The following is a 56,194-nucleotide window of genomic DNA, read 5'->3' as shown; positions in this document are numbered from 1 at the left end:
CCGACCAGCGCCGCGTTCCCGCCGCTGCTGGCCAGCGCGAGCACCGCGAAAAACATGACGAAGTTGAACGCGAAGTACACGATCGCTCCGACGAACACCATACCCACCGAGAACCGCGGGGTGTTCGCAGGCATCGGCGGTGGCGGATAGTACTGACCCCGCGGCGGATATCCCGGCGGTGGCGGATATCCCGGCGGTGGCGGATACCCCGGTGGTGGCCAATACCCCGGTGGCGGCTGCGGCAGGTACGCGGGCGGCAGCGGTTGCTCGGGTGGCGGCGGGGCGTGGTCGGCGGATGTGCGGGGTTCGGGCCGGGAGTCCTCCGTTGGCGCGTCGCCGCCCTGGTCATCGCCGGGTGGGGGCGTCGTCATGCGGGTACCTCCTGCCGACGCGTTGGGAAGCGATAGTACCCGCGACGGTACCCGTGCCATACCCGGAAACCGATGAGGGCCAGTGAAGGGAGTAGAAACCATTGCGGCCGAGTCAAATCCAGCCACACGGTCTCGTTGGCCCGAGTGAACTCGACGAAGAACCGAAATACGGCATAAGCCGCGACATAGAGGACGAACAATTCACCGGGCCTGGTGATTCTGGAGCGCAGCCACATCAGTGTCGCGAATGCCGCCAGCTGGAAAGCGATCTCGTACAAGAACGAGGGATGCATGGCCTGGCCGGTCAGACATCCAGGGCATTCGGGCGTGCCGGCGGCCGCGTGCACGCCCCAGGGCAGAGAAGTCGGGCGTCCCGGAGCCTCAGTCAGGTAGCACCCGATCCGGCCGACCGCCATCCCGAGCGCCACCGCCGGAGCGAACAGGTCACCGGTCTTTCCCCGATACCCTCCGACGCGCTTGGCGACCAGCACCCCCACATACGCCCCGAGCAGTCCACCGAGAATGCTTTTCGCGCCGTAATCCCACGCTTGGACCAAGGTCGGGTTGGCGCTGAAATCGAGGTGCCGAGCCCAGCCCGAGAGCCGCATCCCGATCGCGCCGCCGACGAGGGCACCGGTCACGGCGACGAGCGACTGATCGTTGACCGCGCCACGTCGCCGCGCCTCGATGACGAACACGACCATCGCCGCGAACACCCCGAGCCCGACGAACAGGCCGTGCACCGGCACCGTCACCGGTCCGACATGCCATTGTGGGCCCACTTCCGAAACCTATCGGGATGGTCGGCGGGGCGGCAACAGATACGCAAAAGGCGGAACACCATCTCACCGATCGACTGGCCAGGCCGTCATGCGGTGGGTAACTTCACCCACTGGGCTAGGTGCGGCATTCAGTCCAGTTGGGAGCAATCGAGGTGACCGGCACGTCCGCGGAGAAGGGCGGCGGAACCGGACGTTACCGCGTCCTGCTGGCCCAGGGAACGGCGTACAACACCGGACTGCAACTGGCCAATGTCTCGGTGGTATTGCCGTTCATCGCCGCCGAGTACAACCTGCTCTGGGTCGCGGGCTTGTTGTACGCGGCCTACAGCGTCGGCATCGTGCTGGGCAATTCCTTGTCACCCTATGTGCTCCACCGCGCACAGCACGACAAACACGTTCTCATTGCCGGTTCGACGGCGATCATGGCCGCTTTCATTCTCGTCAGCGGATTGTCGGCGCGATCAGGCTATCTGGTCGCCGGGGTCTTCCTGACGGCGTCGCTGGTCGTCGGGACGGTCTCCGGGATATCCAAAGTCGCTTTTTCCGAGGTGGTTTCGAGCAAGCTCACCGAGACTGCGGGCCGTGACCTGGTACTGGCCCAGGGAGCTCTGGGCGCGGTGGCGGCGATCTTGACGACACTCTTGCTGGTGCCCTACCTGGCCCAACGCGACCCGCAGAACAGCCAGCTGGACCTGCTGTGGTTGGGCGCGTCGTGTTTCATCGCCGCGGCGGTGCTGGCGATGTTCGTCGGGCGGGTGCCGACCGGTGTCCGCCACGACGTCGTCACCTTCGGCGACACCTATCGCGAGGGCTGGGCGGCGGCCCGCAGCCAGTCCTGGTTTCGCCACTACGCGGCGATCATGGTGCTGTTCGTCCCGGTCAGTTTGGGCACCTCGTTCTACAGCGTGCATGCCTCGATCAACCATGCCGGGTCGGCGGGAAGCCTTCACGTGCTGGTGATTTCGTCGAGCACCGGACTTGTGGTGGGCGCGGTCTTCTGGCGGATGGTCAGCCGCCTGGGCGTCCGCGCGATGCTCGCCATCAGCGCGCTCCTGGGCGCGACGGCCGCCCTGATCTGTGTCGTGATCGAATACCGCCGGGAGTGGAACCATGTCTGGATCTACGCGATCGTCTTCGTCCTCGCGGCCGTCGCCAGCCAGGCGGTTTTCACCGCCGGTCTGGCGTGGGTCAACGCCCACGCCACCGACAGGCACCGTTCCACCCTGATCGGCTTCGGGGCGCTGCTGATCGCGATCGAATCGTCGCTGTTGGGCACGGCGCTCGGTGCGCTCGCGCAGCGCGCCGCGATCATCGGACCGTTGCTCGCCCTGCTGGCATTGAACCTCGCCGCGGCCGTTGCGGCAGTTCTGCTCGCACCGAAGCGTGATCGTGTCCACGGTCAGTAGGCTCGGCTCCTTGATCAACGACAACGCTCGCCCGTGGTGGATTCTGATGGCGGCGAGTTCGGTGTTGGGTCTGGTCGTCCTCGACGAGACCGTCGTCGGGGTCGCATTGCCGACGATGCGCACAGACCTGGCGATGACGGAAGTCGGCAGTCACTGGATAGCCAACGCCTATCTGCTGGCCTTCACCTGCTTCCTCGCTCTCGGCGGCAAGCTCGGCGACCTGTGGGGCCGAGGCCGGGTGTTTCCGGTCGGCGCGGGCATCTTCCTCCTCGCGTCGCTATTGGCCGCCCTCGCACCATCGGGCGGCTGGCTCATCGCGGCCAGGGGCCTGCAGGGCATCGGCGCGGCCATCACGTTCCCGGCCTCGATGGCGATCGTCACCCAGGCGTTCCCGCCGGAACGACGCGGCACCGCGTTCGGGGTGCAAACGACCATCGCCGGATGCTTCATGGCCGCCGGCCCCTTCGTGGGCGGTGCCTTCTCGGAATCCCTTTCGTGGCGATGGATCTTCGGGATCAATGTGCCGATCGTCGCGGTCACGGCAGGCATCCTCACCGCAGCCCTGGCCGCGTCCCCGTCGGCTGGGCGCGCAGGGGCAGCGGGCGGCCGGTTCGACTACGGCGGCTTGGCAGCGCTGGTGGCCGGGCTGACCGGCGTCACCGTCGGGCTCATGCAATCGACCGACTGGGGCTGGACCTCGCCCGTGGTGATCATTTCCCTGGTCGCAGGCGTCGTGTTCGTGCTGGTGTTCGTCGCGATCGAGTTAGGACGTGCCAATCCGCTCGTCGAACTCGACCTGCTCACGATCCCCGCCTTCACCGGCGGCAACATCGTGTTCGCGATGTTCCAGTTCGAGAAGATGATCGTGTTCATCTTTCTGGCGCTGTTTCTTCAGCACGACCTCGGCCGTAGCCCGGTCGAGGCCGGATTGGTGGTGAGCGTGGCGATCGTTCCGACGCTGGTCACGTCGCGGCTGGCCGGGAAGGTGCGTGACAGGCACGGCGCTCGGGTGCCGCTGACCGTCACGCTGGTCGCGACCGCGGTGATTGTCGTCCTCATCGGTCTGGGCACGGTACTGCGTAGCGAAGTGCTGATCGTGGCGGTTCTGGTGGTGTGGGGCGCGATCATGCCGTTCATCGCGGTAACCGCCCGGCCCGCGCTGATGGGAGCGGTCCCCGCCGAGAAGCAGGGCCAGGCCAGCGGGGTGAACCTGAGCATCCAGATGCTCGGCGGTACCGTCGCGATCGCGATCGCCAGTCCGCTGCTCATCCTCACCGGCGCCTATTGGCCGATCTTCCTGATGACCGGGGCGTGCACGCTCGTCGCGGCGGTGGCCGCGTGGCGGCTGATCGACCGGCCGACGGCCTAGTCGATTCGAGAGGGCGGGCGCGACATCTGGTCGATCAGCGATCGCTTGAGCTCAGGCCGGCTTGCGGCCACCAATGTGAAGACCGCCGAACGTGCCAGCAGCTGTGCGGGATCCGCGCGCAGCAACGACGGGCCGCCGCGCGCCGCGACCAGGGCGCTCGCGGCGCGGCTGGCCAATTCACAGCCATCGGCGCGGGCCCGCAACAACGTCGATGCGTCACCCAGACCGGCATCGAGGCGTTCCCGTACCGCGTCGGCCTCGCCCCGCAGCGCCGCCGCCGCCGCGCCCTCGCCGGCCCCGTCGAGCAGCCGTGCGCAGCGGCCGACCAGCCCGATCGGCAGCGTCGCGTTGAGGCGCGATCCGAAGTTCTGATTGGCCATGAAGACGTCTCGCGGCAGCTGGCTGACGATCCGGTCATCGGGGATCACCAGGCCGTCGACCTCCAGCGCCACCGTCTGCGACGCGTCGGCGACGAACAACGGCTGAGCACTCACCGCGGTGATGCCGGGCTGCATCTCGGCGCTCACCAATCCCGCCACGATGTCCCCGGTTTTGACATCGGCGGCCGAGATCTGGATGACGTCGATGATGCCCCAGCCACTGACGAAGGGGGCGTGACCGGACAGCCGCCATCCGTCGGAGACTCGCTGGGCCCGCATCCGGGGTGGCACCGGCACCGCGCCGGCGTAGGCCACCCCGCCACGGATCTGCCCGGTGATGGCGCCGGGCAGGACTTCGTCGCGCAGGGCGTGATTGCCGGAGGCGGCGAGTGCGGCGAGCATGCCGTGGTGTTGCACCCAGGTGAACGCGGTGGCCAGGCAGCCACCCGCCATGGCCTCCAGGATCTGGATGATCTGCGGCAGGGTCAGCCCCGGTCCACCCGCCTCGGCGGGCGCGGCAATACCGTACAAGCCGGCCTCGGCCAGTGTCTCCCAATGGCTGTCGGGAACATGTCCGGTCCGGTCCACCGCCAGTGCCGCGGGGAACAACACGGTGTCGGCGATCGTGCGCGCCCGCTCGACCAGATTCGTTGTCACGTCACGAACGCTAGCGCGGGTAGACCGGCTTGCGTGGGCCTAGCCGGTGTCGGGATCCTCCGGCCGAGTACCTCGTGTGCCTCCGATCACGCGAGCCGGTAGGCATCGACATGTCTACTCGTCGCAATCTTGCTCGATAACCACAGCTTCGGCGAAGTCGCGAGAGAGTGGTGCGGATTTCCTGGTGCCACCGCACTGGTGAATTTGGCGTTTCTGGCGCAGGCTGTTCCCTATGTCGATGAGGTGGTTGCAGCCATGGCAGTTCTGATGAGAGGCCAGACGTGACGGAGTCCCGCCCACCATTTCCACCGTTCAACCTGGACTCGGCCATGCAGAAGGTTCAGGCGGCCGAGGACGCCTGGAACACGCGCGACCCGCACCTGGTGAGCCTGGCCTACACACCCGACAGCGCCTGGCGTAACCGCGATCAATTCATCACCGGCCGCGAGCAGATCGTGGAATTTCTCACCGCCAAGTGGCGACGTGAACTCGACTATGCGTTGCGAAAGAGCCTGTGGGACTTCCACGGAAATCGCATCGCGGTGCGCTTCCAATATGAATGCCGCGACGCGAGCGGTCAGTGGTGGCGCAGCTACGGCAACGAACTGTGGGAGTTCACCGACGCGGGGCTGATGCGACGGCGTGAGGCCAGCATCAACGACGTACCCATCGATGAGTCCCAGCGGCGCTACTTCGGGCCACGTCCCGACAATGAACGAGGTCGGGACATTCCGCTGCACTGACCGGCCTTGACGAGGAGACGATATGAGCAAGCACTACGCGTCGATCGCGTTCAGCGACGATGTCCGTAGCGTCCAGACCCAGCACGGCAGCGCCGTCTCAAGATCCTCGGCCACGCTCGCGTCGTGACTGCCGAGGAAGATCCGGAGCTGTTGAAGTCCCTGGCCGATGACACCTGTGAGGCGGTCGTCGAGCGAGCCGTTCTCGTCGACGTCGAGGCCTACGACTGGAACTGCCAGCAACACATCACCCCGCGCTACACCGCTGCCGAGCTCGAACCGGTACGGGCGCGGATGCGCGATCAACTTGCGGCGGCACAGGCTGAAAACGCCCGACTTCGTGAGCAACTCGCAGACCGCGGTGGGAACCCGAATGGCTGAGCTGGTCTCGGTCAACGTCGGGTTGCCCACCGACGTTCAGTGGAACGGGCACACCGTGCGCACCGGCGCGTGGAAAGCCCCGGTGAGTGGTCCCCGGATGGTTCGTCGGCTCAACATCGACGGTGACGGACAGGGTGACCTCGCCGGCCACGGCGGCGAGAACAGGGCTGTGTTGGTGTATCAGATTGCCTCGTATGAGCATTGGGCTGCCGTGCTCGGCCGCGACGACTTGACCCCCGGGGCCTTCGGAGAGAACTTGACCGTTGACGGGCTGCCCGACGACGAGGTCTGCATCGGCGATCAGTACCGGATCGGTGACGTGGTCCTCGAGGTGACGCAGCCGCGGGTCACCTGCTATCGCGTCGGGATGCGGCTGGGCGAACCCCGGATGGCCGCGCTCCTGGTGGCGCATCACCGGCCCGGCTTTTACTGCCGTGTGTTGACCGAAGGCACCGTGACGGCCGGTCAGCCGGTCGTCAAGATCGCCGACGGGCCGCAGCGGGTCAGCGTCGCCGAGATCGACGCCCTGCTCTACCTTCCCGGCCATCAGCGTGCGGCCCTGCAACGTGCCGTGGATATTCCGGCGCTGAGTCCGGGATGGAAGACCTCGTTGCAGAGTCTGATCGATCAGGACTCAGCGACGACTGGGCAGTCGGGCAACAGCGGGCTGACCGGAGTAGCCGCACCGGTCCCGGCCTGGCCGGGATTCCGGACACTGGAGGTGACGGCGGTGCGCGACGAGAGCCGCCATGTCCGCTCGATGGTGCTGGCCGACCCGAGCACCACGCCGCTGCCGAAATGGCGCGCCGGTCAATCGATTGTGGTGCGTGTTCGGACGGATCCCGGCGAGGCGGCGGTGGTCCGCAACTACTCGCTGTCCAACGGACCGGGTTCCGCGCGATACCGAATAGGCGTCAAGCGGGAGCCATTCGGGGCGGTCAGTGCCTACCTTCACGACCATGTGAGCGTCGGCGACATGATCGAGGTGGCAGCGCCGCGGGGGAGTTTCTTCCTCGACGACAGCCCACATCCGGTGGTCTTGATCTCGGCAGGGGTGGGCATCACCCCGATGCTGTCGATGCTCCATGCCTTGGCCGACAGCGAGTCGACGCGCCCCGTGTGGTGGCTGCACAGCGCCCGCAACGGAGCGGAGCACGCGTTCGCGGGCGAGACACGCGAGCTGTTGAAGAGATTGCCGCACAGCAGATCTCACGTCTTCTACAGCAGGCCAGACCCGGCCGACCGGGCCCCCGGCGACTGTGGCCGACGGGGGCGGCTGTCCGCGCTCGCGCTGCGCGAACTCGGCCTACCGGTCGATGCGCAGGTCTTCGTGTGCGGGCCGGAGCCGTTCATGGAGATTGTTCGCGACGGTCTCACCGCCTGCGGGATCAGCGCGGACAACATCCACGCCGAGCGATTCGGTGCCAGGTCCGCGATCACGCCAGGCATCGCCACGGCGCCCCTGCGGCCACCCCACCTCCCGGAGGGTCCGCGTGGGACGGGGCCGAACGTCCAGTTCGCGCGCAGCGGGCTCTCGGCGCCCTGGCGCCCCGTCGACCGCAGCCTGCTCGACTTCGCCGAAGCCTGCGACGTGCCCACCCGATGGTCGTGTCGGACCGGGGTTTGCCACACCTGTGAGACCGGGTTGCTGTCCGGGCGGGTCCACTACGACCCCGAGCCGCTGTGGCCGGCGGCCGAGGGGAACGTACTGGTCTGCGTCGCGACGCCGGCCGAGGACATCGTCATCGACCTCTGAATACAGGTGTCTGCTGCTGTCAGCTTCGGGTGAGGTAGCGCTGCCAGCGCCGCAGCGCGGTAGCCGAGGCCGGCCCGTCGGCAAGCCGCAGGGCGTCGACCATCCGGGCCCGGGCGGCCGCGGTGTCGAAATGGGTCCCGATCGCCACGAGGTGGCCGTCCGATTCCGATGGGGCGGCACCACGCGCGATGTGCACGGCAGGCCCGACGACGTTAACCAGGTAGCCGCGGGTGGCGGAGCGATGGCGCACCGCGACGCGGCCCTTCATCCGGTACACGCCGGTAGGCGGAGACTCGAGTAGCTCGAGGAGCCGTCCGGGGTCGACAGCACCACCGGCGGCGACCGTCACCGACTCGGCGTGCACATGGCCGGACTCGTGGGCCGGTTCATCGACCAGCGCGTCGCGGAATGACAGCTGGCCCGCCGCGTCGGTCGCGGCGGCGACGTCGTAGAGCAGGGCCGGATCGATTCGTCCGCCCGTCGCCCCGATGATGTGGGCGCGGGAATTGCGTTCCCGCACCCGGGTTTCGACCCGCCGCAGTGTCGCAGCGCGCTCGGCCTGCGGGATCTGATCGAGCTTGTTCACCACGATCAACGTCGCCGCGCCGTAGCGGGCGGGCGCCACGCCGCCGCGGTCGACGGTTTCGAAATGCCGGGCGGCGTCCACCACGTCGACGACCCCGCCGTCGCGGACCCCGCCGATCTCGCTGAAGCCGATGATGCGGGCCAGCGCCGCGGGATCGGCAAGGCCGCTGGCTTCGACGATGATGGCGTCCAGCCGCAGCCTGGGGTCAGCCAGCCGGGCCAGCGCGGCATCCAGCTGACCATCGTCGGGTAGGCAACAGATGCAGCCGCCGGTGATCGATGCCGGTTCGTCGATCTGCCCGCTGATCAGCCCGGCGTCGACATTGATCTCCCCAAAGTCGTTGACCACCACTCCGATCCGAGCGTCCGGGGTGCGCAGGACATGGTTGAGCAATGTGGTTTTTCCGGCACCCAGATGGCCGGTCAGTGCGATGACCGGGATCGTCGCCCCGCCAGCGCTGGTAGTCCGTGTCGCCACGTGGCGATGGTGCCACATCAGACCTGCCCGGCGGCGGCGCGCCGTGAGGCATTTGCTGGCAACCGTGGGCGACGTGCGAGCCCGCGCAACGAATGCCGAGGCCCCGGGGGCGGGGGACTCCTGCAGCGCAGGACGCGTCCGGGCCAGTTCCACGACTGGAAGATTGCTGCGTGAAACACGCTGAACGATGCTGGGCGAACCCGGTACCGGCGGGCTAAAGTGCCTACGGCAATCGCTTCTTCCCGGTCAGCCTCGCGTCAACCCGCCGAGTGCCGCCGGACCTCTTCGTGCCGCGACTGGATCGAATCGTTTGCTGTGCAGGAAAACGGTCGTCCGCAAGGGCGCGTGCGCCGTGGTTGGTCTCTAGCGCGGGGGGAAATCTTGCCGGATGACCGTGTGTCGCCGCCGCGTGGTCGCCTCTGGGCTGGCCGCGCCGCCGCCGCAGTCACATTGACGCTTCTGGCTTTCGCGACCATCGCAAGCCCGTCGGCGAACGCGGTGGTGATGTGGCATCCGAAGGCCGCGCTTCTGCCCACTCCGTGGACGAAGCTGGTGGGGCCGGAGAACGCGTTGCCGAATTACCCGCGACCGCAGATGGCGCGCAGCGCCTGGCTGAACCTCAACGGGGTGTGGGGCTATCTGGGTAGGTCCACGGGCACTGTCCTGCCCGCTCCGCCGCCACCAAGCGCTTACCGCGAGCAGATCCTGGTCCCGTACCCCGTCGAGTCGGCCCTGTCCGGCATCGAGCGCCATGACGACGAGATGTGGTATCGCAAGGTGGTCAAGCTACCGAGCAATTGGGTCGGCCGGCACGTGCTGTTGCACTTCGGTGCCGTGGATCAGGTCGCCACCGTGTGGGTGAACAACAAAGAGGTGGCCCACCATAACGGCGGTTACACCGGATTCAGTGCCGACATCACCGAGGCGCTGCGGTGGCCGGGGGCCCAGGAGATCACGGTGCGGGTCCGAGATCGCAACGAGGCCAACCCCTTTCCGGTCGGGAAGCAGCGCAACAAACCCGAGGGGCTGTTCTATACGGGCGCATCTGGAATCTGGCAGACGGTGTGGATGGAACCGGTGCACGCCGCCTACATCGACAAGCTCGACATCGCCACGGATCTGACGAGCATGTCGGTCACGCCCCGGGTGGCCGGAACCAGGGGTCAGCGCGCCGTGGTGTTCGTCGCCGAGCCCGGTGGCCGCGTCGTGGCGGTCGGGTCGGCGGGTGCGGGTGACACCATCCGACTGCCCATCCCCGCTCCGCGCGTGTGGACTCCCGACGATCCGCATCTGTACGACCTCAAGGTCGCGCTGGTCGACCCGTCGGGAAAGGTGGTGGATGCGGTTTCCAGCTACGCCGGGTTGCGCACGATCGGGACGGTTCCCGACGCGCAGGGCCGGCCGCGAATCGCGTTGAACGGCAGGATCACTTTCTTGCACGGCCCGCTGGACCAGGGCTACTGGCCGGACGGGATCTACACCGCGCCCACCGACGGCGCGTTGAAGTCCGACCTCCTCCGGATCAAGGAACTGGGGATGAACTTCGTGCGCAAGCACGGCAAGGTCGAACCGGCGCGGTGGTACTACTGGGCGGACAAGCTGGGCCTGATGGTGTGGCAGGACATGCCCTCGCTCGATGTGTCGCTCGATATTCCGGTGGGCCCCGCGCCGGAGCCGGCCCCGGCAGCCAAGGCCAATTTCCAGAAGGAATTGCTGGCCATGATCGACCAGCTGCGCAGTGTGACATCGATCGTGGGCTGGGTGCCGTTCAACGAAGGCTGGAGCGAATTCGATACTGCGCGAATCGCCGGTGTGGTCAAGACCGCCGACCCGACGCGCATGGTGGATGCCAACAGTGGAGTGAACTGCTGCAAGTCGCGCGGGGACACCAGGGCCGGCGACATCTACGACGATCACACCTACGTGGGTCCCGGCCGGCCCAAGCTGCTCAACAACCGTTCGAAGGCGCACCAGCGAGGTCCCGTGCCCGTCGACAAGCGGGTGACGGTCGACGGCGAATACGGCGGATTGGGGCTGGTGCTCGACAAGAACCGGTGGCCAGGACGGCCACAGGCCTACGAGATGGCCAACGACCCGGTGCGCCTGACCGATCGATATGTGGAAGTCAGCCGGGCGCTGGAGGAGATCGTCCGAAGAGACGGCCTGTCCGGTGCGGTCTACACCCAGACCACCGATGTCGAGAATGAGGTCAACGGATTCCTCAGTTACGACCGGTGGCGGGTCAAGATGCCGATTCCCATTGTGGCGGAACGGAGTCGCGCGGTGATCACGGCGGGAACGCCGGGGATGGTGCCCCAAGACGTGCGTCGATGATCGGCAACGGCCCGATCAGGCCGCTGCCGATCACCACCATCTGTTCGGTCTGATAGGTAGCCGTCGATGTCAGCGGGAGCAGTTCAGCGACACTGTGATCGTGCGGTTCACCACGATCGGTACCAGGATGTCACGGCCACGACCGCGGTCGAGCTCCACGAATTGGGTTTGATCCTGTGGATTGCGCACGCTGGTGACAGTGCACTGATCCAGCGGCGCTGAGCCGATCCGGTCGACCTTGACGTCGAACCCCTGCGCCTCCAACTGCCCGATCGTGACCGCCGCCGACTCGGCCTGAGCCGGGCTGGCCAGGCTGACCAGCATCCCGAGCGCCGCGAGCGCGCCGGCAGCGGTCAGTGCCAGGTGATACTTGAGATTGTGGTTCGTTGTCATCGTGAAGCCTCCTGTGCGGGGGAGCCGTCGGGCTCGTGAACTGATGACTTCGAGGGTGGCCGAACGGCGCGGTCGCGGCTTGGAGGTTCCGTGGAGATTGGCCGGAGATCGGCCAGAGGTCAATCGCCAGCATCCAAGGGGTGGTCCTGGCAGCCGACGACTTTCTTCCGCCCGCTTCGGGACCTTCGTCCATAGGGCTGAGCGCGGGTGCGCAATAGCGTTTGTGGCAGTAGTCATCCAACTTGTAGAGAGGACCTGATATGCCCGACGTCAGCGATGCGCGTACTGATCCATCACCCGCCGGCGAACTTCTCGAGGAAGTACACGAATCGGCCAAGGTGGGCCAGAATGCTGCGGCCGATGCCCTGCGGATCTTCCGCCAGACCGTCAACGAGGCCGTGCCCGAGGCGCTGCAACCGCTGCGCACAAAGCTCGTCGACGCCGCGATCGAGCTTGCGGACAAGCTCGTCACTGCGCAATATCAGTTCAACCGCAACCTTATTCGCAGTGCTGACCGGGCATTGGGCTCGGATGATGCAGACAAATAGTCACTGCCGGTGACCAGCGGAGTGATCGATGCGGGCAGAATCCGCGGGAACGCCGGGTCTGCCCGCCCGATCACGATCGCCCATCGATCGCCAGGCGGTCGCCATTGTGGCGCGAGAGCACGAGGTCCAGTCGCTGTACCCGTCTGGTGAGCGGCTCACGCAGTCGAATCGCATCACTCACCTGGTTGGGCCACAAATACCGCCACGCCGAGTAACTGTTCTTCATCCTGTACACGTTGAAACCGGCCTTGCTGAATGGCCGCAGCACATCTACCGGTCGTAGGTGCGGGTCGGGCCACCATCGCGGTGACAGTTCGACGTCGATCTTCACCAGGCGCAACGAGGTGATCTCTGCGAACGTCAGGATCGCGTCGAGTGGCAGCGCGTCGATCGTCGACTCGGCGTGCAGGCCGCGGGTCGGCAGCGCGGTCGACATCCCGGCGTTATGGTGCGGAACCGTACGTACGAACTGTCAGCCAGCGTCGGACTGGTGTCGGTGCCTGCGTCCGACACCCAAACCATGGACGAATTGCTCGCCCGCGCCGACGAGCCGATGTACGCGGAGAAGAACGGCAAGCCGTCCTCGCGGCGTCCCGCGTGATCGTCAGTCGTCGGTGACGGTCAACTTCACGTCGATGTTGCCGCGCGTGGCGTTGGAATACGGGCACACTTGATGGGCCTTGTCGGCCAGCGCGACGGCGGTGTCGTGGTCGACGTTGGGCAGCACCACCTCGAGTTCGACGGCCAGGACGAAACCGCCGGCGTCGTTGCTTCCCAGCGAAACTTTCGCGCCCACAACCGAATCGGTGACGTCGGCTTTCTCCTGGCGGGCGACCAGGCGCAGCGCGGAGTGATAGCAGGCGGCGTAGCCGACAGCGAAAAGCTGCTCGGGGTTGGTCCCGACGCCGGAGCCGCCCAGCTCCTTCTGGATGCTCAGATCGAGGTCGATCTTGCCGTCGGAGGTTCGCCCGTGGCCGTCCCGGCCTTCCCCGGTGGCCAGCGCTTCGGCGGTGTAGAGCACGTTCATCTCGATTCCCTTCTGTTCACTGGTTCAATGTGTCGGTCAGTCGTACAACTGCATCGCGCAGGGCGAGGATCTCTTCCAGGCTCATCTCCGATGCCGCGAGCAACCGCTCGGGCACGCAGGAAGCCTTGTCCTGCAGTCGTTTACCGGCCGGCGTGAGGAGAACGTCGACTCGCCGCTCATCCTCGGCGGATCGTTCTCTGGTCACATACCCCACCGCCTCCAGGCGTTTGAGCAACGGTGAGAGGGTGCCGGAGTCGAGGTGCAGCCGTTGGCAGAGCCGGCCCACGCTGGCGCGGTCCTCCTCCCACAACACCAGCAGCACCAGGTACTGCGGGTAGGTGAGGTTCAGTTCCGCGAGTAGGGGACGGTAGGCCGCCGTGACCGCACGCGACGCCGAGTACAGGGCGAAACACAGCTGATCGTCGAGGCGGGGAGTGGTCACGACCAGAACTATAGGACACAACTAAATTGTGTACAACTTAAAAATGGGGGTGGCTCGGAGAGGGGACTCCGCCACCAAGCGTCGTCAGCCGAACGTCTCGCCGATGATCAGATTTCAGAAGCTGCCGGCTGCCCAGGACCCGGGCGGGTAGGGCGGAACCGTGCCGTCGAAGGCGCCGTCGGTGATCGCGCACAGCGTGTCGCCGATCGTCCCGCCGTTGGCGAGGCTCGTCACCGAGTTGTCGCTGCCGATGCGCACGACGACGGCCTGCCAGAAGTAGGTGATCCCGCCGTGTTCGTACCAGGCGAACCAGTCGTCGTTGCGGTGGCCGGCGCGGATCAGTCGCCGAAACGGAAGGGACGGATCCAGCACGCTATCGGTGCTGTTGAACGGTGCACCGATGTCGGCGATCGGCCCGATCAGTTTCGTCAGCGGCGTCGGCAACTGCGCCACACTCGACACCTCGGTAGCGGGAGTGGTCAGCCGGCAGTTGATATCGGGCACGGCGCCCGCCGGCGCCGCGAGCGTCATCGCCGCGGTCAAACCGGCAATACCGATCGCGAACGCCCTCATCGGAGTCAACCTACGCGTACCCTGCGCCCATGTACGCCCCAACCTGGGAATCGGTGGGAACGCATCCGCTGCCGGATTGGTACGACGATGCCAAGCTCGGGATCTTCCTGCACTGGGGGCTGTACTCGGTGCCCGGATGGGCGCCGCAGGTACCCGACATCCAAGAGCTGCTCACGACCAAGGGTCCCGCAGACCTGTTGCGCGACAACCCTTACGCCGAGTGGTATCTCAACTCCAGCCGGCTGGAGGGCAGTCCCACCTGGTATCACCAGCGCGACACTTACGGACCCGATGCCACCTACGACGACTTCGTCGCCCCGTTCGACCAGGGCACCGCGAATGCCGATATGGCGGCCATCGCCGAGGTGTGCCGCGATGCAGGAGCGGGTTATGTGGTGCTCACCGCCAAACACCATGACGGTTTCTGCCTGTGGCCCACGGCGCTGGAACATCCCCGCAAGGGCCGCTACCGCGCGAAGCGGGACATCGTCGGCGATCTGCGCAGCGCCGTTCTCGACGCCGGCCTGCGCATGGGTCTCTACTACTCGGGCGGGTACGACTGGCCCTACAACGATGCGCTCCTGGAGAACCCGGCCGACAGCCTCCTCGCCGTCCCGCATACCCCCGACTACCGCCACTACGCCACCGAACACGTACGCGAGCTGATCGGGCGTTATTCGCCCTCGGTGCTGTGGAACGACATCTGCTGGCCGGCGGGCGGTGATCTGGCAGCGCTGTTCGCCGAGTACTACAACGCAGTACCGGACGGGGTGATCAACGACCGGTGGATCCAGCCACCCGCATACCGAGGGGCGATCTCTGACTCACTGATCCGCCTGGGCGGGTCTCTGGTGCAACGCTTTTGGCCCTTGATACCTGCGGACCGCAGGTCGCTGACCTTCCCGGCCAGTCACCACTACGACATTCGCACCCCGGAATACACCCGGTTCGAGACCATCCAGGAGAAGAAGTGGGAAGCCACCCGCGGGGTGGGGCACTCGTTCGGCGCCAACCGCAACGAGCGGCCCGAAGACATCGTGACCGCCACCGAACTGGTCCGTTCCCTCGTCGACATCGTGGCCAAGAACGGCAACCTGCTGATCGGCATCGGCCCGGACGAACGCGGCCGTATCCCCGGTGAACAGCTGACCCCGCTGCGTGGGTTGGGACAGTGGTTGCGCGGCAACGGCGAAGCCGTCTTCGGAACCCGGCCGTGGCACATCGCGGAGACGACCACGACCCAAGGCGGTGCGGTTCGGTTCACCCAGCGCAACGGTGCGATCAATGCCGTGTTGCTGGAGGTGTCGACGGCCGAGTTCGGGATCCGCGGCCTCGACGCGAGCGAGGTGGCCGAGGTGCGGATGCCGGCTCTCGGTGAACCGGTGGACTGGCAGGTGAAGGACTCGATGCTGTGGGTGCGGCTGCCCGAGCGGATACCGGCCGCGCCGGCTTACGTGCTGACGCTGGGCCACCGCGCGCGACCGGTCTAGCCTGGTATGTGTGGTTGATTTCGCCGCGCGCACGATAGACATCGCCAGACGCAACGTCGCCGAGGGCGGTAGACCCTTCGCCACAGTCATCGTCAAAGACGGTGAGGTTCTGGCCGAGAGCCCGAATCGGGTTGCCCAAACCCATGATCCGACCGCTCACGCCGAGATACTCGCGATCCGCGAGGCGTGCGTGCGAATCGGAACCGAACACCTGCTCGGGACCACCATCTATGTGCTGGCCCACCCGTGCCCGATGTGCCTTGGCGCCCTTTACTACTGCTCGCCGGACGAGGTCATCTTTCTGACCGCCAGGGAAGACTACCAGCCGCACTACGTCGACGACCGAAAGTATTTCGAGTTCGACACCTTCTATGCCGAATTCGCCAAACCCTGGCAGCAGCGTCGGCTGCCGATGCGTTACGAGCCGCGGGAGGACGCTGTCGAGGTGTACCGGTTCTGGCAAGACCGCAACGGGGGCTCGTCACGCGTTGCCGGTGCTCCGCCGCCGGTGTGACCTCAGCAGTTGGCAAAGATTTATTCGCGACAATCGTTGATTTCGAGCAACCGATGCCGACCGTTCGTTGATAACAATCTGATAACGGCCACCGGTTGTGAGCCAAACCTCCATGACGGCTGTCTGCACTGGTAGCGCCGGTGGGGAGTGGCTGATGTGCAGGTGGTCGCCGTATCTCGCCGCTTGCCCGTCGACCTTTTGCTGTCCTACGGTCACCTCGCCGAAGACTTGAACTGATGATGATCGATTGCTTGTTCGGTGGTGAGTGTCAAACCCGTTATGAATGCTTTGGACAATCGTGGGCTGAAGAGTCCGCATGCCGCTGGTGCGGAGGGTGCTACCAGGCAACGAGTACCGTGGGCGCGTTACCTGCGGCGCCCGGTCGGTGCCGACGCCGTCGCGATGCAGCAATTGGTCGCCGCGACCCGCGTGCTCGACGTCAATTCGACGTACGCATACCTGCTGATCGCCACTGACTTTGCCGCGTCCTCCATCGTTGCGGATTGCGACGGGGAGCTGTGCGGATTGATCACGGCGTACCACCCGCCCGCCAGGCCGGAGGTGTTGTTCGTCTGGCAGGTCGCGGTGGCTGAACACGCCCAGGGGACCGGGCTGGCGGCGACCATGCTCGACGCGCTCGTGGACCGGGTCCGCAGGGCCCGACACGGCCATCCCGTCACGGTCGAAGCGACCGTGGCTCCCGGCAATCGCGCGTCACGGGCATTCTTCAGTGGTTTCGCGCGACGTCACGGCGTCCCGATCACCGAGCAGTCCCATTTCACCGCCGATCTTCTCGATCCCGAGGGCGCCCATGAGGACGAGCCGATTCTGCGCATCGGCCCCATCACCGCGGCTCTCACCGACTGAAAAACCGGAAAGGAAACATGACTAGCCAGGCAATGATGCCTTCTCTCAACGAGTCTGATTTACCCGAGGTCTACGACACGGTGGAATCCGAAGTACGGAGCTACTGCCGCGGCTGGCCGGTGGTGATGGCCGGAGCCAGCGGGTCCTGGTTGACCGACAGCACGGGGCGTCGGTATCTCGATTTCTTCGCCGGCGCAGGCGCGCTCAATTATGGGCACAACAATCCGATTCTCAAACGGCCGCTGATCGACTACCTGGGCCGCGACATGATCGTGCACTCGCTGGACATGGCGACCGAGGCGAAGACCGCCTTTCTGGAGACCTTCGAGCGGTTGATCCTCGCTCCGCGGGGTGTGGACTACAAGGTGCAATTCCCAGGCCCCACCGGTACGAACGCCGTCGAGGCGGCGCTCAAGCTGGCCAGAAAGGTGACCGGTCGCGAGTCGGTCATCAACTTCACCAACGCGTTCCACGGGATGACGCTGGGATCGCTGTCAGTCACCGGAAATTCCATGAAGCGGGCCGGTGCGGGTATCCCGCTGGTTCATGCGACCCCGATGCCCTACGACAATTACTTCGACGGCGTCACCGAGGATTTCCACTGGTTCGAGCGGGTGCTCGACGATTCCGGCGGGGGGCTCAACCGTCCCGCCGCGGTGATCGTGGAAACCGTGCAGGGCGAGGGCGGACTCAACGTGGCCCGGCTGGAATGGCTGCGCGCGCTCGCCGAACTGTGCGAGCGTCGCGACATCCTGCTCATCGTCGACGATATCCAGATGGGTTGCGGACGGACCGGCCCGTTCTTCAGCTTCGAGGAAGCCGGCATCACTCCCGACATCGTCACCCTGTCCAAGTCGATCAGCGGATACGGGTTGCCGTTGGCGCTCACGCTGTTCCGTCGTGAACTCGATGTATGGGCACCTGGCGAACACAACGGCACCTTCCGCGGTCACAACCCGGCCTTCGTGACCGCTGCCGCTGCCCTCGAAGGGTATTGGCGCGACGGTGCTTTCGCCGCGCAGACGGCCGCGAAGGGTCGGCTGATGCGTGAACGGCTGGAGGCGGTTGCGGCGTCCTATCCGGGAATCGATGCGCGCGGACGCGGGATGGCGCAGGGCTTGAAATTCGAGGATGCGCCCGCCGCCGCGGAGGTGTGCCGCGCGGCCTTCGATCGCGGCCTGCTGGTCGAGACCAGCGGACCCAGCGACGAGGTGGTGAAGCTGTTGCCGCCCCTGACCACCTCGGAGTCCGAAATCAACTACGGCATGGACATTCTCGCAGAGTCCATCGCCGTGACAACCTCAGACCGAGGAGTGCACCAGTGATTGTCCGAACCACCGATGAGATCACCGGCACCGACCGCGATGTATCGGCCAAGGACTGGAGATCCAAACGCATCATTCTGGCCGGTGACGGTGTCGGATTCTCCTTCCACGAGACCACCATCAATGCCGGCTCCGTGAGTGAATTCCACTACCGTCACCACGTCGAGGCGGTGTGGGTGGTCGAAGGCAGCGGAACGCTGACCAACCACGAGACCGGCGAGGAGCATCCGCTGCGTCCCGGCACGATGTATCTGCTGGATGGCCACGAGCGTCACAGGGTGACCTGTGAGGACCAACTCCGGATGATGTGTGTCTTCAATCCGCCGGTCACGGGGAAGGAGATTCACGACGAGACCGGCACGTATCCGCCCGCGGAGCTGGTCAAATGACCGCTAGAACGCTCGACAACTATCCCACGCGGCTGGACCGGGCGATGGCCCCGATCGCACGGATGGAACCCACGGTGTGGGGGCAGGAGGCCGATGGTCCGCTGTGCGACGCGGACCTGCGCGCAGTAGCGACCGACGGGTACCTGCTCCGCCCTCAGACCCTGGGACAGAACTGGTTGACGCCGGTGGCCGAGGAACTCGACCGGATTTCTCGTCAGGCGGGCGACGACGACCCCCGCATTGTTCGCGAACGGCAGGGGAGTCTTCGTTCGGTGTTCGAGCCGCACGTGTTCAGCGACGTGATCGCCGAGATCATCGGCCTGGATACGGTGTTGCCGGTGGCCCGCCAGTTGCTGGGCAGCGACGTCTACCTGCATCAGGCGCGGATCAATGTCATGCCGGGCTTCATCGGCAGCGGGTTCTATTGGCACTCCGACTTCGAGACGTGGCACGCCGAGGATGGCATGCCCGCCATGCGGGCGGTGTCGTGCTCGATCGCCCTCACCGAGAACTTCGCCTACAACGGTTCTTTGATGGTCATGCCCGGAACGCACAAGACGTTCTATCCGTGCGTCGGCGCCACCCCGGAGCGCAACTACGACTCCTCGTTGATCCGGCAGGAGATCGGTGTACCCGATCACGACACGTTGACGGCGGCGGCCGCCCGGCACGGCATCGCCCAGATCACCGGCCCGCCCGGGACCGGTCTGTGGTTCGACTGCAACATCATGCACGGATCGGGGTCCAACATCACGCCCTATCCGCGGTCGAACATCTTCCTGGTGTTCAATTCGGTGGTCAACAAGCTGTGCGAACCCTTCGCCGCCGCGGAGCCCCGGCCGGAGTACCTCGCCGCTCGTACCGCCCAGCCGTACAGCATGCAGGCGGCGGCGTCGTAGTCAGAGCACCTTCGACAGGAACTCCTGCAACCGTTCGCTCTTGGGGTTGCCGAACACCTCGTCGGGGGTGTCGTCCTCCACGATGTTGCCGTCGGCCATGAAGATCACCCGCGAGGACACCTCCCTGGCGAAACCCATCTCATGGGTGACCACCACCATCGTCATGCCGCCCTCGGCGAGATCGCGGAGTACCTGCAGCACATCGCCGACCATCTCGGGATCCAGTGCACTGGTGGCCTCGTCGAACAGCATGATCGAGGGACCCATGCACAATGCCCGGGCGATCGCCACGCGCTGTTTCTGTCCACCGGACAAGGTGGACGGCTTCACGTTCGCCTTCTCCGCCAGCCCCACCTGGCCGAGCAGCTCCATCGCCTTCTTCTCCGCTGCGGCCTTGTCCATCTTCTTGGTCATCAGCGGAGCCAGCGTGACGTTCTGCAGCACCGTCATGTGCGGGAAGAGATTGAAATGCTGGAATACCATGCCGATGTGCTGGCGGACCTTGTCCAGGTCGACCTTGGGGTCGGTCAGGTCGAACTGATCGATGACCACCTTGCCCGCGGTGATGTCCTCCAGTTTGTTCAGGCACCGCAGGAACGTCGACTTCCCGGAGCCCGACGGCCCGATGACACAGACCACCTCGCCTTCCTTGATGTCGGTGGTGATGCCGTCGAGGACGACGAGACTGCCGAACGCCTTCTTGAGTCCGTCGATCTGGATCTTGACGGTCCCCGCGGGCCCGGTGGATTCGGTAGCGGGCTCGGTCATTTCACGATCCTTTTCTCGAGGTAGTCCGAGAGCTTGGTCAGCGCCATGATGACGATGAAGTAGATGATCCCGATGATCAGCCACATGTTGAACGACTGGAAGTTGCGGGCGATGATGATGCGCCCGGTCTGAGTCAGCTCCGCAATGCCGATCACCGACAGGATCGAGGTGTCCTTCAACGTGATCACGAATTGGTTGATATAGGACGGGATCATCGTGCGGATCGCCTGCGGCAGAATGACTTTGCGCATCGTCGGCAGATAGCCGATGCCCAGGCTCCGGGCCGCCTCCATCTGACCCTTGTCGACCGACTGGATACCGCCACGGACGATCTCGGTCATGTATGCGCCGGCGTTCAGCGACAGCGTGATGATGCCGGCTGTCAGCGCCGACATCTGAAAGCCCAGCGCGGCCGGGATGCCGAAATAGATGAAGAAGGCCTGCACCAGCAATGGTGTGCCGCGGAAGATGTCGACATAGGTGGTGCCGATCGCCCGCAGCCAGATCGCCCGCGAAACACGCAGGAGTCCGAACACGATGCCGAGCACCAGCGCGATCGCGATCGAGACGACCGTCAGGATGAGGGTCATCCTGAGGCCTTCCATCAGAATCGGGAAGGTGCTCTTCAACAGCCCGAAGAACGAATTGTCCGTTTCGGCGGCGCCCTTGCCCAGATAGCTGTTGATGATCTCGTCGTAACGTCCGGATTCCCGCAAGTTGTTCAGGCCGTCGTTGAACTTCGTGAGCAGTTCGGCATTGTGCCCCTTGTTGACCGCGAAGCCGTAACTGGAGCCCTGCTGCTTGGGCCCGACCGTCTTGAACCCGTTGCCCTGTGCAATGCCGTACAGCAGCACCGGGTAGTCGTCGAAGATCGCGGCGGAGTTGCCGGTGCGGACCTCGTCGTACATCGAGGCGGAATCAGCGAAGTAGACCGTGGTGAAGCCGTACTTGTCCTTGATGGACTCGGCGAACGTGGCCCCTTCGGTGCCGTTCTTCACCGCGACCCGTTTGCCCCGCAGATCGTCATAGGAGGTGATGTCGTCGTTGGTCGCCAGCACCGCCATCTGCACGCCGGACTCGAAATAGGGGTCGGAGAAGTCGAACACCTTCTTGCGCTCGTCGGTGATCGACATCCCGGCGATCACGCCGTCGGCCTGGTTGGCCTGAACGGCCTGCAGTGCCGCGTCGAATCCGAGCGGCTTTATGGTCACCGAAAAGTTCTGGTTCTTGGCGATCTCATTGATGAGGTCGATGTCGATGCCGACGAATTGGCCATTCTTGTCCTGGAATTCGAACGGCGCGAAGGTGATATCCGTGGCAATCAGGTAGTTCTCGCCGTCGGCCGATGCCCGGGCCGGGGTGATCAACCCGGCGGCGAGCACTGCCATGAGCGCGGCCACCGCTACGGTGACGGCCGTCCGGCCGATTCGTTGTCGAGAAATAATTCGCCGTAACCATCTGGTTGCCATGCGTTTCCTCCCATTTCTCGATTGTTGGGGTGTGGTTCACGCTAACGCGATGTAGGGCCGTGTGCTCGATTTCGCGCACGCTTCGACCCGATGTGGGCCAGGCTGAGGCGCAACGATCGACGAGGAGGAGTGCCATGATCGTCCGAGGGTTGACCGTCGCGGGGATCGCCTCCGCGCTGTGCGCGGTAGTGCCTGTGCCGACGACCGGCGCGACACCTCCCAGCGGTGATGCCGTGCGCACCGACATCGCGGAGGGCAGCACCGAGGCGCCGGTGTCGATCGCCACCGACGGGCCCACGACGCTCGTCGTGCAGGGTCTCGATATGCAACCCGGCGCGGCCAGCGGCTGGCACACCCATCCGGGCGCCGAGCTGTCGGTGATCACCGGCGGCTCCGTGGCGGTGCAGACCGCCACCGCGTGCGATCCGGTCACCTACGGCGCCGGCCAGGCGGTGTACATCCCCGCTGGTATGCCCCACCGGGTCGGCAACGAATCGGGATCGGCGGCCCGGGTGGTGATCACCTATACCCTTCCCGTCGACGCACCGGTTCGCGGCGACGCGCCCGACGCCTGCGCGAACTAGGACCGGATCCCCGACAGATGCCGGACCCACGTGCCGAATACGGCCGCATCCGCGCGGCCCACCTGGCGGCGGTCTCGGCGGCGCTCGAGGACCATCTGGGTCGCCTGGAGTGGTCGCGTGCGCAGATCGAACGCCATAGTGGCAATCGGTTGCGGGCATTGCTGGCCTATGCCCGAGAGCGCTCGCCGTTTCACGCCGCGCGACTGGCCGGCCTGGACCCCGCATCAGCTGAACTGGCCGCCGTGCCGGTGATGACCAAGCAGCAGGCGCAGAACGAATGGGATGCGGTGATCACCGTGCCCGACCTGAACCGGGCCCGTGCCGAGCGTATTCTGGCCGAGCAACAATGGTTTTCGTACACCGAGCACAATCAGCAGGTTTTCAGTTCGGGCGGGTCCAGCGGCGTGCGCGGCGTCTACGTCTGGGATTGGCCGTTCTTCATCAGTGCCGCCTGCCTCGCGTGGCGGATGCAGGCCCGCGACGAGCTTCACGACCCGGTTGCCGGGGAAAGCCGGTTGGCGGTTCTCACCGCGGCCGTGCCCCCACACGCCAGTACGCCGCTGTTCGACGTGCCGACCCGCGACGGGATGCGGACGACGGTGATCGAGGCGGGCGCGCCATTCGACCGGGTGCTGGCCGAGGTGGCGGCGGTGGCGCCGACACATATTGCCGGATATGCGACGGTGATCGGCCGGCTTGCCCGTGCGACGCTGGCCGGCGAACTGGCGATCCGGCCACGCCGGGTCAGCACGAATTCCGAGCCGTTGTTGCCAGAAGATCGCGTCGCCATCGGCCAGGCCTGGGGTGCGACCATCCATAACCTATGGGGCTCAACCGAGATCGGTGTTCAGGCTGTCGGCTGCGGGTACGACGATGGCCTGCACGTCTGCGAGGACGAGGTGATCCTCGAACGAGTCGATGGCGACGGTATGCCGGTGGCCCCCGATGAACCGGCCGCCCGCACGCTGGCCACCGGACTGGCCAACCGGACCTTCCCCTTCATCCGCTACGACCTGGGCGACGAGATCACCTTCCTGCCGGGGCGGTGCCCGTGCGGGAGTGCGTTCGCTCGAGTCGCCGACGTCACGGGGCGCCGCGACGACGACTTCACCTATACTGGGATCACCGTGCCGGCCAGTGCTTTTCGCCATGTACTGGGCACCGACTCGCAGGTCACCGAGTACCAGGTCACCCAGACCACGACCGGCGCGGAGATCCTTGTCGTCGGCCAACCCGATCCGGTGGCACTGTCCCGCGCTCTGGCGACCGCTATGCGGCGCTACGGTCTTCGGCATCCGACGATCAGCGTCGCGGTGGTCGAGCAATTGCCGCGTCGCCGGGCGACCGGCAAGTTGACCCGCTTCGTCCCGTTGCGTTAGAGGTCAGCCCGCCTCGACGGTGTTCCCGAAGCCGGACTTGCCGATCTTCGGCGAGCCGCCCCGATAGGTGACCTTGTTGTCCATGCCGGAGGCTTCGATGGCGTCGGCGATGTCGACGGTCACCACGTTGTCCATGCCGGACACCTGAACCAGTCTGCAGTGCCCGGTGATGACCACGGTGTTGTCCACGCCGCTGATGGTGACCACGCTGTCGTCGCAGGTGATCCGTTTGTTCTCGTTGATGCCGGCGACGCTGAGGCTGCCGCCCGGCGGCGGGGGCACCACCGTGGCCGCCGAGTTGGACGGCGCCGACGGGGTCGGCGTTCGGGTGCTGGGCCGGCTCGGCGTGGTGAACGTGTCGCCTCCACCGGAGACCGCCGGGCCGCCGGTCGAGGAGCGGTTGGCGGCGAACATCGACGTGGCCAGGATCGCGCCGCCGCCGACGATCAGCCCAACGACCATCAGCGCCAGCACAATCCAGCCGATGCGGAGGCCGGGCGACGAAGATGGCATCGGCGGCGGCATCGGCGGACCGTAGTAGCCGGGTGGGGCGGGGGGCGGTTGCGGCCAGCCGCTTTGAGATCCGGGGGTCCCCAGTTCGCTCGTGTGAGCCATCTCGGTCAACGGGCGCTCGAGTTCCTGAATCCGTTTCTCGGGATCGTCGTCTGGGTTCATCGGCTCATGCTCCTCGATCGGGTCGCTGATCAGCTTATTGCGCGGGCGCGGCCAGGCCAACCAGCCATCTTCGGCGCCGGGCCGGCCTGGATCGCGCTCTTGGGGACGGACCGGGGCTCAGTTCGGCAGCAGCAGCCGAACGGCGTGGGTGACGACGGCGTCGACGTCGTCCCCTAGGGTGCCGGCCAGCCACTGCTGGGCGAGCTCGGCCATCGCCCCCGCATACATCGCGGCGCCGACTTCGGTTGCCACCCGGTCGGATTCAGGTACGGTCCGACGCTGCTCGTCGAGGACGAGCTCGCGTAGGTGGTCCTGGGCCAGGGTGCGTCGCGCGGCCAGCACCGGGTTGGTGCGCGCCTCGGTGAACAAGATCTTTCCGCGGCGCGGGTCGGCCGAGCTGAAGTCGAGGACGGCGCGGATGCCGGACCGCAGCCGTGACCGATCGTCGTGTGCACTGGCCATCGCCGCGGTCAGGACGGCTCCGAGTTCTCCGGCCACCTCGTCGTAGACCGCGCCCAGCAGTTCGTCGGTGTCGGTGAAGCTCTCGTAGAAGTACCGGGTGTTCAACTCGGCGGCTCGGCACACCGACCGCACGGACACCGCGCCTTCCCCGCCGTCGCCGAACAACCCGAGAGCGGCGCGAACCAGCAGCGCCCGTCGTTCGGCCTGGCGATCGGCGGCGGACACCCCGGCCCATCGGGTCGCACTCGGCATGGGCCGAGGATATACCCGCCTGATGCCGGCGCCGTGCTATTTTGGTTACGGGTGTGACCAGATGGTTCGCCACCGGGAAAGGAGCCAGCCGAGATGAAACTGCTGCTGCCGCACCAACTTCTCGAGCGCAAGGTGCGATCCGATTTCGACCGGAACATCCGCGGACAGTTCCTCCGTGGCCTGGAATTCGATGCGCCAGCGGGCGATCCCGGCTGGTTCGGTCCCGGCAGCGCCGTCTGGCACGTGCACTCGCACACCTCGGCACTGATCTTCGGGTTGCAGTGCGCCGCCTTCATCGAGCGGTTCGACCCCAGTATCTTCTCCGATGGGCTCCGACCACTCGCGGGTCGTCGAACACGATGACGACGGCAACTCCACCGGCCGGCTGGACCTCAAGGGTTCCCAGGTGCGGCTGGCCCACTCGGTGGCGTTCTTCATCGGGACGGCGTACGGGTCCACCGAGACCGCCGAGCGGGTGGCGCAGACGGTGCGCGCCATGCACCACACCATCAAGGGAGTGCGCCCCGACGGCCTGCCCTACGACGCCGACGATCCCGAGTGGCTGCGCTGGAACTACGCGACGGTGGTCTGGGGCATCGCGACCGGGCACGAGCTCTACCATCCGGCGCCGCTGCGCAATATCGACCGCTACTACGGCGAGTTCGTCCGGGTCGGCCACGCGCTGGGCGGTACGGACCTGCCGGCGACCAAGGCCGAGACGCTCGAGTGTTTACGCTCGTATTTGCCGCGCCTGGCCCTTACTCATGGCGCCGCTCAGTTCACCGGGCCCAACCTGATGAACAACCCGGACGTCCCACAAGAAGCCAAATTCTTCGACTGGGCGATCCGCGACGCCATGCCGGACTGGGCGGCCGAGATGATCGCCTACCGCCGGCCGCACCCCATCGAACGGGCGGCGCGTCGCGCGGCCACCTGGGCCGCCCTCAACGGAGTCTGGGCGGCGATGGGGCCGCTGCCGGAATTCAAGCAGGCCCAAGAGCGGGTCGCGGGCGGCACCACCGTCGCCCACACCGAGCCGAGGTACATACTCGGCAGCGATCCGGTCCGCAGCCGCGAGACCGTCGAACAGATGGTGTGATCTGGACCACTGGCGAATTGTTGAGACTCACTCGCTAACCATGCCGATCAGCGAACATCGAGGGCGTTCACGATCGCGCGAGTCGGGAAATGGACGCCGCCAGCCGCCGGCATCGTCAATAAGTAAGAAGTTTCCTTAATAATTTAGACGCAACTGAGGCATTGTGATTTCTGCCTCTTTCGGTTCTCAGCGGGTAAGAAAATCTAAGCCGGGGTGTCGTTCAAGCGCTTGATTCATGATCTTGAAATCCATTGAATCCGCTGGTTATTGGGCATATGCCGGGGTCGTCACAACTAATGCAACGAATTGATAACGGGCGCCGCCTTAGCGCTTCCTGAGACCCGCGGGGTTTATGGGAAATGGGTTCTGGAAAGCCGAGAATTCTTGGTGAATTCCCTCGCTACACTCAACCAGGGTCGTTACCAGCAGGTAACGCATACGGACAGAAGGCAAGGCTCGGCTGAATGCAGGCCGGCGGAGGTACGAGATCATGGCAAACACAACGGGAGTTACGGAAGTGGCCGGTGTTGCGGTGGCTGAGCGAGTCCCCGTGGCGCCCTCTCCGTGGCTGTCGCCGTTGCCGGCGATCCGGCGTACCCCGATCGGTGCCCTGCTCCCGCAACTGCTGCGCGGCGCCGAACTGGAGCCACCGACCGAGCCCATCGCCGCGCCGGTCGTCACGATCGCCAAGACGCTCGCCGCCGGACACGGGCCGGTCAGTGACATGGCCGTGAGCCCCGATGGCCGCTATCTGGTCACCGCGCACTACGGCGCCGACGTCGTGTGCGTCCTCGACGCCGCCACACTCTCGGTGACGGCCACCATCGATGGCCTCAGCGAGCCCTACGCCGCCGTCGTCGTGGCCGATCGGGCCTATGTCAGCGCGGCCTCGAACGAGCGCGACGCCGTCGTTGCCATCGATCCCCGCAGCGGGAAGCCGCTGGCGGCCAAGACCTTCGAGATGACCGCCGGCGGGTTGGCGGTCAGCCCGGCCGCCGACGTCCTCTACGTGGCGCGGACGGCCGACGACACCGTCGACATCGCCGCCGTCGACATCGAGACCGGCGACATCGCCCCGATCGAGATCCCGGTCGGCCCGGGCGCCTCTGTCGCGGCACTGTGCCTGAGCTCCGACGGAAGCCGCCTGTTCGCCGCGTTGACCACCCCCGCCGGCGGCGTGCTGGCGATCATCGACGCCCAGGACCGGGTGGTCCGCGACCTCGTCGCGACGGCGGGTTCCATCGGTGACATCGCGGTTATGCCCAACGGCCGCACCGTCTTTGCCACCGGCTGGGATGCCGGACACGGCGGCGTCATCCATGTCATCGACGTCGTGGGCGCGCGGGTCACCGACGTCATCGCAATGGGCGGAGTGCCCACGCAGCTGGTGCTCGGCCGTGGCGGCCGATGCGCCTACATCGTCGACCGGGACGAGATCGCCGTCCTGTGCACGGCGACCACCGAGATCGTCGACAGTGTCGTCATCGGCCCCCAGCTGTCCTGCCTGGCCGCCGACCCGGTCCGCAACCGGCTGTATGCGGCCGACTACACCGGCACGATCACCGCGCTCCGGCTCGAGGTGGCGGCCCCGCTGCCGCAGTTGGCTATCGCGGCATCCTGAGCCAGCTGCCACGATGGAGTCATGACCACGACTCCCCGGCAGCAGATCGTCAGCTTCATCCAGCGCCGGTTCGCCAACCCGATGATGCGGTTGGTCCCGATCCAGACGCTGCTGGAAACCACCGGACGAAAATCCGGGCAACCCCGGCGTACTCCGATCGGTGGACGGCTCGACGGCAAAGAATTCTGGCTGGTGTCGGAGTTCGGTGATCGATCGCAGTACGTCCGCAACATCGCGGCGGATCCGCGTGTTCGGGTCCGCGTTCGGGGGAGCTGGCACAGCGGAACGGCCACCCTGTTACCCGACGACGATGCGCGGGCCAGGCTGGCCGAACTTCCGCGGATGAACAGTGCAGCAGTGCGCGCGATGGGAGACAACCTACTCACCATCCGCGTCGACCTCGACTAGCTCGCCGACGATGCGGGCCGGGTACGGCCTGAGGAGGAGGCGGGCAAATCGCGCTAATGCGAGCTGCAGTCCAGTGACACCGAGATGGTCTGGCTGGTGACGACCGGCACCAGGATGGTGCGATCATTGCCCTTCCCCGGACCGACGTAGGGCACCCACTGAGTCACAGTTTGAGGATTGCGCACGCTGGTGACGACACACTTCGACAGGGGACCGGTTCCGATGCGGTCGATGTTGACGGTGTAACCCTGCTGCTGCAGCTGGTTGATCGTTTCCTGTGCCGATTGTTCGGCCCATGCCGTCGCGGCGGGTCCCGCGACGATTCCGCCCACCGCCGCTACCGCGGCAAGTGCCAATGCGGTCCGCATAACCGCGCCTCCTCTTTTCCGGCCCAATGATCCTCCTGATACATCGTCGCCGCCTCCGGAAACGTTCCGCCATCGGTCAGCGGTTTCGCTGGCAGAGAAACCGGTCCGGCCCGTCGGGCGGTGCGGTGAAGCGAATTGCTCTCCGACTGAGGTTGTTTAGCCGGCGACGGGTGGGGAAACCCGAAGCGTGGGCGGGCAGCGCGGCACGGTCAACGTAGACCATCGCCGGAACCGGCCCGCCTCACCAGATGGGATGTATCGGTGCTCATGCGCCCCATCCTGCACAGCAACCACAGCCATTGAGGAGGACCCATGGCAGACAACAGCGGACCCGAAGAGGGCATCAAGGGCGTCGTCGAGGACGTCAAGGGCAAGGCCAAGGAAGCCATCGGAACCGTCACCGGCCGGGGCGACCTCACCGAGGAGGGCAAGGCCCAGCAGGACAAGGCCGATGCGCAGCGTGACGCCGCGGCCAAGGAAGCCGAGGCCGAGAAGGCTCGCGCCGAGGCCAAGACCGAAGAGAAGCGCCAGGAGGCGCACCAGTAGTACCCGCGGGCGGGCCCGGTCGGCGAACCGGCCGGGCCCGCCGTGCGTTCAGTTGCCGCGCGGGGCATACATGATCAATGCCACGCCCAGCAGGCAGATCAGGGAGCCCGTCACATCCCAGCGATCAGGGCGGAATCCGTCGGCCACCATTCCCCACAGCAGTGAGCCCGCGACGAACACGCCACCATAAGCCGCCAAGATCCGGCCGAAATGTGCGTCGGGCTGCAGTGTGGCCACGAAACCATAAGCGCCCAGGGCGATTACGCCAAAGCCAGCCCACAGCCAGCCGCGGTGTTCGCGAACTCCCTGCCACACCAGCCACGCGCCGCCGATTTCCAGCAGTGCCGCGGCGACGAACAGGACGATCGACTTCAGCACCATGGCCCGAGCTTGCCACGCGTGATCGCTCACGGCCCCGGGCTGAACAGTTGCGAAGAACACAGTGTGTCAACCGGGGTCGGGGTGAACACCACCCCGGTGACCACGACACGGCTCTCTGGCAACCGCGTCAGGCTCGGTCACCGTGTGCGCTGCGCCTGGACGACGGGCACCGGGTGGGCGTCGGCGTCGCCGGTTCACGCTTCGGTGGTGGCGGCGTCCGGCACCCGTCGTGCCGACCGGCTGGGCCATCTCGGGGTCCCCGCGGTGTTCGCCGCGATAGATTCGGGCCCATGCAGAGCACCATGCAGGACTTTCCGCTGACGGTCGCCGCGATCCTGCGGTATGCCGTCACCGTCCACGGCGATCGCACGGTCACGACAGCGACCGGCGACGGCTACCGGCACGCGACCTACCGGGACGTGGGTCAGCAGGCCGGCCGCCTCGCCAACGCCTTGCGGCGCCTGGGCGTGACGGGTGACGACCGGGTGGCCACGTTCATGTGGAACAACCAAGAACACCTGGAGGCCTACGTCGCGGTTCCGTCGATGGGGGCGGTGCTGCACACCCTGAACATCCGCCTGTTCCCCGAGCAGATCGAGTTCGTCGCCTACGAGGCCGAGGACAAAGTGGTGATCGCCGACCTGTCGCTGGCGCCGATCCTGGCACCGGTGTTGCCGCGGATGGAGACGGTGCACACCGTGATCGCCGTCGGCGCCGGTGACCTGGCGCCGCTGCAGGCATCCGGCAAGCGGGTGTTGCGCTACGACGAGATCACCGCCGCGGAGTCGTGTGAATTCGACTGGCCCGACATCGACGAAAATGCCGCTGCCGCAATGTGCTACACCAGTGGCACCACCGGGCATCCGAAAGGTGTGGTGTACGGGCACCGGTCGAGCTACCTGCACTCGATGGCGGTCTGCTCCGGCAACGGTATGGGCCTGAGCTTCTCGGACAAGGCGTTTCCGATTGTGCCGATGTTTCATGCCAACGCCTGGGGGCTGCCGTATGCGGCATTGATGGCCGGCGCCGACATCGTGCTTCCGGACCGCTACATGGACGCCAAGTCGCTGGTGGATCTGGTCGAGACGCAGCGGCCGACGGTGGCCGGTGCGGTACCCACGATCTGGAACGACGTGATGAACTACCTGGACCGCTATCCCGGACACGACATCTCGTCGTTGCGGCTGGTCGCGTGCGGCGGTTCGGCGGTACCGGTGTCGCTGATGAAGACATTCGAAGAGCGCTACGGTGTGCAGATCCGTCAGCTGTGGGGGATGACCGAGACGTCGCCGATGGCCACGCTGGCCTGGCCGGCGCCCAACACACCCGAGGACAAGGTGTGGGAGATCCGCGGCACGCAGGGCCGACCGATGTGCGGTGTCGAGGCCCGCATCGTCGACGACGAAGGTGCGGTGCTGCCCAGCGACGGCGAAGCGGTGGGCGAGCTGGAGGTGCGCGGGCCGTGGATCACCGGCTCGTATTACCGCAACACCGACTCCTCGAAGTTCCAGTCCGGCTGGCTGCGCACCGGTGACGTGGGCCGCATCGACGATCAGGGCTACATCACGCTGACCGACCGCGCCAAGGACGTCATCAAGTCCGGCGGCGAGTGGATCTCCTCGGTGGAGCTGGAGAACCACCTGATCGCCCATCCGGCGGTCCGGGAAGCGGCGGTGGTCGGGGTGCCCGACGAACGCTGGCAGGAACGTCCGCTGGCCGCCATCGTCGTCCAGGAGGGCGCCGCGGTGTCCCCGGAGGAGCTGCGGAACTTCTTGGCCGACAAGGTGGTTCGGTGGTGGCTCCCGGAACGGTGGACATTCATCGACGAGATTCCGCGCACCAGCGTCGGCAAGTACGACAAGAAGACCATCCGGGCTCGCCACGCCGACGACGTCTACGACGTCACGTACGTCTCCTAGCGCGAGCAGACGCAAACTTCCGCGACACGCCGAGGATTTGGGTGAGTTTGTGTCTGCTCGCGGGAAGAAGTCCTAGCGCTCGGCGCGCTGGTAAGCGGTCACCACGGCCGCCCCGCCCAGCCCGATGTTGTGCTGCAGCGCGGCGTTGACGTTGTCCACCTGCCGCTTGTCGGCGGCACCGCGCAGCTGCCAGGTCAGCTCGGCGCACTGCGCCAGGCCGGTCGCACCGAGCGGATGCCCCTTGGAGATCAGCCCGCCCGACGGGTTGACCACCCAACGTCCGCCATAGGAGGTGTCGTCGGAATCGATGAGCGACGCTGCCTCGCCAGGGCCGCACAGGCCAAGGGCTTCGTACAACAACAGCTCGTTGGCCGAGAAGCAGTCATGCAACTCGATCACCTGGAAGTCCTCCGGGCCGAGTCCGGACTGATCGTAAACCTGTTGTGCGGCCTGAACATTCATGTCGTAGCCGATGATATTGGCCGCGCTGCCGTCGAACGTCGAAGCGAAGTCGGTGGTCATGGCCTGCCCGACGATCTCCACCGCCTGACTAGCCAGGCCGTGTGAGTCGACGAACTCCTCGCTGACCACGATCGCCGCGCCGGAGCCGTCCGAGGTCGGCGAGCACTGCAGCTTGGTCAGCGGATCGGAGATCATCTTCGCGCCCAGGATGTCGTCGAGGGTGTACTCCTCCTGGAACTGCGCATACGGATTGTTCACCGAATGCTTGTGGTTCTTGTAGCCGATCTTTGCAAAATGCTCAGCGGTGGTGCCGTATTTCTTCATGTGCTCGCGGCCGGCGGCGCCGAACATCCACGGCGCCACCGGAAACGCCATCGGATCGGTTTCGTTGAGGGCGACGATGTGGCGCATCAGCGGCGATTCGCGGTCCTCCGCCCCGGCGCCCAGCGAGCCGGGCTGCATCTTCTCGAAGCCGAGCGCGATCGTGCAGTCGGCCAGGCCGCCGCGGATGGCCTGCGCGGCCAGGTACAGCGCGGTGGATCCCGTCGAACAGTTGTTGTTGACGTTCACGATCGGGATGCCGGTCATACCGAGCTCGTAGAGAGCGCGCTGCCCGGAGGTGGAGTCACCCGAGCAGTAGCCGACGAAGCCCTGCTCCACCTCTGAGTAGTCGATGCCGGCATCGGCCAGTGCTTTGGTGCCCGACTCGTTGGCCATCTGGGGGTAGTCCCAGCCTTCGCGGCGTCCCGGTTTCTCGAACTTGGTCATCCCGACCCCGACGACGAAAACCTTGTTCGGCATGCGCTATCCCTTCCGTCCGCACTGACGCAATCCCTGCAACCTACTCCGAGCAGACGCAGAATCGCATTGCTGCGATCCGAATTGTGCGACTCTGCGTCTGCTGGGGAGACGGTCGTGTACATGTGTTTGTAACACGTTCTAGTTTTGCCGGAGGTGCAGCAATGGCGTTGCGGGTCGTTCAATGGGCAACCGGCTCGGTCGGGGTGGCGGCGATCAAGGGTGTGCTGGAACATCCTGAACTCGAACTCGCGGGGTGCTGGGTGCATTCCAAGGACAAGGCCGGTAAGGACGTCGGCGAGATCATCGGCACCGAACCGCTGGGGGTGACGGCCACCAACAGCCTCGACGACATCCTCGCCCTGGATGCCGACGCGGTGATCTATGCGCCGCTGCTACCCAATCTCGACGAGGTGACCGCACTGCTGCGTTCGGGTAAGAACGTGGTGAGCCCGGTGGGCTGGTTCTACCCGAGTGAATCGGAGGCCGCCCCGCTGGAGGCCGCGGCCCGCGAGGGCAACGTCACCCTCCACGGAGCCGGCATCGGCCCGGGCGCGGCCACCGAACTGTTCCCCCTGCTGCTGTCGGTGATGTCCACCGGAATCACCTACGTGCGTGCCGAGGAGTTCTCCGATCTGCGCACCTACGGAGCGCCCGACGTGCTGCGCCACGTGATGGGGTTCGGCGGCACACCGGAGAGCGCGCTGACCGGGCCCATGCAGAAGCTGCTCAACGGCGGCTTCTTCCAATCGGTTCGGCTGATCGTCGACCATCTGGGGTTCGCCGCCGAATCCCAGATCTATACCTCCCAGGAGATCGCGGTGGCGACCGCGCCGATCGACTCACCGATGGGGGTGATCGAGCCCGGCCAGGTCGCCGGGCGGCGATTCCACTGGGATGCCGTGGTGACCGACAACATCGTCGTGCGCATCACCGTGAACTGGCTGATGGGTGAGGAAAACCTGGACCCCGCCTGGTCTTTCGGTCCGGCGGGGGAGCGCTACGAGATGGAGGTTCGGGGGAATCCGAACACGTTCGTCACGGTCAAGGGCTGGCAGCCGGAAAGCGTCGAGGAGGGGTTGCTGAGCAACCCCGGTGTGGTGGCCACGGCCGCGCACTGCGTCAACGCCATTCCGGCGACGTGCGCCGCGGAGCCGGGCGTCGCCGACTTCTTCGACCTTCCGCTGATCACCGGACGCGCCGTCCCGCAGTTGTCGCGCTGACTAATATCTCCGGATATGGCACACCCCGTCGTCGTCGAGCAGTCCCGCGCGATTCCGGTGACGGTATCGGATGCGTTCGCCAAGACACTGCCGATGCCGCTACCCGCACTGTTCAACCGCTGGTACGGACCCATCCCGCCGATCAAGGCCGTACACGACCAGACCGGCGACTGGTCCACCGTCGGCGAAACCCGCACCATCGCGCTGGCCGGCGGCGGCGGCATGCGCGAGACACTGACCCGGGTGGATGCGCCGGACGCCTTCGGCTACACCCTCAGCGACGTCAGGGGTGCGATGGCGCCCCTGATCGATCACATCGAGGGCCGGTGGGAATTCAGTCCGCATGGCACCGGAACCAAGGTGACCTGGCGCTGGACCCTGTACCCGAAGTCGGCATTGAGCGCCCCGGCTCTCCCGGTCTTCGCCCGAATCTGGCGCGGCTACGCCAAGCAGGCGCTGGAAACCCTGTCGGACCACGTACTGGGTTAGCGGCGTGTGTCGGCTGTTCGGCCTCCATGCCGGTCGCGAGGTGGTGACCGCGACCTTCTGGTTGCTCGACGCCCCCGACAACCTGGCCGTTCAAAGTCGGCGGAACCCGGACGGGACGGGGCTCGGCGTGTTCGACGCGCAGGGTCGCCCCGAACTTCGCAAACAACCGATGGCTGCCTGGCAGGATCGTGAATTCGCCTGCGAGGCACACGAAATGACTGGTACTACTTTTCTGGCTCACGTCCGCTACGCCACGACCGGATCACTCGATGTCCGCAACACCCACCCCTTCTTGCAGGACGGGCGGCTGTTCGCCCACAACGGGGTGGTCCACGGGCTCGACCTGCTGGGTGAGCGGCTGGATTCGCTCGGAGCATCCGGATTGGTCAAGGGGCAGACCGACTCCGAACGGATCTTCGCGTTGATCACCGCGAGCGTCGCCGCGCGGGGTGACGTGACGGCGGGGTTGGTCGACGCCGTCGAGTGGGTGGCGGACAACCTACCCGTTTACGCGGTCAACATCCTGTTGAGCACCGCCACCGACATGTGGGCGCTGCGCTATCCGGACACCCACGAGCTGTACCTTCTCCACCGCCGGGGTGGCGCGGGGGCATTCGATCTGCGCACCCACCGGATCCACGCCCGCAGCGAGCACCTTCAGGATCGGGGGTCGGTGGTGTTCGCCAGCGAGCCGATGGACGACGACCCCGGCTGGCGCCTACTGGATCCCGGCGAGCTGGTGCACGTCGACGCCGACCTGAACATAACGCGGCGGCTGGCGTTTCCGGCCCCACCCCGCCATCAGCTGCGCCGCCAAGACCTCGGCGGTGCGGCCAACGATTCCGCGGTAACCCAGTGATTCAGCGGGGGTCGAGTACCGCCGCGGGCCCGCGCAACATCAGCTGACGGCCGATGATGATGCGCTGAATCTCGCTGGCGCCCTCCCAGATTCGCTCGACCCGCAACTCGCGGAACATCCGCTCGGCGACGTTCTCGCGCATGTAGCCCCGGCCGCCGAAAATCTGCACCGCCCGGTCGGCGACCCGCCCGGCCATCTCCGAGCAGTACAGTTTGGCCATCGAGGCCTGGCCGTGCAGTGCCTTGCGATCCAGGCCGGCGTCGATACCGCGGGCCACCTCGTAGAGCAGGCTACGGGCGGCGAACAATTCGGTGGCGCTGTCGGCGAGCATGCCGGCGACCAGTTGGTGCTCACCGAGTGGCTTACCGTCGACGATGCGATCTTTCGCAAACGCGGTCATCTCGTCGACCAGGCGCTGGGCGGCGCCCACGCAGCGGGAGGCCACCATGATCCGTTCGAAGCGGAACCAGTCCTGCGTGAACGTCATGCCCTCGCCTTCCGCGCCGACGAGATGGCTGACCGGCACCCGCACATCGGTGAACGACACGATCGGATGCTCGTCGGGAATGTTGTGCGAGTAATGCGGGGTCCGCACGACGTCGACTCCGGGCCACGGCAGGTCCACGACCAGCAGAACGTGATCACCCTCGTGCGGGCCACCGACCAGAACCGCCTGCACGAACAGGTACTCAGCCAGGTTGAAGGACGTGACGTGCCACTTGATCCCGTTGATGACGTACTCGTCACCCTCGCGGCGCGCGGTGGTCTCCAGCGCCGACACGTCCGAGCCGGCGAACTCCTCGGTGATGGCATAGGCCTCATGCTTTTCGCCGCGTACCGCCGGCAGCAGCCAGCGCTGCTTCTGATAGTCGGTGGCCACCTCCGCCCACCACTGCGGCGGCGTATGCATCACCCAGGCGATCGCGTTGGTGACCCGGCCGACCTGTTCCTGTACCAGAACCTGTTGCAGCGCAGTGAATCCCGGACCACCCACCGACGCCGGCATGTTGGTCGCGTACAGGCCCAGCTCGACGGCCTTCGCATGGTGCTCGGCGGTCAGCTCCTTGGGCAGCTGGCCGCCGGCCAGTTCGGCCTCGGCCTCGTAGGGGATCAGAGTCTCGACGAACTCGCGGGCGGTGTCCCGGATCCGTAGGTCTTGCGCTGTCAACCCGTACATGTGCCGCGCTCTCCGCTCGCTGGAAGCTATTGACTGATCGTTCAGTCTATGTCACGGTCTTGAGGTATGACCAGCAGTCATAGCGCGGACGTCGTGGTGGTCGGTGGCGGCACCGTGGGGGCGTGGACGGCGGTCCAGCTCGCCGAACGCGGGGCCGGCCACGTCGTGCTGCTCGAAGCCCAAACACTGGGTGACGGGGCGAGCAGCCGCGCCGCGGGCATGGTTCGCGCGCAAGGCGGCACCGAGACCGCCATCCGTCTCGGCGTGCGCAGTCAGGAGTTCTACTCCGCCAGTGCGGATCGCTACCCGCTGGACTGCGGATTCGTCGCGCAGGGGTATCTGATGCCGTGCTTCACCGACGCCGAGGTGCACCAGGCTCACGAGCGGATCGCGCTGCAGCGGCGGCTCGGGCTGACCGTGGAATGGCTGTCGGCCTCCGACATAGACGACCGCGACACCGGTCTGGCACCCGGGGTGACCGCGGGCGGCTCGTATGCGCCGGGCGACGGGTACATCAACGCCCCGCGCAACGTACTGGCCTATGCGGCGGCGCTCACCGCACACCGCGTCGATGTCCGCGAACGCTGCGCCTTCACCGGTCTGCGGGTCACCAGCGGACGCGTGATCGGTGTCGACACCGCCGACGGCCCCATCGACACCGACCGGGTGGTGCTGACCGGGGGCCCGCTTCTCGGCGATGTCGGGGCCGTGGCCGGCGGCCGCATCCCGGCAGGTGGAACCCGGCACCAGGTGGTGGTCACCGAACCGCTGCGCGAGGCGAACATCGACGAACTGCCGATGGTGTTCGACGTGAGTGACGGAATTTATTGGCGCCCAGGGGATTACGGCGGAGTTCTGTGGGGGATGAGCAACCCCGACGAACTGCCGGGCGAGGCAAGCGAGTTCGACTGGATCTACTACCAGAAGGCGCTCGCCCGGATCGAGTCGTTGTTCCCGGCGGTGCGCGGACTGGGGCTGCGGCGCACCTGGGCGGCCACGATCGACTACACGAACGACCATCTGCCGATCCTGGGCCCGCTGCTGACCGACGACGGTCCGGTGGACGGCACCGTGGTGGCCAGCCCGGCAGGGCACGGCATGATGTGGGGTCCCGCAGTGGCCGAGGCCGCCGCCGACCTGACCCTCACCGGCGCATGCGACTGGCTCGACCTCACCGATCTCGGGCTGGACCGGTTCGATGCCGACGGCAACAGTCGTCTTGAGCCCGAACCGATTTCCCTGCCGTTCCCCGAACACACCTGACAACGAAAGGTTCTGCCGTGACCACAACAGTGCTGACTACCGTCCTGGCCAACGCGGCTCACGCCGAACTCGAGGACTGGGGCCCGCTGGAGCAGGCCACCGCGGAACCGATGGCGACGCACGGGCTCGAGGTCTGGGTCGACGGCGCCACGTCGGCCGGGATCTGGCAGTGCGCGCCCGGCCCGTCGCGGTGGACGTTGGACGAGAACGAAGTGATCTACGTGGTGTCCGGGCGGATGACCGTCACCCCGGACGGGGGCGAGCCCAGCGACGTGGGTGCCGGTGATCTGGCCGTGTTCCCGGTCGGCTGGACCGGGACCTGGGTGATCCACGAAACCCTCCGCAAGGCCTACGCCATCTTCTGACGCGGGATCACCAGCGCGTCGACCGCCACCACCCCGGTGGCCGACGCGATGACCGGGTTGGCCTCGACCGCCTCGATGTGTTCACCGAGTTCGATTGCCAACTGCGAGAATCCGACGACGACATCAGCCAGCGCGTCCATGTCGACTGGCGGCGCGCCACGCCAGCCCGCCAGCAGCGGAGCGGTCCGCAACGACCGCAGCAGCGCCAGCGCGGTCTCCCGGCTGATCGGCGGGTAGGCGACCGCGCGATCGGCCAGCAGCTCCACCAGTGTGCCGCCGGCGGCCACCACGACCAGCGGGCCGAAGTTGTCGTCACGCACAGCGCCCAGCGAGATCTCCACGCCCGCAGGGGCCATCGCATCGATGCTGACATCGGACCCCAGCCGGCCCGCCATGTCTTCGTAGGCCCGGCGCAGTGATCCGGGATCAGTGATGTCCAGGACGACCCCGGCGACATCGCTCTTGTGCGCGGCACCAAGCGTTTTCAGTGCCACCGGATATCCGACGGTCACCGCGGCGGCCAGCGCCGCGGTGACGTCGTGGGCGGGGCACGATCGGGTCACCGGGATGCCGTAGTCGGCGAGCAGGGTGAAGGCGCGGGGAGCATCCCAGCCCGGCTCGGCCATGTTCGCGGCCCAGCGCTGCGCGCGCTGGGCGTCGAGCTGGGGGACTTCGTGCCGCATCGGTAGTGGCCAGCAGGCCAGATGGCCCAGCGCGGCGATGCCGCTCCGGGTGCCCTCGAGCACCGGGATGCCGTTGTTGCGCAGCCGTTTTGCGGTGTCCGGGTCGATGGCCGATGGCACCGACGTCAGGACGGCCAACGGAGCTGGGGAGGTGGCCGCGACATCGAGCACCGCGTCGGCGTAGGCGGTGTCGTCGTCGAACTCGGTGACCAGATCCACGGCCAGCGCGGTCACCGCCACCGCCGGGTCGTTGACGACGGCTTGCAGGCAGCCGCCGAACAACTCGCGGGTGTCGGCGCCGGTACCCCACACGTCGAGCGGGTTGCCCGGCACCAGTCCCTCATCGAGCAGCTCGCCGATGGCGGCCAGCGTCGGGTCGGCGAGTGCGGCGAAGTCGACCGCGAGATCGTGGGCGATGTCGGCGCACAGGGCGCGTTCGGCACCGGAATCGTGCACTGTGGCGATTCCCGTCGAGCCGGCCTTGCGGCGTCGGCCGGACTCGAAGAGCTCGATGGTGTCGACGAGTTCGGCCATGTCCGAGACCCGGATGGCGCCGGTGTCGGCACAGAACGCCCGCCAGCCGGCGGTATCGCCGGCCAGCGCGCCGGAGTGCGCGGCGACCATGGCGCGCCCGCGCGGCGAGTGTCCGACCGGCAGGACCACCACCGGGATGTCGCGCTGCGCCGCGCGGCGCAGGCCGGCCCGCAGCCGACCGATCGAGCGAGGGGTCTCCAGCAGCAGTGCGATCAGTGTGGTGTCGGGGTCTTCGGTGATGTAGTCGACGTAGTCGGCGGTGTCGGTGACCAGTTCCTGACCAGACGAGACCGCCAACCGGATCCCGAAGCCGCGGCCGCCGCGCAGGATGGTGGAGAATGCCGAACCCGAGTGCGTCACAAGCGAAACCCCGCCCGATGGTAGGGGATCGGGCTCGAGGTAGCCCAGGGCCCGCAGGCCGGTGGCATTGTTGACGAAGCCCATGCAGCCCGCACCGCAGACCGCCATCCCCGCCGCGGCCGCGGTCTCGGTGACCGCCTGGCGCAGGGTGGCGCCGTGTGCGGAGCCGAAGATGACCGCGGATCGCGCACCGATATCCGCCGCGGACTTCAGCTCGTCGAGCAGTGCGGCGTCGGGAACGCCGAGCAGGACCAGATCCACCGGTTCGTCGAGTGCGGCCAGCGACGGGGCGCACGCGGTGCCGTCGATACTGTCGTAGCGAGGGTTCACCAGGTGCATGCGTGCCGAGCTGCGGCGCGCCTCGATGATCATCCGCTCCCCGAAACTGCCCGGCCGCGGGCTGGCCCCGACGAGTGCCACCGAACGCGCGCCGAGCATGGCGGCGACCGCGGTGGGAGTCAGGAGCGTCTGCCCAGCTTCGTGAGCAGCCGCCGTTCGCCGCGCTTCTTGTCGGCCAGCGCGGCCTTGGCGGCCTGCCAGCCGGGGATGCCGCACACCCCGCCGCCGGCATGGGTGGCCGAGCTGCCGTTGTACAGACCTGCGATCGGCGTGCGGTAGTCGGCGAAGCCAGGCGCGGGGCGCATGTGGAACAGCTGCTCCAGGGACAGTTCACCGTGGAAGATGTTTCCGCCGATCAGGCCGTATTCCTCCGCCATCTCGTGCGGTCCGACGATGTCGCGGTGCAGTATGGACCCCTTGAATCCGGGCGCCACCTGGTCGTACAGATCGATCAGCCGGTCGGCGTAGGCGTCCAATTCCTCGGTGTGCGGCTCGCTGGCCCACTCCGCCGGCACCCACTGGGTGAACAGCGACATGATGTGTGTGCCATCGGGATTCAGCGTCTTGTCCAGGGTGGTCGGGATGACTCCGTCGCTGAACGGTGCCAGCGCCGGCCGGCCCGCGCGCGCGTCCTGGAACGCTGCCTCGATATAGTCGATGGTCGGGGCCATCTCCACCGAACCCGTGTGATGCTCGGCGATACCCGTGCTCGGGTTGGCCGTGAAATTCGGCAACTCGCCCAAAGCCAGGTTGATCTTGACCACGCCACTGCGGGTCTTCCAGTGTTCGATGTCTTCGATGAAGTCGCCGGGCAACTCGTGGCGTGGGGTCTGGTCCAGGAACGCGGTGCGTGGATGCAGCGTGGTGACCACCACCGGTGCACGGATCTCGTCGCCGTTGTCGAGGACCACGCCCTCGATGCGGCCGCCGCGCACCAGCATCTGCGATACCCGGGCCTTGGTGCGGATCTCGGCGCCGAAACTGCGGGCCGAGCGGGCGATGGCCTCCGACACCGCGCCCATGCCGCCCTCGGGATAGCCCCAACTGCCGAGCTGACCGTCGCCGACATCGCCGATCGAATGGTGCGCCATCACGTAGGCGGTGCCCGGCTCGCAGGGGCCGGCCCAGGTCCCGATCACACCGTTGACGGCCAGCGCGCCCTTGATTTGCGGTGATTCGAACCAGTCGTCGAGCAGGTCGGCGATGCTCATGGTCAGCAGCCGGGTGATGTCTCCGGTCTTGCGTACGGTCAGACCGCGCTGGCCCCAGGCCAGCTTGGCCAGGTCGAGCAGATCGGATGGGCGCCGTGAACCGATGTTGGGCGGCACCTGGGTGAGCAGCGGGCCCATCACGTCGGCGATACCTTCCAGCCAGGCATTCCACTTGGGCCAGGCATCGGCGTCGCGCTTGGACCATTTGCTCAGTTCCTCGTGCGTGCGCGCGGGGTCGTCCTCGTAGATGGTCAGCGACCCGCCCTCGGGGAAGGCTTGGTAGTAGGGACCCATCGGGTGCACCTTGTAGCCGTGTCGTTCCAGGCTGAGGTCGGACACGATGGTCGGCGGCATCAGGCTCATGACGTACGACAGCCGGGTTACCCGCAGGTGCGGCGCTTCCTCCCACGGTGCTTCCGTGGTGGCCGCGCCGCCGAGCGAACCCCGCGACTCCAGCACCACGGTTCTGGCGCCGGAGCGAGCGAGATAGGCGGCCGAGACCAGTCCGTTGTGTCCGCCGCCGATGACGATGGCGTCGTAGGTGTTCGACATGGCGCTCCACTCTCGTCCGCCCGCGCGGGCATCTTTGACTGACTGTTCAATCTAACCAAGTGTTAGGCTTTCAACAAGTGCCAGCGCAGGCACCCAGTGAGGGGAGTACGACACGATGGCAGATCCCGCACCCGCGACCGAGAACAACGAGGCGCGCCGCATCCAGATGTTGCGTGCCGCAGCGGAGCTCATTTGCGAACGCGGATTCTCCGAGACCAGGATCGCCGACGTCGCCAAACGGGCCGGGGTCAGCTCGGCGTTGGTCATCTACTACTTCGGCACCCGCGACCGGCTGCTGGTCGACGCGCTGCGATATTCCGAGGAATCCTTCTACGAGGCGGCCGAACAGATGCTGTCCGAGGTGTCCTCGTTGCGAGACCGGCTATCACTGCTGATTCAGTGGACCTGCGTTCCCGACGCCGAGTACGAGATTCCCGGTGCGTGGGGACTGTGGTTCGACCTGTGGGCGCAGGCCTTCCGCCACGATGAGGTCAAGGCGGGCCGGGTCGAGCTCGACGCGCGCTGGCGGCGGATGATCGTCGAGACGGTCGAGTCGGCCGAGCTGTCCTCCGATGTCGACGCGCGGATGTTCGCCCTGGAGTTCTCGGCGCTACTGGATGGCTTGTCGATTCAGGTCGCGCTGGAGGATCCGGAGGTCGACTCGAAGGTGGCCTACGAGATCGCCATGCGGTTCGCCGAGCGGGAGCTGGATCTGCCGCGGGGCAAGCGAGCGCTGGCGGCGGCGGGCAAGGGCCGCCGGTCGCGCTGAGCCGGCAGGCTCAGGGGGCGCTGAGGGCCCCGACCGGACTGGGGGCCTGTTCGGCCGCCGAGGGGTCACCGACGGCCGCGGCGCTTCTGGCCAGCACCCGCACCGCGTCGCGGGTACACACGCAGGTGACCGCCATCCCGGCCCCGAAGGCTGCCGAACCCGGACCGGATTGATTGGGTACGTCGACCACGAGTCTGGTGGGTTCGCCTACCTCGACGTGAACCTGGGTCGTCGCGCCGTGGTAGACGACCTGTGCCACGGTGCCGCTGATCGCGTTGTGCCCGGGTGAGACGGGCTCATCGGGGGACTGCAGGGCGATCCGTTCCGGCCGGATGACGATGGCGGCCGGGCCGCGACGGCACGAACTGTCCACCTCCGCGCCCAGCCGGGTCGCCAGCGCCGAGCACAGCGCCGATCCGCCGTCACTTTCCAGCACCTCGGCATCGAAAATATTTGCCGCACCGAGGAACCCGGCTACGTAGGTGGTCGCCGGGGCGGAATAGATCTCCTGCGGGGGGCCGACCTGTTCGACGCGTCCCTCGGCCAGCACGGCGATCTGGTCGCTCATCGTCAGCGCTTCGTCCTGGTCGTGGGTGACGTAGACGAAGGTGATCTCGACCTCGCGCTGCACGGCGCGCAGTTCGAGCTGAAGTTGTCTGCGCAGCTTGGCATCAAGCGCGCCGAGTGGCTCGTCGAGCAGAAGTACTCGCGGCTGCAGCACCAGCGCACGGGCCAGCGCGACCCGCTGCTGCTGACCGCCGGAGAGTTGGGTGGGCCGACGCTTGGCGTAGCCGCTCATCCGGACCAGTTCGAGCGCTTCGCCGACCCGGCGCTTGGTTTCGTCCTTCGAGGTCTTCTGGTAACGCAGACCGAATGCGATGTTGTCCCATACGGTCATGAACGGGAACAGGGCATAGGTCTGGAATACGGTGTTGACCGGACGTTTGTGCGGCGGGTCCTGCGCGACATCGCGACCGTCGAGTTCGATGCGTCCCGAGTCGGGCTTCTCGAAACCGGCGATCATCCGCAAGGTGGTGGTCTTACCGCAGCCGGATGCGCCGAGAAGCGAATAGAACTGTCCCGCTGGGATGTCCAGGTCGATACCGGTGACCGCGGGTACGCCCTCGAATGATTTCGCCAGCTGGTGCAGCCGGATCGCGCCGCCGGTCACCGGAGGAGGTCCTGGCCGAGGGTCAGGCCGCCACCGCATCGGCGAGCCGGGCGAAGTTCGCGGCGAACCGGTCGACGTCGGCCTCGTCGTGCTGAACGGATAGCAACCATTGCTCCACCTTGCCCCAAGGCGGCAGAAATACCCCGCCGTTGTGCTGCATGAGCCAATGCAAGTGGCCCAACCGATCGTCGATCTGCAGGAAGTCGCGGAAATCGTGGACCGGCTCGCGTTTGAACGTCACGCAACCCTTGGCTCCGACGCTGACCACATGCCAACCGTAACCGTGTTTGGCCGTTGTCGCTTCCAAAGCACCGCGAAGCCGGGCGGCCAGAGAACCCATGCGCGCGTAGGCGGCCGGTGTCAGTACCTCGGACAGCGTGGCCCTGGTGGCGGCCATCGCCAGCGGATTGCCGTTGAAGGTGCCGACCTGTTCGTAGCGGCCGTCGGCGATGGCCGACATCACGGCCACGGTGCCGCCGATCGCTGCGACCGAGATCCCGCCGCCCAAAGCTTTTGCCAGGCAGACGATATCGGGAATCACGCCGGACGCCGCGGTGACACCGCCGGGTCCGGTAGTGAAGCCGGTCTTGACCTCGTCGTAGATCAGCAGAGCTCCCTGCGCGTGCACCAGATCGCGGATAGTGGCCAGATAGCCCTCATCGGGCGGAATGATGCCGGCATTCATCATCACCGGCTCCACGATCATGGCGGCCACTCGCCCGCGATGCTCGGCCAGGGCGCGGGCCACCGCGTCGGGGTCGTTGAATCCGACGACGACGACCAGGTCGCGGATGGCGGCCGGGATACCGCTGTTGCCCGGCACCCCGATCGGGTGCTCGCGGGGGCCGACCTGATCGGCCTCGGGCAGCACGGAGACTTCCACGGAGTCGTGATGGCCGTGATAGCAGCCCTCGACCTTGATGATGAGATCGCGGCCGGTGACCGACCGGGCCAGGTGCACGGCATCCATGGTGGCCTCGGTGCCGGAATTGGCGAAGCGCCACAACGGCAAATCGAACCGGTGGGCGAGTTCGCCGGCGATCCAGATCGCGTCCTCGGTGGGCTGGGCGAAGTGCGTGCCGCGGCGCACCTGCCTGCTGACCGCCTCGACGATGGCCGGGTGGGCATGGCCGGCGATCGAGGCGCCGTAGCCGCCGTGCATGTCGACGTACTCGTTGCCGTCGACGTCGTAAACCTTCGAACCGGCCCCGTGGCTCATCCACACGGCCTGCGGCTGGGCGATCTGCCAGTTCGATGTTGCTCCGCCGGCGAGATGTTCGCTTGCGCGAGCGATCATTTCGGTGCTGCGCGGCTGGCGTGCCAGGAACACCTTCTCTTCTTCGGCGATCAACTGGTCGACCGCGTCGTACACCGGGCTCTCGATAATCGACGAAGCCACCGGGGAAACCTCCACTCGATTGCCGTGCGGACCTGCGAAGAAGCGCTCCGGCATCTATTGACTGAGCATTCAGTCTATGTCAGAGTCCAAGGAGCTATCAAGACTTCGGAAAGCCCGAGACCACGGAGGCGCGGATGCCAGCATCACAAGGACCCGGCCCGAATCGGCGACAGTTCCTCCAGCGGGCCGCCCTGCTGGCCGCCGGAACCCCGGCCCTGGTGGCATTTCTCGACGCGTGCTCGAAAGGGGACCAGTCGACTTCGGCGCCGACCCTGAGGATCGCCTCACCGCAGAACCCGGTGAAATGGGACATCCCGAGCGACAATCAGGCGATCGCCGACGGCCTGGAGCCGGAGAAGGGCGCCACGCTGCAGCTGTACAGCTACGCCGACTACATGGCGCCCGAGGCGGTCAAGTCCTTCGAGGACAAGTACGGCGTCAAGGTGCAGATCTCGACGTTCAACGACACCGACGAGGGCCTGACCAAGATCCGTGGTGGCAACGTCGACTACGACATCTTCTTCCCCAGCTATGACCAGATCGGCCGGTTGGTGACCGGGGGGCTGCTGCGCCCGCTCAACCACAGCTACATCCCCAACATCAAGAACGTCTGGCCGGTCTTCACCAACCCGTGGTACGACGAGGGCTGGCAGTACACGGTTCCCTACACGGTCTACACCACCGGCATCGGCTGGCGTATCGACCAGGTGTCCGCTGACATCGGTGCGTTGAAGAACCCCTACGAGTCGTTGTGGGATCCGGCCTACAAGAACAAGACGGCGGTCATCGACGACTGGCACACCGCCATGGCCATGGTGCTGCTGAAGATGGGCATCACCGATGTGAACACGTCGTCGGCCGACGATCTGAAGAAGCTCGGCGACCAGCTGACCGCACTGGTGGAGGCGACCTCACCCAAAGTCACCATCACCATGTACAGCGACCTGCCCGCCGGCCAGATCGGGTTGTCCCAGATGTGGTCCGGCGACATCATCAACGCCCAGAGCTACCTGCCGGAGGGCGTCGACGTGGACATCCTGCGCTACTGGTTCCCCGCCGACGGCAAGGGACTGGTGGACAATGACCTGATGGTGGCGCTGCGTGGCGGCAAGAACCCGGTGCTGGCGCACCTGTTCATCAACCACATGCTCGATCCCGAGGTCGCCAAGCAGAACTTCTCGGCGATCGGTTACCAGCCACCGCAGAACTCGATCAATCCCGACACCCTGGTGTCCGACGGGTTCATCCCGGAGAACCTCAAGACCGCGATCGTGCGGCCCGAGTACTTCGACGTCGGCTACCGTCTGCTCGAGCTCGATCCCGCCAATGATGCTGCTTGGCACAATGTTTGGCGTGCCTTCAAGGCCGGGGGATCCTGAGCGAGGTGACCCTCGCCGAGGCGGGCGCCCCAGCCAAACCGCTGCCGAAGCGGAAACGTAACAGCGGGCTGTGGCCCCTGCTGGCGATGCCCGGCGTCATCTGGCTGGCGTTGTTCTTCCTGGCCCCGCTCTACGTCGTTCTGGCCATTGTCTTCGGTCGGGTGGACCCCATCTTCCGCACACCGATCCCGGTGTGGAACCCGTTGGAGTGGAACCCTTCTCAGTTCAACTATGTCCTGATCCACATCGTCGGAACCAACGGCGTATTCGGCCCGGCGCTGCTGCGTACGGCGGTCTACGTCCTGCTCGCCAGCCTGCTGTGTCTGCTCATTGCGTTCCCGGTCGCCTACTACACCGCGCGGCTCGCGGGCCGATGGGCCGGGGTGCTGCTGACGGCTCTGATCGCACCGTTCTGGATCAGTTACATGATGCGAATGCTGGCCTGGGTCAACCTGCTTCAGGACGACGGCATGGTCAACCGCCTCTTCAGCCTGGGCGGCCTCTTCTCAGTCCACGTGCACTGGCTGACCGGCCAACCCGTGGTAGTGGTGCTCGGCCTGGTGTACGGCTATGTGCCGTACATGATCCTGCCGATGTACGCCGGTCTCGACCGGCTCCCGCAGTCGACAATCGAGGCGGCCAGAGACCTGGGAGCCAACCGATTCGGGTCGTTCTGGCGGGTGACCCTGCCGATGTGCCGGCCTACGATCGTGGCTGCCGTGCTGCTGACCTGCCTGCCGATGCTGGGGGACTACTTCACCTCCGACATGCTGTCGGCCTCGCCGAAGACGGCGATGGTCGGCAACCTGATCAACGACAGCGTGCAGTCACCGGGACAGACCGGGCAGGCGGGCGCATTCGTGATGCTGGTGCTGATCGCCACGGTGTTGCCGATGTTCTACTACGTGCGGGCGACCGCGCGCGGGGGCGAGGTGTCCACATGAGGGGGCCTCTGACCTGGTGGCGGGACCCGTGGCGGCCGCCTCGGATCCTGATGGCGGTCACGGTCGGCTATCTGGCGTGGTCGCTGCTGCCCGTGCTGATCGCGGTCATCTTCTCGTTCAACGACGGCAAGTCGCGGACCAACTGGCAGGGTTTCTCGTTTCGCTGGTATTGGGGGGATGCCACGAGATCGGTCTGGCACGACGCCTCGCTGCACACCGCGTTGCTGCAGACGCTGAAGCTCGGCCTGATCACCACGGTGATCACGGTGCCACTCGGGGTGTTGTTCGCCATCGGTATCGATCGCTGGCGAGGGCGACTGCCCGCGGGCGCCAACCTGCTGATGCTGGTGTCGTTCGTGGTCCCCGAGGTCCTTCTGGCCGTCGCGCTGCTGTTCGTGATGACCTCGCTGACATTGCCGATCGGGCTGGGCACGTCCGCGCAGGTGATCGGGCTGGTCACCTTCCAGATCGCCTATCCGGCCGTACTGGTGCGTGCCCGACTCGCCACGATCGGTACCCAATACGAGGAAGCCGCAATGGATTTGGGTGCTTCGCCGATGGAAGCGTTGCGGCGGGTGACGGTGCCGATGCTGGTTCCGGCGATCTTCGCCAGCACAGTGCTGGTGTTCGCCGATGTGATCGACGACTTCGTCCTGGTGCGTTACCTGTCCGGCAACTCCTCGACCGAACCGGTCTCGGTCAAGATCTACAACACCGCCCGTGCCGCGCCCACGCCGGCGCTGAACGCCCTGGCCACCTTGCTGCTGTTGGCCGCGTTGATCGCGGTGACCGTGGGATACCTGGTGTACCGCCGGATGACTCGTGGCGACGACACCGCCGGTGGCGGAATCGCGGCTTTCGCCGGCGAGACCTGATCGGCCCTCATCTCTGGACCGGTACCGGTCCGGCGACTAGTCTGACTGTATGTTCAAACAGACTCCGGCGCCGGTGCCCGCCGACGATCTCGCCGCCGCTCTCGCGCCGTTCGGGCAGTCCCGGATGCTGCCGCGCGAGGCGTATACCGACCCGGCTGTCTTCGAGTGGGAACAGCACAACATCTTCTCCGGCTGGCACTGTGTCGGCCACGCGGGTGACCTGGACGGTGTCGGCGCGCAGAAGGCCGTCGGGTCGGGCGCGGACGGAATTCTGCTGGTGCGTGGCGACGACGACCAGGTACGCGCCTTCGCCAATGTGTGCCGCCACCGCGGCCACGAGATGCTGCCCTGCGGCGCCACCGCCAAACGGCGCGGCATCGTCTGCCCGTACCACTCCTGGTCGTACAAGCTCAACGGCGAATTGCGCAAGGCGCCCGGGTTCGACGGCGCGGAAAGTTTCCAACCCGGCCAGTTCGGCTTGACCGAGCTGCGATTGGTGAATTGGCACGGCTACCTGTTCGTCGACCCAAGCGGCGCCGACGTGGATTTCGATTCGCATGTGGCCGGATTGGAAGACGTCGTCGGGCCCTATCGCCCAGAGGATCTGGCCGTGGTGGCGCGGCACTCCTACGAGCTGGAGACCAACTGGAAAGTGATCGTCGAGAACTACCAGGAGTGCTACCACTGCGCGACGATCCACCCCGAGCTGTCCAAGATCAGTCCACCCACCAGCGGCGAGAACATCGACCTGCCCGGCGACTGGATGGGCGGCTGGATGGCCATGATCGACGAAGCCGAGACGATGTCGCTGAGCGGGCGCAGCGGTGGCGTGGTGATCAAAGGCCTGTCCGAGCAGGAACTTCGCACCGTGATGTATCTGGTGGGATTCCCCAACCTGCTGGTGAGCCTGCACCCCGACTACGTGATGACCCATCTGATGACGCCGACGGCCGTCGATCGCACCTACGTGGAGTGCGCCTGGGCGTTTCCGAAAGAGGCTTTGGACAAACCGGATTTCGATCCGTCCTACGCGGTGGATTTCTGGGATCTGACCAACCGGCAGGACTGGGCGGCCTGTGAATCGGTGCAACGCGGCCTGAGTTCGCCGCATGCCCGACCGGGGCCGCTGGCTCCCGACGAGGACGGTGTGTATCAGTTCGTCACCCGGGTGGCCCGGGCTTACGCCGGGTCGGTATGAACGACCCTCGGCGGTAAGCACTTCCGGTACGGCTGGCAGACTCGCACGCTGTGACGACGAAACGAGCCCTGATCCTGGCCGGCGGCGGCATCGCCGGGATCGGCTGGGAGACCGGCGTCCTGCGTGGGATCGCGGACGAAGCCCCACAGACGGCGCGGGCGCTGCTCGACTCCGATGTGCTGGTCGGCACGTCGGCGGGCTCGACCGTGGCCGCACAGATCAGCGGTCCGATGTCGCTGGAGGAGCTCTTCGAACGCCAGGCCGGCGACACGTCCGCCGAAATCGACTCCGGCGTCGACATCGATTCGATCGCCGAGCTGTTTCTGACCGCGGTGTCGCAGCCCGGTGAACTGCGAGAGAAGTTGCAGCGCATCGGGGCCGTCGCGCTGACCACGCCGACCGTCGCCGAGCCGGTCCGCAGGAAGGTCATCGAAGGGCGCCTGCCCTCGCATGACTGGCCCGCCCGAGATCTGCGGATCACCGCGATCGACACCGCCACCGGGGAACTGGTCGTGTTCGATTCGTCGTCGGGGGTGGAACTGGTCGACGCGGTGGCTGCCAGCTGTGCGGTACCGGGGACCTGGCCGCCGGTGACCATCGGCGACCGGCGCTACATGGACGGCGGTGTCAGCAGTTCGGTTCATACCGCCGTGGCCGCCGACTGCGCCACAGCCGTGGTACTCGTGCCCGCCAGTGAAACGGCGCCGTCGCCGTTCAGCAGCGGCACCGCGGCCGAGATCGCGGGATTCGGCGCGCGTACCCTCGCCGTCTTCGCCGACGACGCGTCGCTGGCGGCGTTCGGCCGCAACCCGCTCGACCCGCGGTGCCGGGTCCCGTCGGCGCTGGCCGGACGTGACCAGGGCCGGCGGATCGCCGCCGCGGTCACGGAGTTTCTGAACTGAGAGCGTTGCGGTAGCCGTCCAAGGCCTTGGCGGCAAGCTCGCGGCCGAGGTCGATCACCTCGGCGGCGCGGTGGAACTCCAAGCTGCGGCAGGCGCTTCGGGGTACCTCGATCAGCAGGTCGGGCGGGTAGGCCGCCATCTGATGGCGGGCGAGGGCGGCCTGCGCGATGTCGATGGTGCGGTTCATCACCGCGAAGCTGCCCAGCTTGGGGATCGGCTCCGGGTCCTCGGCGGTGTCATCGGAGTCCGATCCGGTACCGAACCGGCTCAGCATCGACCTGGCCGCGGGCGTGTCCAGGATGGTGCGCGCCGCATTCGTGTCCAGCAATCCCGACGTGCTGCGCAGCAGCCTGCCGAGCCATTCGGTGCTGGCGCGGGCCTCCGGGTCGGCCGGAGTGTCCTCGCCGTCGTCGGGTGCCGGGCCGGACAGACTGACCGCGATCGTCATATCGGCGTTGACCGCGGATATCGGTGCCATGGGCAGCGGATCGAGAATCCCGCCGTCGGCCAGCAACCTGCCGTCGAGCACGTGGGGGGCGATGACGCCGGGGATGGCGATCGAAGCCCTGATCGCCGCATCAACCGGACCGCGCTGCAGCCACACCGATTTGCCCGCGATCAGGTCGGTGGCCACCGCGGTGAACGGGATCGGCAAGCCTTCGATGGTGGCCTCGCCCAGCATGTCGCGCACAGTGTCGAGAATCTTCTCGGCGCGCAGCACGCCGGCGGCGGTGATCGACGGGTCGAGCAGGCGCAACACCGCCCGTTGCGTCAAAGTCTTGGCCCAGTCCGAGAATTCGGTGAGCGATCCGGCGGCGTGCAGGCCGCCGACCAAGGCGCCCATCGACGAGCCGGCGATACCGACGATGTCGTAGCCGCGGCTGTGGAGTTCGTCGATGACGCCGATGTGCGCATACCCCCGCGCGCCGCCGCTACCGAGCGCCAGCGCGACGCGCCCCACGGGGGGTTGTCCGGCCATGGCTACATTCTGCTCGCCCGAGGAACCCGGAGACACCAAAGGGCACCCCTTGCCGGGGTGCCCTTTGGTGCGCCGTCGGGCGCCGTCGCGCCCGGACTAGTCGCGCTGGACGGCGTCGACCGTGCCGAGCTTGTCGCTGTTGACCGTGTATCCCAGCGAGTCGAACGTGGTGTTGCGGGTGTCACCGGACCCGCTAGGGGTGGCGGTCGCCGGGGCGGCCAGTCCGATGACGAGCCCGCTCATCGCGGAACCCAGCAGGGTCGCGATCGCGAACTTGGTCATGTTGATGCGCTTTCTCTTCGTGCTCTGCTCATTACAAAGAGGTAAACCGCGAGGTCAGGGAAATAATTCCAGTGGCAGGAACTGAGCGGCGACTGGCAGGAATCGGCCCTTGTTGTAGGTTCCAATTTTCCATGGCGGATTCTGGCGGATCCGCCATCGAGATTGGAAATTGTCTAGATCATCTAGTTATCGGCGCGGCAATCATGGCGTGATCGATGCCGGCGCATGCTCAAGAGCGCGCTCCCCGTGACGCGCAGAGCTTCTGCCAATGACGACGGCGAGAAGTCGCTCACTCAGGCATGAGGGCGTTGTATCTCACGCAACTATAGATTTGCTATAGAAGTGCAGGTATTTCACCCGAAAACTTCTATTCAGCTACGATTCCGGGAATTCAGAGGCAAGCTAAGTTTGCCACGGGTTGGAGTTCGGCGCATTTTGAACGGCACCAGCTCGGTGAAATGTTCGAGCCAGACCGCAGGGAAGTACCTGTGAAACCAACGTTCAACCATCCGCACGAGGCGTGGGCTGACGCCGAACAGCGGAAGCGCGCACTCGCGGCAGCTAGACCGGCCTCGGGAGAAAAGATCTTCTGCGGCGGGCAGCCCGTCACCATCGTCAGTGTCGACGACTTCAACTTGAAGGTCAGCTTTGTGCCGGGCCATGTTCCTATCGGATCAGCGTCATTCGATGAGTTCACATGGGCGGCCGAGGCAACCTAGTGACGGTCGCGCCGGCGGTGTGCCGATTGCCCGTATTTCGATACTGTTAGTCGGACGATCGACGGTGTGGCCAATGACATTCGGGACCGATAGGGGAGGTGTACCAATCAGCGTCGATGGCCTGGAGCGCATAGTGGTTCAGCTGGTCGAGGCCCGCCGTCTAGCCGATTTCAATGATGTTGCTCACGGACGTTTGGCTCTGCTGCTCCTCGACAACGCCGCCGAGACGATGCTGTCGCGACAAGCTCAAGAAGCGCTTGTCTGGGCTGACGTGCATCGCAACTTACTGAAGAATATGGAACGCCACGGGTACTCGCCCAACGAGGACAGCAAGGCAGACGCACTGTTTGAGGAGCTAAGCGCGAATGGAGTATCAGAGAAGACGCGGAAAAAGATCCGCCAGAACTTCTCCGATCTGGTCCGGTTTGTCTTCTCCCGACCCGATTGTGAGCTCGGCACGGAACTTGCGGGCTGCCTAAATGCCCTACACCGTTACCGCAACGCGGCCTATCACCAAGACGTCGTCCGCAACGACGTACTCGGTCCGGCCACCGAAATCTACTTTTACCTGTGCTGTCAGCTGCTGAAGCACCAGAAGTACACGGTCATGGAGATCGCGACCCCACCGGCGGTGGTCGTCGAGGTTTTTGGCGGCCGGTTACCAGAAACTCTTACCGGGTTCCTGACTAACGAGAAGGCGATGGGCGACGCAGTGGCCGATCAGCTTCTCGCGCGCTACCGGCTGGACCACAACGGCATTTCGTCCACGCTCGCTGCTCACTTAGATGCGCGCATCGATCTACTTGAGACAAACCTTGATGAGTTCATCGACCACCTCGGGTACCCGGATAGACCGACCGCGCTTCGCTCGATCCAACTGATGCCGATGAGCGATGAACCTCCGACGGTTCCCGAGGACTTCTGGACCCGTCCAATTCCAGTGACGGAGAAGGTGATTGCTGGCTGGAAGCGCCGCGCGGTCGCGATCGCTCGCGTGCCCTTGGGGCAAGACGCCTTGCGCCAGTTCGACGACATCGAGCTAGCCGTTTCTGGGTTCGAGGACCAGCTGGAGCCGTTCACGATCGCGATTGACCGCGAAATCCAACACGAGATCGACTTACGTCGTGGAAAGTAGCCAAGCTGGTACAGCATTGAGAAACCCCGACCTGAGGCGGATGGCGCGAGCGCACCGGTGCGGTGATCGCGGTCGATAATCGCCGAGGGCCTCACCGCGTCCAACATAGTTGGTTGTTATCGGCTGTGTTCGCGCCGCCGGCGAGGCCGTCGTTGCCCGCTTACTGCACGATTCGCCCGAACGGCGCGAGGTCATTGTCAATATCGTCAACCGCCAAGCTGCAGCTGATCTCCTCGCGATCAGTGTGCAGAGCGTTACCGATCGGTTGGAATTACACAAGTTGATCGGTATCAAGGTGGGCCTGAAGGGACACTGAAGAAGTGAATCAACCGGCGGCGGTGATCGTTTGCGACGAATCTGGTTCAGACGGCGAGAATCTAGCCAAAGGTGAGGCTCGGGTTTTTGCACACGGCAGCACCGATCTAGATGCAGATGACGCTGCTCGCATCGTCGACGGGTTGAGAGGGGCCGTGAGGTTCGGCGGATACGAGCTCAAATCAGCGAGTCTGTTGAAAGCGGAAGGCCGCAGAAAGAAGCTGTTGGAATTGTTTGCGCCCACGGGGCCGTTGCCAGGCCGGGCGAAAGTGGTCGTCATAGACAAGCCGTTCATGATTGCGGCCAAAGTTATCGATCTGGTGATCGAGGAAGCGGCCCACGCCAGGGGGATCGACCTCTACACCCACGGTGAGGCCAGAGCGATGGCAATGACGCTGTTCCGGGAAGGTCCCGGTGCGTACGGGGAGAAGCTTTGGCAGAAACTGCTAGGTGATTTCGTGTCGTTTGTACGTCGTACACAGCGCAATGGCAGTAAGACTACTCAAGCTGAACTCGTCGAAACGATTTCACATCTGCGTCGCGGACGCCGACGACGTGCGCTGGCGTCGGTCATGGACCAGCTGTGGGAAGGACGCGAGCATCTCGCGGACTATCGCCCGGACCTGCGCGCAGACAGTGCGGCTCTCGGAACGCTTGACCCGCTGTGGCCGTCCATCGCTGCAACCGCCAGAGCGTGGCACGAGGTCTACTCAACACCCATACATTTGGTGCATGATCGGCAGGCTGCACTTACCCCAACCGCGGTGAGCGCCTTTCTCCAGACGATCGGCGTCGCGTGGCCAAACATGGCGCTTCCGGTGCCGATAACAGACCTGGAGCAGACAGACTCACGCCATGATCCACGGGTACAGATTGCCGACCTTGTCGCTGGTGTTGGGGCCTGGGCTGCAAACAAAGCTCTCGACGGGACAATCAGCGACGATGAGGCAAACCTCTTGCGCCCATACCTGATCGACGACTCAATGTGGGGGGATCCCACAAGCTGGTTTCGGCTAGCAGGCCGCCCACTGCAGTGAGCCGCGCGTCCGTGGGCTTTATGCCAGTGGAGTCCCGGACTGCCCTCAGGAAGAAGCAGGCAGAAGAATTCGCGGGTCAAGCGGCTACTTATCCTCGTGGATGATATGCCCTTGCTGCGGTGCAGCCTTCCATATATGTCCTGATCAGGACCCACTTCGCTATTGTCGCCTGCCATGAGGATGGGACCAGTGTGACCTGATTTTTGCCAGGGTGATGGGACCACCTGGATTGCCAGTTATGGGACCACCGGCGCGTCGCGTCGGTGGTCTTTTCATTTGTTCGTTCGATCGCCGTGACAGCGCAAGTCACGGAGGTCGGCGGACATGGCTTTTCGGGAGGTCAGTGTGAATGAGATCAGGGAAGTGCTGCGGGTGTGGCTGGGGGTGGCGGGGCTGCCATCGCCGGGGTACCGCACGATCGCCGGGCATTGCGGCCTGGACCGTAAGACGGTGCGTCGCTACGTCGAGGCCGCCCAGGCGGCCGGGCTGCGCCGCGACGATGATCTGGGCGCGGTCGATGACGCGTTGATCGGGATGGTCGCCGAGGCGGTGCGTCCGGTGCGCCCCGATGGGCACGGGGCGGCGTGGGAGCAACTGCTGGGGTTCGAGAAGCAGATCACCGGGTGGGTGGCCGGCACGCCGGGGCAGCGGCCGTTGACGATCACCAAGATCCACACCCTGCTGGCGCGGCAGGGTTGCGTGGTTCCGTATCGGACATTGCACCGATTCGCCAGCCAGCGTTGCGGTTTCGGCCGCAAAGACCTCACGGTACGCGTCGCTGACGGTGATCCCGGGGTGGAGTGCCAGGTCGATTTCGGCTATCTGGGGATGCTCACCGACGCCGACGATGGGCGCCGCCGCAAGGTGCATGCGCTGATCTTCACTGCGGTGTACTCCCGGCACATGTTCGTGTGGTTGTCCTACTCGCAGACCCTGGCCGCGGTCATCGCCGGCTGTGAGGCGGCGTGGGAGTTCTTCGGCGGCGTCTTCGCGGTGCTGATGTGCGATTATGTGGCGCGCCACATAATCGCACTTCTGTGCCCGGCGGTGTTATGTGCCCGACCGCCCGAAACCCCTGCTGGGGTGGCGGTGATGGCTCGAGTTCGGGCACATAACGAGATTGATGGCAAGACGATTG

56 protein-coding genes and 2 pseudogenes (1 of these 58 cut by a window edge) are annotated in these 56,194 nt (G+C 66.0%); 35 read left to right on the top strand and 23 right to left on the bottom strand.

From position 1 onward, the window contains the following. Nucleotides 1–371, bottom strand: partial view of a hypothetical protein gene (locus ORI27_RS22525; protein WP_265999284.1) — the 5' portion only. 169 nt of this gene lie to the left of the window's left edge; only the first 371 of its 540 coding nucleotides appear in the window; the start codon lies at nt 369–371; its stop codon lies beyond the left edge, outside the window. Then, nucleotides 368–1,153 carry a prolipoprotein diacylglyceryl transferase gene (locus ORI27_RS22520; protein WP_265999283.1) on the bottom strand — a complete coding sequence of 262 codons (786 nt, stop codon included), beginning with the start codon at nt 1,151–1,153 and terminating at the stop codon, nt 368–370. The genes ORI27_RS22525 and ORI27_RS22520 overlap by 4 nt, the downstream gene beginning before the upstream one ends. Before the next feature lie 152 nt (nt 1,154–1,305). Here ORI27_RS22520 and ORI27_RS22515 point away from each other — a divergent pair, with 152 nt between their 5' ends. Together ORI27_RS22515 and ORI27_RS22510 are read left to right on the top strand one after the other, a co-directional pair. After that, the gene (locus ORI27_RS22515) at nt 1,306–2,559 is read left to right on the top strand and encodes an MFS transporter (RefSeq protein WP_265999282.1); all 1,254 of its coding nucleotides are present in this window, start codon (nt 1,306–1,308) and stop codon (nt 2,557–2,559) included. Nucleotides 2,560–2,569: 10 nt separating this feature from the next. Then, entirely contained in the window at nt 2,570–3,928 is a 1,359-nt protein-coding gene (locus ORI27_RS22510; protein ID WP_265999281.1) for an MFS transporter, read from the top strand. On the opposite strand, the gene ORI27_RS22505 is transcribed toward ORI27_RS22510, so the two are convergent. Next, nucleotides 3,925–4,965 carry an acyl-CoA dehydrogenase family protein gene (locus tag ORI27_RS22505; protein WP_265999280.1) on the bottom strand — a complete coding sequence of 347 codons (1,041 nt, stop codon included), beginning with the start codon at nt 4,963–4,965 and terminating at the stop codon, nt 3,925–3,927. The genes ORI27_RS22510 and ORI27_RS22505 overlap by 4 nt on opposite strands. Before the next feature lie 281 nt (nt 4,966–5,246). Here ORI27_RS22505 and ORI27_RS22500 point away from each other — a divergent pair, with 281 nt between their 5' ends. From ORI27_RS22500 to ORI27_RS22490, 3 genes are all read left to right on the top strand, one after another. Beyond that, complete coding sequence (locus ORI27_RS22500; RefSeq protein WP_265999279.1) at nt 5,247–5,708, top strand: nuclear transport factor 2 family protein; 462 nt, start codon at nt 5,247–5,249, stop codon at nt 5,706–5,708. A 123-nt stretch (nt 5,709–5,831) separates the two neighbouring features. After that, nucleotides 5,832–6,086, top strand: a complete 255-nt coding sequence (locus tag ORI27_RS22495; RefSeq protein WP_265999278.1) for a hypothetical protein — start codon at nt 5,832–5,834, stop codon at nt 6,084–6,086. Then, nucleotides 6,079–7,842, top strand: coding sequence for an MOSC and FAD-binding oxidoreductase domain-containing protein (locus ORI27_RS22490; protein WP_265999277.1), 1,764 nt, complete (start codon nt 6,079–6,081; stop codon nt 7,840–7,842). Before ORI27_RS22495 ends, ORI27_RS22490 begins: the two co-directional genes overlap by 8 nt. A 19-nt stretch (nt 7,843–7,861) precedes the next feature. Here ORI27_RS22490 and ORI27_RS22485 read toward each other — a convergent pair whose 3' ends face one another. Next, nucleotides 7,862–8,905, bottom strand: a complete 1,044-nt coding sequence (locus ORI27_RS22485; RefSeq protein ID WP_265999276.1) for a CobW family GTP-binding protein — start codon at nt 8,903–8,905, stop codon at nt 7,862–7,864. Nucleotides 8,906–9,409: 504 nt separating this feature from the next. Here ORI27_RS22485 and ORI27_RS22480 point away from each other — a divergent pair. Beyond that, the gene (locus ORI27_RS22480) at nt 9,410–11,239 is read left to right on the top strand and encodes a glycoside hydrolase family 2 protein (RefSeq protein WP_265999321.1); all 1,830 of its coding nucleotides are present in this window, start codon (nt 9,410–9,412) and stop codon (nt 11,237–11,239) included. 69 nt (nt 11,240–11,308) lie between these two features. On the opposite strand, the gene ORI27_RS22475 is transcribed toward ORI27_RS22480, so the two are convergent. Next, on the bottom strand, nt 11,309–11,632 hold the full coding sequence (locus ORI27_RS22475) for a hypothetical protein (protein ID WP_265999275.1): 324 nt from the start codon (nt 11,630–11,632) through the stop codon (nt 11,309–11,311). Between the two features lie 260 nt (nt 11,633–11,892). Here ORI27_RS22475 and ORI27_RS22470 point away from each other — a divergent pair, with 260 nt between their 5' ends. Then, nucleotides 11,893–12,180 carry a hypothetical protein gene (locus ORI27_RS22470; protein ID WP_265999274.1) on the top strand — a complete coding sequence of 96 codons (288 nt, stop codon included), beginning with the start codon at nt 11,893–11,895 and terminating at the stop codon, nt 12,178–12,180. Between the two features lie 70 nt (nt 12,181–12,250). Here the strand turns inward: ORI27_RS22470 and ORI27_RS22465 are convergent, their stop codons facing one another. The 4 genes from ORI27_RS22465 to ORI27_RS22450 all read right to left on the bottom strand — a co-directional run bounded on the left by ORI27_RS22465 (nt 12,251) and on the right by ORI27_RS22450 (nt 14,222). Beyond that, entirely contained in the window at nt 12,251–12,616 is a 366-nt protein-coding gene (locus ORI27_RS22465; protein ID WP_265999273.1) for a hypothetical protein, read from the bottom strand. Nucleotides 12,617–12,784: 168 nt separating this feature from the next. Further along, entirely contained in the window at nt 12,785–13,207 is a 423-nt protein-coding gene (locus ORI27_RS22460) for an organic hydroperoxide resistance protein (RefSeq protein WP_265999272.1), read from the bottom strand. A 16-nt stretch (nt 13,208–13,223) separates the two neighbouring features. Next, a complete protein-coding gene (locus ORI27_RS22455; protein ID WP_265999271.1) occupies nt 13,224–13,649 on the bottom strand; it encodes a MarR family winged helix-turn-helix transcriptional regulator in 426 nt (141 codons plus the stop codon). A gap of 114 nt (nt 13,650–13,763) precedes the next feature. Next, nucleotides 13,764–14,222 carry a hypothetical protein gene (locus ORI27_RS22450; protein WP_265999270.1) on the bottom strand — a complete coding sequence of 153 codons (459 nt, stop codon included), beginning with the start codon at nt 14,220–14,222 and terminating at the stop codon, nt 13,764–13,766. Between the two features lie 29 nt (nt 14,223–14,251). Here ORI27_RS22450 and ORI27_RS22445 point away from each other — a divergent pair, with 29 nt between their 5' ends. The 6 genes from ORI27_RS22445 to thpD all read left to right on the top strand — a co-directional run bounded on the left by ORI27_RS22445 (nt 14,252) and on the right by thpD (nt 19,706). Next, a complete protein-coding gene (locus tag ORI27_RS22445) occupies nt 14,252–15,712 on the top strand; it encodes an alpha-L-fucosidase (protein WP_265999269.1) in 1,461 nt (486 codons plus the stop codon). A 10-nt stretch (nt 15,713–15,722) separates the two neighbouring features. Continuing rightward, nucleotides 15,723–16,226, top strand: coding sequence for a nucleoside deaminase (locus ORI27_RS22440; protein ID WP_265999268.1), 504 nt, complete (start codon nt 15,723–15,725; stop codon nt 16,224–16,226). Nucleotides 16,227–16,505: 279 nt separating this feature from the next. Next, nucleotides 16,506–17,093, top strand: coding sequence for a diaminobutyrate acetyltransferase (gene ectA / locus ORI27_RS22435; protein ID WP_265999267.1), 588 nt, complete (start codon nt 16,506–16,508; stop codon nt 17,091–17,093). Between the two features lie 17 nt (nt 17,094–17,110). Next, nucleotides 17,111–18,418 carry a diaminobutyrate--2-oxoglutarate transaminase gene (gene ectB / locus ORI27_RS22430; RefSeq protein ID WP_265999266.1) on the top strand — a complete coding sequence of 436 codons (1,308 nt, stop codon included), beginning with the start codon at nt 17,111–17,113 and terminating at the stop codon, nt 18,416–18,418. After that, the gene (locus ORI27_RS22425) at nt 18,415–18,807 is read left to right on the top strand and encodes an ectoine synthase (RefSeq protein WP_265999265.1); all 393 of its coding nucleotides are present in this window, start codon (nt 18,415–18,417) and stop codon (nt 18,805–18,807) included. Before ectB ends, ORI27_RS22425 begins: the two co-directional genes overlap by 4 nt. Further along, nucleotides 18,804–19,706, top strand: a complete 903-nt coding sequence (gene thpD / locus ORI27_RS22420) for an ectoine hydroxylase (protein ID WP_265999264.1) — start codon at nt 18,804–18,806, stop codon at nt 19,704–19,706. The genes ORI27_RS22425 and thpD overlap by 4 nt, the downstream gene beginning before the upstream one ends. On the opposite strand, the gene ORI27_RS22415 is transcribed toward thpD, so the two are convergent. Beyond that, the gene (locus ORI27_RS22415; protein ID WP_265999263.1) at nt 19,707–20,474 is read right to left on the bottom strand and encodes an amino acid ABC transporter ATP-binding protein; all 768 of its coding nucleotides are present in this window, start codon (nt 20,472–20,474) and stop codon (nt 19,707–19,709) included. After that, nucleotides 20,471–21,862 (bottom strand): amino acid ABC transporter substrate-binding protein/permease, encoded by a 1,392-nt coding sequence (locus ORI27_RS22410; protein WP_265999262.1) that lies wholly within the window; start codon nt 21,860–21,862, stop codon nt 20,471–20,473. The genes ORI27_RS22415 and ORI27_RS22410 overlap by 4 nt, the downstream gene beginning before the upstream one ends. A gap of 215 nt (nt 21,863–22,077) precedes the next feature. On the opposite strand from ORI27_RS22410, the gene ORI27_RS22405 reads away from it, so the two are divergent. Beyond that, nucleotides 22,078–22,527 carry a cupin domain-containing protein gene (locus ORI27_RS22405; RefSeq protein ID WP_265999261.1) on the top strand — a complete coding sequence of 150 codons (450 nt, stop codon included), beginning with the start codon at nt 22,078–22,080 and terminating at the stop codon, nt 22,525–22,527. A 17-nt stretch (nt 22,528–22,544) separates the two neighbouring features. Then, nucleotides 22,545–23,906: a phenylacetate--CoA ligase family protein gene (locus ORI27_RS22400; RefSeq protein WP_265999260.1), complete on the top strand. Its 1,362-nt coding sequence runs from the start codon at nt 22,545–22,547 to the stop codon at nt 23,904–23,906. 3 nt (nt 23,907–23,909) lie between these two features. Here ORI27_RS22400 and ORI27_RS22395 read toward each other — a convergent pair whose 3' ends face one another. Together ORI27_RS22395 and ORI27_RS22390 are read right to left on the bottom strand one after the other, a co-directional pair. Beyond that, nucleotides 23,910–24,581 (bottom strand): DUF3060 domain-containing protein, encoded by a 672-nt coding sequence (locus tag ORI27_RS22395; protein ID WP_265999259.1) that lies wholly within the window; start codon nt 24,579–24,581, stop codon nt 23,910–23,912. A gap of 117 nt (nt 24,582–24,698) precedes the next feature. Next, on the bottom strand, nt 24,699–25,295 hold the full coding sequence (locus ORI27_RS22390) for a TetR/AcrR family transcriptional regulator (RefSeq protein ID WP_265999258.1): 597 nt from the start codon (nt 25,293–25,295) through the stop codon (nt 24,699–24,701). A 99-nt stretch (nt 25,296–25,394) separates the two neighbouring features. Here ORI27_RS22390 and ORI27_RS22385 point away from each other — a divergent pair. From ORI27_RS22385 to ORI27_RS22375, 3 genes and pseudogenes are all read left to right on the top strand, one after another. After that, nucleotides 25,395–26,394: pseudogene (locus ORI27_RS22385) on the top strand (oxygenase MpaB family protein). A gap of 490 nt (nt 26,395–26,884) precedes the next feature. Continuing rightward, a complete protein-coding gene (locus tag ORI27_RS22380) occupies nt 26,885–28,015 on the top strand; it encodes a YncE family protein (protein ID WP_265999257.1) in 1,131 nt (376 codons plus the stop codon). A gap of 21 nt (nt 28,016–28,036) precedes the next feature. Then, nucleotides 28,037–28,423: a nitroreductase/quinone reductase family protein gene (locus ORI27_RS22375; protein WP_265999256.1), complete on the top strand. Its 387-nt coding sequence runs from the start codon at nt 28,037–28,039 to the stop codon at nt 28,421–28,423. Nucleotides 28,424–28,476: 53 nt separating this feature from the next. Here ORI27_RS22375 and ORI27_RS22370 read toward each other — a convergent pair whose 3' ends face one another. After that, a complete protein-coding gene (locus ORI27_RS22370; RefSeq protein ID WP_265999255.1) occupies nt 28,477–28,791 on the bottom strand; it encodes a hypothetical protein in 315 nt (104 codons plus the stop codon). A 312-nt stretch (nt 28,792–29,103) separates the two neighbouring features. Here ORI27_RS22370 and mbp1 point away from each other — a divergent pair, with 312 nt between their 5' ends. After that, on the top strand, nt 29,104–29,337 hold the full coding sequence (mbp1, locus tag ORI27_RS22365; RefSeq protein WP_265999254.1) for a microaggregate-binding protein 1: 234 nt from the start codon (nt 29,104–29,106) through the stop codon (nt 29,335–29,337). A 48-nt stretch (nt 29,338–29,385) separates the two neighbouring features. On the opposite strand, the gene ORI27_RS22360 is transcribed toward mbp1, so the two are convergent. Next, nucleotides 29,386–29,718 carry a YnfA family protein gene (locus ORI27_RS22360; RefSeq protein ID WP_265999320.1) on the bottom strand — a complete coding sequence of 111 codons (333 nt, stop codon included), beginning with the start codon at nt 29,716–29,718 and terminating at the stop codon, nt 29,386–29,388. A gap of 290 nt (nt 29,719–30,008) precedes the next feature. Between ORI27_RS22360 and ORI27_RS22355 the strand changes: the two genes are divergently transcribed. Next, complete coding sequence (locus ORI27_RS22355; RefSeq protein ID WP_265999253.1) at nt 30,009–31,637, top strand: fatty acid--CoA ligase; 1,629 nt, start codon at nt 30,009–30,011, stop codon at nt 31,635–31,637. 72 nt (nt 31,638–31,709) lie between these two features. Here ORI27_RS22355 and ORI27_RS22350 read toward each other — a convergent pair whose 3' ends face one another. Then, nucleotides 31,710–32,900: a lipid-transfer protein gene (locus ORI27_RS22350; protein WP_265999252.1), complete on the bottom strand. Its 1,191-nt coding sequence runs from the start codon at nt 32,898–32,900 to the stop codon at nt 31,710–31,712. A gap of 161 nt (nt 32,901–33,061) precedes the next feature. Between ORI27_RS22350 and ORI27_RS22345 the strand changes: the two genes are divergently transcribed. Genes ORI27_RS22345 through ORI27_RS22335 form a run of 3 tightly spaced genes read left to right on the top strand, consistent with a single transcriptional unit; the run spans nt 33,062 to nt 35,468 of the window. After that, the gene (locus ORI27_RS22345) at nt 33,062–34,120 is read left to right on the top strand and encodes an NAD(P)H-dependent amine dehydrogenase family protein (RefSeq protein WP_265999251.1); all 1,059 of its coding nucleotides are present in this window, start codon (nt 33,062–33,064) and stop codon (nt 34,118–34,120) included. A 15-nt stretch (nt 34,121–34,135) separates the two neighbouring features. After that, on the top strand, nt 34,136–34,609 hold the full coding sequence (locus tag ORI27_RS22340; RefSeq protein ID WP_265999250.1) for an SRPBCC family protein: 474 nt from the start codon (nt 34,136–34,138) through the stop codon (nt 34,607–34,609). A 4-nt stretch (nt 34,610–34,613) separates the two neighbouring features. Further along, entirely contained in the window at nt 34,614–35,468 is an 855-nt protein-coding gene (locus ORI27_RS22335) for a class II glutamine amidotransferase (RefSeq protein WP_265999249.1), read from the top strand. Between the two features lies 1 nt (nt 35,469). Here ORI27_RS22335 and ORI27_RS22330 read toward each other — a convergent pair whose 3' ends face one another. Then, nucleotides 35,470–36,645: an acyl-CoA dehydrogenase family protein gene (locus ORI27_RS22330; protein WP_265999248.1), complete on the bottom strand. Its 1,176-nt coding sequence runs from the start codon at nt 36,643–36,645 to the stop codon at nt 35,470–35,472. A gap of 66 nt (nt 36,646–36,711) precedes the next feature. On the opposite strand from ORI27_RS22330, the gene ORI27_RS22325 reads away from it, so the two are divergent. Together ORI27_RS22325 and ORI27_RS22320 are read left to right on the top strand one after the other, a co-directional pair. Continuing rightward, the gene (locus tag ORI27_RS22325; RefSeq protein WP_265999247.1) at nt 36,712–37,908 is read left to right on the top strand and encodes an NAD(P)/FAD-dependent oxidoreductase; all 1,197 of its coding nucleotides are present in this window, start codon (nt 36,712–36,714) and stop codon (nt 37,906–37,908) included. A gap of 17 nt (nt 37,909–37,925) precedes the next feature. Beyond that, complete coding sequence (locus tag ORI27_RS22320; protein WP_265999246.1) at nt 37,926–38,273, top strand: cupin domain-containing protein; 348 nt, start codon at nt 37,926–37,928, stop codon at nt 38,271–38,273. Here the strand turns inward: ORI27_RS22320 and ORI27_RS22315 are convergent. Both ORI27_RS22315 and ORI27_RS22310 read right to left on the bottom strand, forming a co-directional pair. After that, a complete protein-coding gene (locus ORI27_RS22315) occupies nt 38,258–40,288 on the bottom strand; it encodes an acetate--CoA ligase family protein (RefSeq protein ID WP_265999245.1) in 2,031 nt (676 codons plus the stop codon). The two genes, ORI27_RS22320 and ORI27_RS22315, sit on opposite strands and share 16 nt — an antisense overlap. 20 nt (nt 40,289–40,308) lie before the next feature. After that, on the bottom strand, nt 40,309–41,952 hold the full coding sequence (locus tag ORI27_RS22310; RefSeq protein ID WP_265999244.1) for a phytoene desaturase family protein: 1,644 nt from the start codon (nt 41,950–41,952) through the stop codon (nt 40,309–40,311). 115 nt (nt 41,953–42,067) lie between these two features. On the opposite strand from ORI27_RS22310, the gene ORI27_RS22305 reads away from it, so the two are divergent. Then, complete coding sequence (locus ORI27_RS22305; protein ID WP_265999243.1) at nt 42,068–42,721, top strand: TetR/AcrR family transcriptional regulator; 654 nt, start codon at nt 42,068–42,070, stop codon at nt 42,719–42,721. A 10-nt stretch (nt 42,722–42,731) separates the two neighbouring features. On the opposite strand, the gene ORI27_RS22300 is transcribed toward ORI27_RS22305, so the two are convergent. Together ORI27_RS22300 and ORI27_RS22295 are read right to left on the bottom strand one after the other, a co-directional pair. Next, nucleotides 42,732–43,892 (bottom strand): ABC transporter ATP-binding protein, encoded by a 1,161-nt coding sequence (locus ORI27_RS22300; protein WP_265999242.1) that lies wholly within the window; start codon nt 43,890–43,892, stop codon nt 42,732–42,734. Between the two features lie 22 nt (nt 43,893–43,914). Beyond that, nucleotides 43,915–45,291, bottom strand: coding sequence for an aspartate aminotransferase family protein (locus ORI27_RS22295; protein ID WP_265999241.1), 1,377 nt, complete (start codon nt 45,289–45,291; stop codon nt 43,915–43,917). A gap of 134 nt (nt 45,292–45,425) precedes the next feature. Here ORI27_RS22295 and ORI27_RS22290 point away from each other — a divergent pair, with 134 nt between their 5' ends. The 5 genes from ORI27_RS22290 to ORI27_RS22270 are packed head-to-tail and all read left to right on the top strand — an operon-like array spanning nt 45,426 to nt 50,589. Beyond that, nucleotides 45,426–46,670, top strand: coding sequence for a polyamine ABC transporter substrate-binding protein (locus tag ORI27_RS22290; RefSeq protein WP_265999240.1), 1,245 nt, complete (start codon nt 45,426–45,428; stop codon nt 46,668–46,670). Between the two features lie 5 nt (nt 46,671–46,675). Then, the gene (locus ORI27_RS22285; RefSeq protein ID WP_265999239.1) at nt 46,676–47,614 is read left to right on the top strand and encodes an ABC transporter permease; all 939 of its coding nucleotides are present in this window, start codon (nt 46,676–46,678) and stop codon (nt 47,612–47,614) included. Next, entirely contained in the window at nt 47,611–48,489 is an 879-nt protein-coding gene (locus tag ORI27_RS22280; RefSeq protein ID WP_265999238.1) for an ABC transporter permease, read from the top strand. The genes ORI27_RS22285 and ORI27_RS22280 overlap by 4 nt, the downstream gene beginning before the upstream one ends. A 49-nt stretch (nt 48,490–48,538) precedes the next feature. After that, nucleotides 48,539–49,687, top strand: a complete 1,149-nt coding sequence (locus ORI27_RS22275; RefSeq protein ID WP_265999236.1) for an aromatic ring-hydroxylating oxygenase subunit alpha — start codon at nt 48,539–48,541, stop codon at nt 49,685–49,687. A gap of 50 nt (nt 49,688–49,737) precedes the next feature. Further along, complete coding sequence (locus ORI27_RS22270; protein ID WP_265999235.1) at nt 49,738–50,589, top strand: patatin-like phospholipase family protein; 852 nt, start codon at nt 49,738–49,740, stop codon at nt 50,587–50,589. Here the strand turns inward: ORI27_RS22270 and ORI27_RS22265 are convergent. Beyond that, entirely contained in the window at nt 50,570–51,568 is a 999-nt protein-coding gene (locus tag ORI27_RS22265) for a patatin-like phospholipase family protein (protein ID WP_265999234.1), read from the bottom strand. The two genes, ORI27_RS22270 and ORI27_RS22265, sit on opposite strands and share 20 nt — an antisense overlap. 96 nt (nt 51,569–51,664) lie before the next feature. After that, nucleotides 51,665–51,850: a hypothetical protein gene (locus ORI27_RS22260; protein WP_265999233.1), complete on the bottom strand. Its 186-nt coding sequence runs from the start codon at nt 51,848–51,850 to the stop codon at nt 51,665–51,667. A gap of 792 nt (nt 51,851–52,642) precedes the next feature. Between ORI27_RS22260 and ORI27_RS22255 the strand changes: the two genes are divergently transcribed. The 4 genes and pseudogenes from ORI27_RS22255 to ORI27_RS22240 all read left to right on the top strand — a co-directional run. Then, nucleotides 52,643–53,704: a hypothetical protein gene (locus ORI27_RS22255; RefSeq protein ID WP_265999231.1), complete on the top strand. Its 1,062-nt coding sequence runs from the start codon at nt 52,643–52,645 to the stop codon at nt 53,702–53,704. Nucleotides 53,705–53,813: 109 nt separating this feature from the next. Next, on the top strand, nt 53,814–54,020 hold the full coding sequence (locus ORI27_RS22250; RefSeq protein WP_265999230.1) for a hypothetical protein: 207 nt from the start codon (nt 53,814–53,816) through the stop codon (nt 54,018–54,020). A 4-nt stretch (nt 54,021–54,024) separates the two neighbouring features. After that, nucleotides 54,025–55,056 (top strand): DUF3800 domain-containing protein, encoded by a 1,032-nt coding sequence (locus ORI27_RS22245; RefSeq protein ID WP_265999229.1) that lies wholly within the window; start codon nt 54,025–54,027, stop codon nt 55,054–55,056. 324 nt (nt 55,057–55,380) lie between these two features. After that, a pseudogene (locus ORI27_RS22240) lies at nt 55,381–56,194 on the top strand (hypothetical protein); the annotation flags it as partial.

The sequence above is a fragment of the Mycobacterium pinniadriaticum genome, assembly GCF_026242045.1.
GTDB lineage: Bacteria > Actinomycetota > Actinomycetes > Mycobacteriales > Mycobacteriaceae > Mycobacterium > Mycobacterium pinniadriaticum.
The sequence above is the reverse complement of the archived record's forward strand: the minus strand, read 5'-3'. Positions and strand labels throughout refer to the sequence as shown.

Coding starts and splice junctions, on each gene's coding strand:
- ORI27_RS22370 (WP_265999255.1), bottom strand. CDS start 28,791: ATGCGGACCGCATTGGCACTTGCCGCGGTAGCGGCGGTGGGCGGAATC.
- ORI27_RS22330 (WP_265999248.1), bottom strand. CDS start 36,645: ATGTACGGGTTGACAGCGCAAGACCTACGGATCCGGGACACCGCCCGC.
- ORI27_RS22375 (WP_265999256.1), top strand. CDS start 28,037: ATGACCACGACTCCCCGGCAGCAGATCGTCAGCTTCATCCAGCGCCGG.
- ORI27_RS22380 (WP_265999257.1), top strand. CDS start 26,885: ATGGCAAACACAACGGGAGTTACGGAAGTGGCCGGTGTTGCGGTGGCT.
- ORI27_RS22410 (WP_265999262.1), bottom strand. CDS start 21,862: ATGGCAGTGCTCGCCGCCGGGTTGATCACCCCGGCCCGGGCATCGGCC.
- ORI27_RS22355 (WP_265999253.1), top strand. CDS start 30,009: ATGCAGAGCACCATGCAGGACTTTCCGCTGACGGTCGCCGCGATCCTG.
- ORI27_RS22275 (WP_265999236.1), top strand. CDS start 48,539: ATGTTCAAACAGACTCCGGCGCCGGTGCCCGCCGACGATCTCGCCGCC.
- mbp1 (WP_265999254.1), top strand. CDS start 29,104: ATGGCAGACAACAGCGGACCCGAAGAGGGCATCAAGGGCGTCGTCGAG.
- ORI27_RS22265 (WP_265999234.1), bottom strand. CDS start 51,568: ATGGCCGGACAACCCCCCGTGGGGCGCGTCGCGCTGGCGCTCGGTAGC.
- ORI27_RS22390 (WP_265999258.1), bottom strand. CDS start 25,295: ATGCCGAGTGCGACCCGATGGGCCGGGGTGTCCGCCGCCGATCGCCAG.
- ectB (WP_265999266.1), top strand. CDS start 17,111: ATGACTAGCCAGGCAATGATGCCTTCTCTCAACGAGTCTGATTTACCC.
- thpD (WP_265999264.1), top strand. CDS start 18,804: ATGACCGCTAGAACGCTCGACAACTATCCCACGCGGCTGGACCGGGCG.
- ORI27_RS22325 (WP_265999247.1), top strand. CDS start 36,712: ATGACCAGCAGTCATAGCGCGGACGTCGTGGTGGTCGGTGGCGGCACC.
- ORI27_RS22310 (WP_265999244.1), bottom strand. CDS start 41,952: ATGTCGAACACCTACGACGCCATCGTCATCGGCGGCGGACACAACGGA.
- ORI27_RS22315 (WP_265999245.1), bottom strand. CDS start 40,288: ATGCTCGGCGCGCGTTCGGTGGCACTCGTCGGGGCCAGCCCGCGGCCG.
- ORI27_RS22460 (WP_265999272.1), bottom strand. CDS start 13,207: ATGAACGTGCTCTACACCGCCGAAGCGCTGGCCACCGGGGAAGGCCGG.
- ORI27_RS22255 (WP_265999231.1), top strand. CDS start 52,643: ATGACATTCGGGACCGATAGGGGAGGTGTACCAATCAGCGTCGATGGC.
- ORI27_RS22395 (WP_265999259.1), bottom strand. CDS start 24,581: ATGAACCCAGACGACGATCCCGAGAAACGGATTCAGGAACTCGAGCGC.
- ORI27_RS22305 (WP_265999243.1), top strand. CDS start 42,068: ATGGCAGATCCCGCACCCGCGACCGAGAACAACGAGGCGCGCCGCATC.
- ORI27_RS22465 (WP_265999273.1), bottom strand. CDS start 12,616: ATGTCGACCGCGCTGCCGACCCGCGGCCTGCACGCCGAGTCGACGATC.
- ORI27_RS22260 (WP_265999233.1), bottom strand. CDS start 51,850: ATGACCAAGTTCGCGATCGCGACCCTGCTGGGTTCCGCGATGAGCGGG.
- ORI27_RS22400 (WP_265999260.1), top strand. CDS start 22,545: ATGCCGGACCCACGTGCCGAATACGGCCGCATCCGCGCGGCCCACCTG.
- ORI27_RS22280 (WP_265999238.1), top strand. CDS start 47,611: ATGAGGGGGCCTCTGACCTGGTGGCGGGACCCGTGGCGGCCGCCTCGG.
- ORI27_RS22475 (WP_265999275.1), bottom strand. CDS start 11,632: ATGACAACGAACCACAATCTCAAGTATCACCTGGCACTGACCGCTGCC.
- ORI27_RS22290 (WP_265999240.1), top strand. CDS start 45,426: ATGCCAGCATCACAAGGACCCGGCCCGAATCGGCGACAGTTCCTCCAG.
- ORI27_RS22445 (WP_265999269.1), top strand. CDS start 14,252: ATGTACGCCCCAACCTGGGAATCGGTGGGAACGCATCCGCTGCCGGAT.
- ORI27_RS22480 (WP_265999321.1), top strand. CDS start 9,410: ATGTGGCATCCGAAGGCCGCGCTTCTGCCCACTCCGTGGACGAAGCTG.
- ORI27_RS22350 (WP_265999252.1), bottom strand. CDS start 32,900: ATGCCGAACAAGGTTTTCGTCGTCGGGGTCGGGATGACCAAGTTCGAG.
- ORI27_RS22405 (WP_265999261.1), top strand. CDS start 22,078: ATGATCGTCCGAGGGTTGACCGTCGCGGGGATCGCCTCCGCGCTGTGC.
- ORI27_RS22345 (WP_265999251.1), top strand. CDS start 33,062: ATGGCGTTGCGGGTCGTTCAATGGGCAACCGGCTCGGTCGGGGTGGCG.
- ORI27_RS22360 (WP_265999320.1), bottom strand. CDS start 29,718: ATGGTGCTGAAGTCGATCGTCCTGTTCGTCGCCGCGGCACTGCTGGAA.
- ectA (WP_265999267.1), top strand. CDS start 16,506: ATGAATGCTTTGGACAATCGTGGGCTGAAGAGTCCGCATGCCGCTGGT.
- ORI27_RS22470 (WP_265999274.1), top strand. CDS start 11,893: ATGCCCGACGTCAGCGATGCGCGTACTGATCCATCACCCGCCGGCGAA.
- ORI27_RS22450 (WP_265999270.1), bottom strand. CDS start 14,222: ATGAGGGCGTTCGCGATCGGTATTGCCGGTTTGACCGCGGCGATGACG.
- ORI27_RS22490 (WP_265999277.1), top strand. CDS start 6,079: ATGGCTGAGCTGGTCTCGGTCAACGTCGGGTTGCCCACCGACGTTCAG.
- ORI27_RS22415 (WP_265999263.1), bottom strand. CDS start 20,474: ATGACCGAGCCCGCTACCGAATCCACCGGGCCCGCGGGGACCGTCAAG.
- ORI27_RS22340 (WP_265999250.1), top strand. CDS start 34,136: ATGGCACACCCCGTCGTCGTCGAGCAGTCCCGCGCGATTCCGGTGACG.